The organism is Enterococcus sp. AZ120 (assembly GCF_050546165.1).
Classification (GTDB): Bacteria; Bacillota; Bacilli; order Lactobacillales; family Enterococcaceae; genus Enterococcus; species Enterococcus faecalis.
On the sequence record NZ_CP172950.1, the window covers coordinates 1,697,571 to 1,755,241 of the forward strand.

Annotated in this window: 47 protein-coding genes, 1 tRNA gene, 1 CRISPR repeat array and 2 other annotated features (2 of these 51 cut by a window edge); of the genes, 10 read left to right on the forward strand and 38 right to left on the reverse strand. The window is 37.1% G+C overall.

Features of this window, described 5'->3' with window-relative positions:
• Window positions 1-104, forward strand: partial view of a polyprenyl synthetase family protein gene (locus IGJ46_RS08275; protein ID WP_002360015.1) — the 3' portion only. The gene continues 877 nt to the left of window position 1, outside the view; 104 of the gene's 981 nt are visible here — the last part of the coding sequence; its start codon lies off the left edge, out of view; its stop codon occupies window positions 102-104.
• 79 nt (window positions 105-183) lie between these two features.
• Here IGJ46_RS08275 and cydC read toward each other — a convergent pair whose 3' ends face one another.
• The 8 genes from cydC to IGJ46_RS08315 all read right to left on the reverse strand — a co-directional run bounded on the left by cydC (window position 184) and on the right by IGJ46_RS08315 (window position 11,565).
• Entirely contained in the window at window positions 184-1,950 is a 1,767-nt protein-coding gene (cydC, locus tag IGJ46_RS08280; protein WP_002364246.1) for a thiol reductant ABC exporter subunit CydC, read from the reverse strand.
• Entirely contained in the window at window positions 1,947-3,680 is a 1,734-nt protein-coding gene (gene cydD / locus IGJ46_RS08285; RefSeq protein WP_002364369.1) for a thiol reductant ABC exporter subunit CydD, read from the reverse strand. The genes cydC and cydD overlap by 4 nt, the downstream gene beginning before the upstream one ends.
• A gap of 4 nt (window positions 3,681-3,684) precedes the next feature.
• A complete protein-coding gene (cydB, locus tag IGJ46_RS08290) occupies window positions 3,685-4,698 on the reverse strand; it encodes a cytochrome d ubiquinol oxidase subunit II (RefSeq protein ID WP_002356976.1) in 1,014 nt (337 codons plus the stop codon).
• Complete coding sequence (locus tag IGJ46_RS08295; RefSeq protein ID WP_002356974.1) at window positions 4,695-6,113, reverse strand: cytochrome ubiquinol oxidase subunit I; 1,419 nt, start codon at window positions 6,111-6,113, stop codon at window positions 4,695-4,697. The genes cydB and IGJ46_RS08295 overlap by 4 nt, the downstream gene beginning before the upstream one ends.
• Window positions 6,114-6,585: 472 nt before the next feature.
• Window positions 6,586-7,215: direct repeats of the CRISPR family, unit length 36 nt; unit sequence GTTTTGGTACCATTCTAAACAACATGACTCTAAAAC.
• 157 nt (window positions 7,216-7,372) lie between these two features.
• On the reverse strand, window positions 7,373-8,236 hold the full coding sequence (locus IGJ46_RS08300) for an AraC family transcriptional regulator (RefSeq protein WP_002398073.1): 864 nt from the start codon (window positions 8,234-8,236) through the stop codon (window positions 7,373-7,375).
• An 84-nt stretch (window positions 8,237-8,320) separates the two neighbouring features.
• Window positions 8,321-10,402, reverse strand: coding sequence for a DNA topoisomerase III (locus tag IGJ46_RS08305; protein WP_305733578.1), 2,082 nt, complete (start codon window positions 10,400-10,402; stop codon window positions 8,321-8,323).
• A gap of 130 nt (window positions 10,403-10,532) precedes the next feature.
• Window positions 10,533-10,898, reverse strand: a complete 366-nt coding sequence (locus IGJ46_RS08310) for a DUF1033 family protein (protein WP_002356966.1) — start codon at window positions 10,896-10,898, stop codon at window positions 10,533-10,535.
• Between the two features lie 97 nt (window positions 10,899-10,995).
• A complete protein-coding gene (locus tag IGJ46_RS08315) occupies window positions 10,996-11,565 on the reverse strand; it encodes a TetR/AcrR family transcriptional regulator (protein WP_002356965.1) in 570 nt (189 codons plus the stop codon).
• A gap of 132 nt (window positions 11,566-11,697) precedes the next feature.
• Between IGJ46_RS08315 and IGJ46_RS08320 the strand changes: the two genes are divergently transcribed.
• Window positions 11,698-12,213 carry a YbhB/YbcL family Raf kinase inhibitor-like protein gene (locus IGJ46_RS08320; protein WP_002362073.1) on the forward strand — a complete coding sequence of 172 codons (516 nt, stop codon included), beginning with the start codon at window positions 11,698-11,700 and terminating at the stop codon, window positions 12,211-12,213.
• 16 nt (window positions 12,214-12,229) lie between these two features.
• On the forward strand, window positions 12,230-13,462 hold the full coding sequence (locus IGJ46_RS08325) for a multidrug efflux MFS transporter (RefSeq protein WP_002369152.1): 1,233 nt from the start codon (window positions 12,230-12,232) through the stop codon (window positions 13,460-13,462).
• A 186-nt stretch (window positions 13,463-13,648) separates the two neighbouring features.
• Here the strand turns inward: IGJ46_RS08325 and mnmA are convergent, their stop codons facing one another.
• From mnmA to IGJ46_RS08345, 4 genes are all read right to left on the reverse strand, one after another.
• Window positions 13,649-14,773 carry a tRNA 2-thiouridine(34) synthase MnmA gene (gene mnmA, locus IGJ46_RS08330; RefSeq protein ID WP_002362075.1) on the reverse strand — a complete coding sequence of 375 codons (1,125 nt, stop codon included), beginning with the start codon at window positions 14,771-14,773 and terminating at the stop codon, window positions 13,649-13,651.
• Between the two features lie 225 nt (window positions 14,774-14,998).
• Window positions 14,999-15,343, reverse strand: a complete 345-nt coding sequence (locus IGJ46_RS08335) for a DUF1831 domain-containing protein (protein ID WP_002356959.1) — start codon at window positions 15,341-15,343, stop codon at window positions 14,999-15,001.
• A 67-nt stretch (window positions 15,344-15,410) separates the two neighbouring features.
• Window positions 15,411-16,556 (reverse strand): cysteine desulfurase family protein, encoded by a 1,146-nt coding sequence (locus IGJ46_RS08340; RefSeq protein WP_002360007.1) that lies wholly within the window; start codon window positions 16,554-16,556, stop codon window positions 15,411-15,413.
• Window positions 16,557-16,712: 156 nt separating this feature from the next.
• Window positions 16,713-17,687 carry a ribose-phosphate diphosphokinase gene (locus IGJ46_RS08345; RefSeq protein WP_002362076.1) on the reverse strand — a complete coding sequence of 325 codons (975 nt, stop codon included), beginning with the start codon at window positions 17,685-17,687 and terminating at the stop codon, window positions 16,713-16,715.
• A 212-nt stretch (window positions 17,688-17,899) separates the two neighbouring features.
• On the opposite strand from IGJ46_RS08345, the gene IGJ46_RS08350 reads away from it, so the two are divergent.
• Genes IGJ46_RS08350 through IGJ46_RS08360 form a run of 3 tightly spaced genes read left to right on the forward strand, consistent with a single transcriptional unit; the run spans window position 17,900 to window position 20,428 of the window.
• Window positions 17,900-18,649, forward strand: a complete 750-nt coding sequence (locus tag IGJ46_RS08350; protein ID WP_002360005.1) for a metal ABC transporter ATP-binding protein — start codon at window positions 17,900-17,902, stop codon at window positions 18,647-18,649.
• Entirely contained in the window at window positions 18,646-19,515 is an 870-nt protein-coding gene (locus tag IGJ46_RS08355) for a metal ABC transporter permease (RefSeq protein WP_002369145.1), read from the forward strand. Before IGJ46_RS08350 ends, IGJ46_RS08355 begins: the two co-directional genes overlap by 4 nt.
• The gene (locus tag IGJ46_RS08360) at window positions 19,502-20,428 is read left to right on the forward strand and encodes a metal ABC transporter substrate-binding protein (protein WP_002356954.1); all 927 of its coding nucleotides are present in this window, start codon (window positions 19,502-19,504) and stop codon (window positions 20,426-20,428) included. Before IGJ46_RS08355 ends, IGJ46_RS08360 begins: the two co-directional genes overlap by 14 nt.
• Window positions 20,429-20,482: 54 nt before the next feature.
• On the opposite strand, the gene IGJ46_RS08365 is transcribed toward IGJ46_RS08360, so the two are convergent.
• From IGJ46_RS08365 to IGJ46_RS08385, 5 genes are all read right to left on the reverse strand, one after another.
• Window positions 20,483-22,021: an ABC-F family ATP-binding cassette domain-containing protein gene (locus IGJ46_RS08365; protein ID WP_002362078.1), complete on the reverse strand. Its 1,539-nt coding sequence runs from the start codon at window positions 22,019-22,021 to the stop codon at window positions 20,483-20,485.
• A 368-nt stretch (window positions 22,022-22,389) separates the two neighbouring features.
• Window positions 22,390-23,583, reverse strand: coding sequence for a M20 family metallopeptidase (locus tag IGJ46_RS08370; protein ID WP_002407487.1), 1,194 nt, complete (start codon window positions 23,581-23,583; stop codon window positions 22,390-22,392).
• Window positions 23,584-23,597: 14 nt separating this feature from the next.
• Complete coding sequence (locus IGJ46_RS08375; RefSeq protein ID WP_002407486.1) at window positions 23,598-24,431, reverse strand: MetQ/NlpA family ABC transporter substrate-binding protein; 834 nt, start codon at window positions 24,429-24,431, stop codon at window positions 23,598-23,600.
• A gap of 19 nt (window positions 24,432-24,450) precedes the next feature.
• Entirely contained in the window at window positions 24,451-25,131 is a 681-nt protein-coding gene (locus tag IGJ46_RS08380; RefSeq protein ID WP_002359998.1) for a methionine ABC transporter permease, read from the reverse strand.
• A gap of 18 nt (window positions 25,132-25,149) precedes the next feature.
• A complete protein-coding gene (locus tag IGJ46_RS08385) occupies window positions 25,150-26,220 on the reverse strand; it encodes a methionine ABC transporter ATP-binding protein (RefSeq protein ID WP_002359997.1) in 1,071 nt (356 codons plus the stop codon).
• A gap of 85 nt (window positions 26,221-26,305) precedes the next feature.
• Window positions 26,306-26,556: a binding site (T-box leader), on the reverse strand.
• A gap of 378 nt (window positions 26,557-26,934) precedes the next feature.
• Window positions 26,935-27,180 (reverse strand) — a binding site (T-box leader).
• Between the two features lie 263 nt (window positions 27,181-27,443).
• Between IGJ46_RS08385 and IGJ46_RS08390 the strand changes: the two genes are divergently transcribed.
• The 3 genes from IGJ46_RS08390 (at window position 27,444) to IGJ46_RS08400 (ending at window position 29,557) form a co-directional block, all read left to right on the forward strand.
• Window positions 27,444-27,516 (forward strand) — tRNA-Thr (locus IGJ46_RS08390).
• A gap of 157 nt (window positions 27,517-27,673) precedes the next feature.
• Window positions 27,674-29,164: a glucosyltransferase domain-containing protein gene (locus tag IGJ46_RS08395; RefSeq protein ID WP_002385810.1), complete on the forward strand. Its 1,491-nt coding sequence runs from the start codon at window positions 27,674-27,676 to the stop codon at window positions 29,162-29,164.
• Between the two features lie 213 nt (window positions 29,165-29,377).
• The gene (locus IGJ46_RS08400) at window positions 29,378-29,557 is read left to right on the forward strand and encodes a hypothetical protein (RefSeq protein ID WP_002383739.1); all 180 of its coding nucleotides are present in this window, start codon (window positions 29,378-29,380) and stop codon (window positions 29,555-29,557) included.
• 87 nt (window positions 29,558-29,644) lie between these two features.
• Here IGJ46_RS08400 and IGJ46_RS08405 read toward each other — a convergent pair whose 3' ends face one another.
• The 11 genes from IGJ46_RS08405 to nifJ all read right to left on the reverse strand — a co-directional run bounded on the left by IGJ46_RS08405 (window position 29,645) and on the right by nifJ (window position 45,662).
• Complete coding sequence (locus IGJ46_RS08405) at window positions 29,645-30,610, reverse strand: hypothetical protein (protein ID WP_218391173.1); 966 nt, start codon at window positions 30,608-30,610, stop codon at window positions 29,645-29,647.
• A gap of 175 nt (window positions 30,611-30,785) precedes the next feature.
• Window positions 30,786-31,076: a hypothetical protein gene (locus IGJ46_RS08410; protein WP_002359936.1), complete on the reverse strand. Its 291-nt coding sequence runs from the start codon at window positions 31,074-31,076 to the stop codon at window positions 30,786-30,788.
• Window positions 31,077-31,123: 47 nt separating this feature from the next.
• Window positions 31,124-32,362, reverse strand: coding sequence for an aminoacyltransferase (locus IGJ46_RS08415; protein WP_002359935.1), 1,239 nt, complete (start codon window positions 32,360-32,362; stop codon window positions 31,124-31,126).
• Window positions 32,363-32,672: 310 nt separating this feature from the next.
• The gene (gene glmS / locus IGJ46_RS08420) at window positions 32,673-34,481 is read right to left on the reverse strand and encodes a glutamine--fructose-6-phosphate transaminase (isomerizing) (RefSeq protein WP_218391174.1); all 1,809 of its coding nucleotides are present in this window, start codon (window positions 34,479-34,481) and stop codon (window positions 32,673-32,675) included.
• A gap of 442 nt (window positions 34,482-34,923) precedes the next feature.
• Window positions 34,924-35,757, reverse strand: a complete 834-nt coding sequence (locus IGJ46_RS08425) for an energy-coupling factor transporter transmembrane component T family protein (protein ID WP_002359933.1) — start codon at window positions 35,755-35,757, stop codon at window positions 34,924-34,926.
• Complete coding sequence (locus tag IGJ46_RS08430) at window positions 35,754-37,460, reverse strand: ABC transporter ATP-binding protein (RefSeq protein WP_218391175.1); 1,707 nt, start codon at window positions 37,458-37,460, stop codon at window positions 35,754-35,756. Before IGJ46_RS08430 ends, IGJ46_RS08425 begins: the two co-directional genes overlap by 4 nt.
• 100 nt (window positions 37,461-37,560) lie before the next feature.
• Window positions 37,561-38,112: an ECF-type riboflavin transporter substrate-binding protein gene (locus IGJ46_RS08435; protein ID WP_002356937.1), complete on the reverse strand. Its 552-nt coding sequence runs from the start codon at window positions 38,110-38,112 to the stop codon at window positions 37,561-37,563.
• 229 nt (window positions 38,113-38,341) lie between these two features.
• Window positions 38,342-39,697: a phosphoglucosamine mutase gene (gene glmM, locus IGJ46_RS08440; RefSeq protein ID WP_002356936.1), complete on the reverse strand. Its 1,356-nt coding sequence runs from the start codon at window positions 39,695-39,697 to the stop codon at window positions 38,342-38,344.
• Complete coding sequence (locus IGJ46_RS08445) at window positions 39,690-40,853, reverse strand: CdaR family protein (RefSeq protein ID WP_002356934.1); 1,164 nt, start codon at window positions 40,851-40,853, stop codon at window positions 39,690-39,692. The genes glmM and IGJ46_RS08445 overlap by 8 nt, the downstream gene beginning before the upstream one ends.
• The gene (cdaA, locus tag IGJ46_RS08450) at window positions 40,850-41,734 is read right to left on the reverse strand and encodes a diadenylate cyclase CdaA (protein ID WP_002389035.1); all 885 of its coding nucleotides are present in this window, start codon (window positions 41,732-41,734) and stop codon (window positions 40,850-40,852) included. Before cdaA ends, IGJ46_RS08445 begins: the two co-directional genes overlap by 4 nt.
• Before the next feature lie 196 nt (window positions 41,735-41,930).
• Window positions 41,931-45,662, reverse strand: coding sequence for a pyruvate:ferredoxin (flavodoxin) oxidoreductase (gene nifJ / locus IGJ46_RS08455; RefSeq protein ID WP_218391176.1), 3,732 nt, complete (start codon window positions 45,660-45,662; stop codon window positions 41,931-41,933).
• 160 nt (window positions 45,663-45,822) lie between these two features.
• Between nifJ and IGJ46_RS08460 the strand changes: the two genes are divergently transcribed.
• Window positions 45,823-47,325 carry a DUF6056 family protein gene (locus tag IGJ46_RS08460; protein WP_218391177.1) on the forward strand — a complete coding sequence of 501 codons (1,503 nt, stop codon included), beginning with the start codon at window positions 45,823-45,825 and terminating at the stop codon, window positions 47,323-47,325.
• 24 nt (window positions 47,326-47,349) lie between these two features.
• Here the strand turns inward: IGJ46_RS08460 and glnA are convergent, their stop codons facing one another.
• The 10 genes from glnA to IGJ46_RS08510 all read right to left on the reverse strand — a co-directional run.
• Complete coding sequence (gene glnA / locus IGJ46_RS08465; protein WP_002356929.1) at window positions 47,350-48,690, reverse strand: type I glutamate--ammonia ligase; 1,341 nt, start codon at window positions 48,688-48,690, stop codon at window positions 47,350-47,352.
• A 42-nt stretch (window positions 48,691-48,732) separates the two neighbouring features.
• Window positions 48,733-49,116 (reverse strand): MerR family transcriptional regulator, encoded by a 384-nt coding sequence (locus IGJ46_RS08470; RefSeq protein ID WP_002388239.1) that lies wholly within the window; start codon window positions 49,114-49,116, stop codon window positions 48,733-48,735.
• Between the two features lie 202 nt (window positions 49,117-49,318).
• Window positions 49,319-50,560 (reverse strand): GTPase HflX, encoded by a 1,242-nt coding sequence (gene hflX, locus IGJ46_RS08475; protein ID WP_010820946.1) that lies wholly within the window; start codon window positions 50,558-50,560, stop codon window positions 49,319-49,321.
• Window positions 50,561-50,563: 3 nt separating this feature from the next.
• Window positions 50,564-51,493, reverse strand: a complete 930-nt coding sequence (gene miaA, locus IGJ46_RS08480; protein WP_002388241.1) for a tRNA (adenosine(37)-N6)-dimethylallyltransferase MiaA — start codon at window positions 51,491-51,493, stop codon at window positions 50,564-50,566.
• Window positions 51,494-52,240: a glycerophosphodiester phosphodiesterase gene (locus IGJ46_RS08485; RefSeq protein ID WP_010820948.1), complete on the reverse strand. Its 747-nt coding sequence runs from the start codon at window positions 52,238-52,240 to the stop codon at window positions 51,494-51,496. It abuts the gene before it with no gap.
• Between the two features lie 119 nt (window positions 52,241-52,359).
• Entirely contained in the window at window positions 52,360-53,340 is a 981-nt protein-coding gene (locus IGJ46_RS08490; RefSeq protein WP_002356923.1) for a glycosyltransferase family 2 protein, read from the reverse strand.
• Between the two features lie 132 nt (window positions 53,341-53,472).
• Window positions 53,473-54,432, reverse strand: a complete 960-nt coding sequence (locus tag IGJ46_RS08495) for a GDP-mannose 4,6-dehydratase (RefSeq protein ID WP_082153324.1) — start codon at window positions 54,430-54,432, stop codon at window positions 53,473-53,475.
• Window positions 54,433-54,524: 92 nt separating this feature from the next.
• The gene (locus IGJ46_RS08500) at window positions 54,525-55,946 is read right to left on the reverse strand and encodes a lipopolysaccharide biosynthesis protein (protein WP_002369114.1); all 1,422 of its coding nucleotides are present in this window, start codon (window positions 55,944-55,946) and stop codon (window positions 54,525-54,527) included.
• 10 nt (window positions 55,947-55,956) lie between these two features.
• Window positions 55,957-56,928 carry a glycosyltransferase family 2 protein gene (locus IGJ46_RS08505; RefSeq protein ID WP_218391178.1) on the reverse strand — a complete coding sequence of 324 codons (972 nt, stop codon included), beginning with the start codon at window positions 56,926-56,928 and terminating at the stop codon, window positions 55,957-55,959.
• A gap of 39 nt (window positions 56,929-56,967) precedes the next feature.
• Window positions 56,968-57,671 carry the 3' portion of a LicD family protein gene (locus IGJ46_RS08510; RefSeq protein ID WP_218391179.1) on the reverse strand. Its footprint extends 121 nt past the window's final position, so the window shows 704 of its 825 coding nt (coding positions 122-825); the start codon falls outside the window, past its right edge — the gene reads right to left on this strand; its stop codon occupies window positions 56,968-56,970.

The following is a 57,671-nucleotide window of genomic DNA, read 5'->3' on the forward strand; positions in this document are numbered from 1 at the left end:
AAGTAACCAACAAAGCAATCACTGATATTCAACAATTGCCTGATGGCACAGCAAAAGAAACCTTACTTTCCTTAACTGAGCTCTTATTACATCGTTCATTTTAAACGTTTTATAGAAGAATTGCCATTAATTGAAATAGAAAAACGACTGATTGTTTGCTTTAATCAACAACCAGTCGTTTTTTTATTCCTCGAAAGAACTAATGCCACGATCAATTCGGTAAAGTTTCTGATAATGCGCATTGGTTGCAAGTAATTCTTCTGGCGTACCACTCATCTCTAATTGGCCATCTTCAATAAAGATCACTTGATCCATCAAAGTTACGCCTTGCAAATGGTGGGTAATCCAGATGACGGTTTTATCTTTTAATGCCTCAAAAAAGGTTTCCAGCAATTGCTGTTCTGTAATTGGATCTAAACCAGTAGTTGGTTCGTCTAATAACACAATCGGTGTATCTTGCAAAAGAATCCGCGCTAGCGCCAAGCGATGTCGTTCGCCACCAGAAAAACGCAAACCTGCTTCATCCACCATTGTTTGTAAACCTTCTGGTAATTGGGCAACCATTTCTTTTAAGCCAACTTTTTCTAAAACCGCCCAAACTTCTGCTTCGCTTGCTTCTTCTCTACCAATCCGAATATTATTTAAAATGGTTGTTCGAAATAGGTACGGTGCTTGATGCATAACCCCAATATATTCAGTCATCGTCTCACCAAATGCCTCAGTTGGGATATTTCCTAAAAGGATTTCTCCCGAAGTAGGCCGTAAATCACCACGAATGAGCGAAGCCAACGTACTCTTTCCGGAACCACTGCGTCCTAAAATCGCTAATTTTTGTTTTTCAGGAATTGTTAACGATAAGTCATTTAATACCTTTTTCTCTTGATTTTCATATGCAAAAGACAAATGTTCTATCGATAAACTGGTGCCATTTGGCTGAACAGGCGCTTCTGTTGAGTCATCTTCCCCTTCAGGAAGCTCATTAAAACGACGAATGGAATCCTTATAAATCGTTGTTTCCTGTGCTGCAGCAGGTAGCGGAGCAAAGGCATCAATTAACGGAAAAACGGTTAAAACAAAGGCACCAATCCAATTGGCTGCGCCCCCATGATTACCTGGAAACCGCACACTTGTCCAAGCTAAGACAGCAATCGCAATCACACCAAACAGAAGTTGTAAAACAAAGTCTCGGCCACGGTTAAATTGCTTCATTTTTTCATCTAATGCACGAACGTTTGCTTCATCTGTTTCATAACGAGCAACGAATTCAGAGCCTCGTTGACTAAATACCCAATCAGACACACCTAGAATATTGTCGGTTAGTGTTTGATATAACTCATTTTTGGCATATTTATGTTTTTCTTGACGCGCACCATTCACTAGAACTGAAACAAGTGGTAATAGAAAAACAACCACTCCTAACATCAGTAACATGCATAAAGCAAACCACCAAGAAAAGAAACCTAACGCAATCACTAAAAAGATATACAAAATCCAAGCAATAACGGTTGGGAAAATCGTTCGTAAATACAAGTTTTGGATATGATTAATATCCTCCGAAAGCAAACCTAAGATATCCCCAGTGCGATATTTTGTCTTAAAGAAAATCGCATCTTTTTCTAGTACATTATAAAGTTTCAAGCGCAGATCAGAGGTCATTTTTAACACCCAGTTATGACTCGTTAGACGCTCCACATAACGAAAAACAGGACGGCCAATCCCAAATGCTCTTGTTAAAACAATGGGAATATAAATTAATAAAATATTCTCTGGTAAGGAAGCCGCACGACTGATTAAGTAACCAGACGTAAACATTAATGCCCCTGCGCTAAAGAACGTCAAGAAGCCTAAAAGTAAGGCAAAATACAAGGTTTTTTTATAGCGTTTTAAGAAAGGACGAACCCATTGATCGTTTTTCCAAACGTCTTTCGTTGTCGGCTGTTTTTCCATCATTGGCGTCCTCCTCTCATTTGCTTCATTAATTGAACATAGTAGCCATCTTTTTCAATCAACTCTGCTAGCGTTCCTTGTTCCACTAATTGACCTTTTTCCATCACTAAAATGTAATCCATTTCTTCCATCCAATGCAGACGATGTGTCGCAAAGAAGACAAGATGATTGTTCATTAATGGCAACATGCGCTCTTTCATTTCAACTTCTGTTTCAATATCCAAATGCGCTGTCGGCTCATCAAACAGCAAGACGTGGCGTTTTTGATCGACAAAGGCGCGGGCCAACGCTACTCGTTGCGCTTGTCCCCCACTTAACATTCGACCACTTTCCCCAATCAAGGTATGAATTCCTTCGGGAAGATCTTTAACCAGCTCGTCTAAGCCAACTAACTGAATCGCTTGCTGAATCGCCTCATCTGTTGCTTCAGGTGTATAAAAGCGAATATTGTTTGCCAAAGTATCCTGGAAAATATATGGCGCTTGCGGAATATAAAGGATTTGCTTTTGCCAGTCTTTTTGTAAAAAATGTGGAATCGTCTGACCGTTTATCGCCAATTGACTCGTTTCTTCTGTTGGCAATAAAAAGCCACTTAATAAATTAATTAACGTTGACTTACCAGAACCACTCGCCCCAATAATTCCAATCTTTTTGCGACCATCAACAGAGAATTGCAACGATTGAATCGCTTCTTGCGTTGCATCTTCATAGGAAAAATTTAACGCTGTGACTGACAACTGACTTTCTTGATGCCAATCATCTAACGTGAGCACATCGGTCTGTTCTGCTTCTGGCAATGCTAATACCGCTTGGATCGCTTGAAAAGAGTTTTTTCCATCTAAGGTTGCGTGATAATCACTTGAAAAATCACGAATCGGTAAAAAGAACTCGGGTGCTAAAATTAAAGTAACCAAGGCAGGAAATAATAAAATCGTGCCGTTTAATAAACTTAATCCAAGAAAAACTGCCACAACAGCTACCGATAATGTCGTAAAAAAGTCTAACGCAAAGGTTGATAAAATAGCAATTTTCAATGTACTCATGGTCGCTTTTCTGAATCGTTCACTTGTATGGTAAATACTCCCAGCATATTTTTTACTCAACCCAAACAGTTTCAGCGTGTCAATTCCTCGTAAGGAATCAATAAAATGATTGGAAAGCATTTGAAACGCCGCATATTGCTTGTCCGCTTTACTTTGTGCTGCATAACCTAACACAATCATAAAAATAATAATAATCGGAAAAACAATCAGCAATGTTACGCCTGAACGAATATCTTGTGTAAAAACAAAGGCCAAAATAATCCAAGGAATAATCATCATATTCATCATTTTTGTCAAAATCAATTGTAAATAATTTTCGGTTTGACTAATGCCTTCTAAAGCCATGGTAACCATATTTCCAGTCCCATTTTTTTGAACAACATTTGGCCCCAAACGGAAAATTTTAGTTAATAATTGTTCGCGTAATTCTTTCGAGCGTTCATAACTAAATGTATCGAGCATTCTCTCACGAAAATACGTAATAACATGTCGACCAAGATAAAAAATAAAAAAGAGTAAAATACTCTGTAGTTGTTGGTTAAGATGCCCGCCACTCCAAAGGCCGACAATGGCTTTTGAAAGAAAAAAAGCTTGCCCAATTATAAAGACTGCTTGCAGGAAAGAAAAACCTGCAAGCAAGACAAGAATTTTTTTGATTTTAGGCATCTGTAAGATGTCTTTATCAATCATAGATTTAATACCCCTCTGGTACGGCTGTCTGTGAAATACGTTTTCTGAAAATATAATAGGACCAAGCAGTATAAGCTAACACGAATGGTAAAATGCTTAAAGAAATCCACGTCATAATTTTTAGTGTATATGGTGTGCTTGTTGCATCTTTAATCAACAAATCAAAACCTTCACTACCAATCATAACACGTGGGAACAAGCCACTGAACAAGAGAGCAACTAGTACAACTAATGTTAAACCACTCGCTAGAAAAGCTAACATCTCTTTGCGTTTAAACACCCCAACATTGGCAATGACCGTTAAGACCACAATTGCTAACGTTAAAATTAAAGTGACCGCAAAGTTCTTTTCATAAAAGTCCGTTTTGAAGTACATCAACACTGCAAAAACAACTAAACCGACATATAAAACGCCGTATAAGATTTCTGCATAATTTCGAGCACGTTCGCGAATTGGGCCTTCTGTTTTTAAAGCAATATAGTTCATGCCGTGTAAGTAGCAAAGTAATGTTAAGGCTACTCCACCAACAATTGAAAACAGATTAAAATAATCCGTAAATTGCGCATGCATATTGCCGTTTGCATCTAAAGGCATTCCTTGGACTAAGCTGATAAACAAAATACCAAAGAAGAACGGTACAAGGAAACTACCAATTGATAGCGTCCAGTTCCACATCCGACGACGTTTACCTTCCGGCATGTTGTGGCGGAATTCAAAGGAAACTCCGCGAATAATTAAGCCAAATAAAATCGTAAATAGAATTAAATAGTAGCCACTAAATAATGAAGCATACCAATATGGGAAAGAGGCAAACATTGCGCCGCCCGCTGTTAATAGCCAAACTTCGTTTCCGTCCCAGACAGGTCCAATTGTTGCAACGACTTGATCTTTTTCGTCGTCATTGTGTGCCAACGTTTGAACGGCCATTCCAACACCAAAGTCAAATCCTTCTAAGAAGAAGAAACCTGAGAACAAGACGCCGATAAGGACAAACCATAATAATTGTAGTGTACTCATTCGCCAAATACCCCCTTATCAAATGGATCCAACGCTGGTTCATTTTCTTTCGCTAATTTTTTCGCTTCATAGTCCGGTCCTTTACGTAATTCTAAAATGACCAAGTAAACCATGACACTACCTAAACCAGCAAATAATAAGAAATAAATGACATTTGACGTAATTAATGAAGCAACCGATACATTTGGTGAAACACTTTGTTCAATCGTAAATAATCCATAGACAGTCCACGGATAACGACCTAATTCAGTGACTAACCAACCTGTTGTATTGGCAAGGAATGGTGCGAACGTACATAAAGCAACAATCCACAGCATCCATTTCTTCTCGTACAGAGATGGTTTTTTCTTCCTTGTAAAGAATAGTCCTAAGGCAGCAACCAATAACATTAAGGCACCAAAACCAGCCATGATACGGAAGCTCCAGAATAAAGTGTTAACTGGTGGATAATAATTTTTATCATCCCCATATTTTTCTACCAAGCGTTTGTTGACTGTATCCATCCCATCAACCGAACCTGATAATTTGTTATACGATAAAATACTTAACATATACGGAATATCGATACCAAAAACTTGTTTATGTTCCCGTTCATCTGCCCAAGCAATCAATGTCCAAGCAGCAGGATCATCAGAGTCTTCATAGGCCCCCTCCATCGCCGCAAATTTCATTGGTTGTCCTTCAATTAGAGCTTTCATTTGCAAGTCGCCAGCTAATAAAACGCCGATTGAACCGAACAAAGTAACCCATAAGCCAATGCGCATAGATGCTTTGTGGAATGAAATATCCCGTTTTTTCAACAATTGGAAAGCAGCCATACCAGCTACTGCCATGCCGCCCAATGTAAAGGCGCCCATGATAACGTGTGAAAATTCATACCAAACTTTTGGATTGCTGATGACAGCTACAAAGTCCACCATTTCAGCACGGCCATTATTGATGACATAACCTACTGGATGTTGCATAAAACTATTGGCAACTAAAATCCAGAAAGCAGACATCATTGAACCGAATACGACTAACCAGATAAAGGTTACGTGAACTTTCGGATTCATTTTATCCCAAGTAAAGATCCATAAACCTAAGAATGTTGACTCTAAGAAGAAAGCTAAGAGCGCTTCTACCGCCAACGGTGCCCCAAAAATATCTCCGACGAATCGAGAATAATCAGACCAGTTCATCCCAAACTGAAATTCTTGAATAATCCCGGTTACAACCCCAACAGCGAAGCTTAATAGGAATATATTTCCCCAAAACTTGGCCATTTTACGATAACGTTCCTCTTTTTTCACAACGTACATTGTTTCCATAATTGCTACAACAAGTGCTAATCCTATTGAAAACGGTACGAAGAAAAAGTGGAAAACTGTTGTCATCGCAAATTGGATTCTCGCCAATGTTACAATATCAAACATATTATTTCCTCCCTGATTTGCCTCCACACAAAGAAACAAGCTTACCTGAATTGTTCATTTCCATTAGCGATGACTCCTTTTATCTACGAAACTAAAAGAAAATTCAAGTGAACTTTTCCAAAAAGTGTGAAAATGCATGTAATATAGAATAATTCCAATCTAAGTATACAACTTTCTGAGGCAGAAACCAAACAATACAGAAGCATTTCTCACAATTTTTTTAGGTGCTCCCAAGATTTCTTCCCTTTCTTCTATCAATAAAAAAAGCCCTTCCTAAAAAAAGGAAGAACTAATCTCAATCTATCAACATTTTGACTTATCACTTGATTAGTTCCCAAAAATTGAAGCAGCTCGTCTTTGATGATAAAAATTCTAATCTTGTGATGAAAATTACGGATTGCTTGAGGTGATAGTTTGTTTTTTAACAACATGACTATAAAACAGGGGAGAAAAAGCCAAATCAAAAAAGTTTGTTTTGGTACCATTCCAAACAACATGACTCTAAAACGAATTGATAATTGAAGCCTTAACAAGTAATGTTTTGGCACCATTCTAAACAATATGACTCTAAAACTGATCCAACCTGTCAGAAAATCCACGATCAGTTTTGGTACCATTCCAAACAACATGACTCTAAAACAAGGTATTGCTACTGTGATTGGATATAAATGTTTTGGTACCATTCTAAACAACATAACTCTAAAACAAACGGCAATCATGTTCTCTTTTGCTTCTTGTTTTGGTACCACTCTAAACAACATGACTCTAAAACTTTCTATACGATTGTTTTCTGTAAAATTATGTTTTGGTACCATTCTAAACAACATGACTCTAAAACAATAATATTTGCATCCAATTTCCCAAGCGTGTTTTGGTACCATTCTAAACAACATGACTCTAAAACAATAATATTTGCATCCAATTTCCCAAGCGTGTTTTGGTACCATTCTAAACAACATGACTCTAAAACCTAATATTTGAGCTGTTCGTTCTAACTTATGTTTTGGTACCATTCTAAACAACATGACTCTAAAACGATTTGGTATACCATGTAGACATTGCAACAGTTTTGGTACCATTCTAAACAACATGACTCTAAAACCTCGGAGAATTATTTTTTCTCCATGATTCCGTATTCGCATCACTTATCCATAGCTAGATTTCAGTTTAGAAGGTCTGAATTTTTTCTTCACGTTTATTATACCAAACTTTCTTCTTCTTGGCGGAAAAACCCACCATTTTTCAATGGTGGGTTTTCTTTATTTAGTAGCTGTAACAGCGAGCCAGATTTCACTATACTTAGCTTCTGCTGGTCCTTGATATTGCGTAAACGAAATTTCTGGTGCTGCAACGACTTGGTAACCAGATGAAGGCAACCATTCAGAGAATATCCTTGCCCAGGTTTCTTGTAAAGTTTGAGGGAAAGGACCTTCATTTGGAAAAACCGCCCATGTATGAGCAGGTACGCTTAGTTGCTCCAAATCTTCATAGGTATTTTCTTGCGAAGTGGCAAAGCCAATCATGTGTGTCATTTCTCCACCTTCTGTTGTTCGTCCCTCTTGAAAGTCAAAAGAAGCATTTACTACTTGATAAGGATATACATCATCAAATGTATGCATTTCCGCTCGTTGTTGTGGTGTAATGCGCTGTGCTAATTCCATGATTGCTTGATTTTCCCCTTGATACTGCAAGGGAACCTTCTGACTAACTCCGACTATTTGAAACGCTGGTTTTTCAATCAATTTAACATCCATTGATTGTCCTCCTTTAATATCAATATAGAAAGAGAATTTAGGGAACGTTTTTTGGATTTGTGTTTTCATTACTTCAGAAGGGGCTTGTCCTGACCAATCGCGAAAGGCTCTTGAGAATCCTTCAATACTTTGATAACCATATTTAAAAGCTACATCTGTCACTTTTTCACCAGCAAGTAATGCTAAATTTGCTTCCGCCAAACGTCTCTTTTTAATATACTCAGCCAGACTCATCCCCGCAATAAACGAAAAAGTTCGTTTAAAATGGTAAACAGAAATCCCTGTCTTTTTCGCCAATTCATCGAAGGATACTTCTTCCGTTAAATGTTCTTCAATATAATCCATTGCTTGATTCAAATTTGCGAGCATCCGTGTCCCTCTCTTTCTATTTGAAAGTTTACTAAAGACCAACAAGGATGACTTGATTATTTAGAGCCAACATTCGTCAAGTCGCTACTCTTGATTCATAGCGGCTTTTAAGGCCTGTGCTAAAGCACTTTCTTCTGGTTCGTCTGGTTGTGAATATTTTTTCATCAAACGACGTTCTTCATGTTTAGTCATTTTTTGTTTTCGTTCTTTTTTATCGGGAATTTTTTCAATAATCGAACAGAATTTACATTTGAAAGAACGACCATTTTTTCCTTCTATGATGACCATTTTTTTATGGCATTGTGGGCAACGGTGATTGGATACTTTAGGATCTTTTCGCCGACGATAAGAACATTCTTGGTTTGTACAAACGTAAATCTTCCCATCTTTCGTATTTTTTTCCCGTAAGTTTGAGCCACAATCTGGACATTTTTTGTGCGTAATGGAAAAATCTTGATATTTTTTCTCGCTTTGTTTAATTTCACGGACTAATTTTTTCGTATCCTCTTCAATATCCTTTAAGAAAAGTTGACTCTTTTGTTGACCCGAAGCGATTGCTTCGAGCGATTTTTCCCATTTTTCCGTTAGTTCAGGTGTCACAAGTGATGGATTCACCAAGTCTAATAGTTGCTTTCCTTTGGCAGAGACACTTAAACCGCTATTGGTTCGTTCCATCAATTCTGATTTAATCAGTTTTTCAATGATTTCAGCTCGCGTTGCCGGTGTGCCTAAACTGTGTTTCTCCATTTTTCCTAACAACGTTCCTTCGGTTAATGGTTTTGGCGGCGACGTTAATTCTTTGTTAATGGTAAAGTTTGGCGCAACGGTCATGCCTTTTTGCCATTGGACAGTGGATAGCGGCTGTTCGGCTGTTGTTTTCCAGCCAGCAACAACTACTTTATTTTGATGAAAGACAAATGTTTCTTTTCCAAAAGCGACTGTAACTTTTGTTTGTTTGGTTTGATTTGGCTCAGCAAACAAACCTAAGAATCGTTGAACAATCATTTGATAGATTTTTTGTTCATCATTACTTAGCTTTTCATAACGAGGACGTTGTTCAGTTGGAATCAACCCATGGTGATCTGTGACTTTTGCATTTTGGAAAACTTTTTGTTGTTTAACAACGGCCCCATTTTTAAGGTAGCCTTTCACTTCTGGTGAAAAATCAGCAATGGCTTGAAGGCGTTCTTTCATCGTTCCTTTCATATCCGTCGTTAGATATTTGCTGTCAGTTCGAGGATAGGAAACAATTTTATGGGTTTCGTATAAACTTTGTACAAGAGACAACGTTTTCTTTGCAGAAAATTGGAATCGCTGATTGGCTTCACGCTGGATTTCGGTTAAATCATATGGTAACGGCGCATTTTCTGTTTTAACTTTTTCTTGGATATCGGTAACTAAGCCCTTTTGTTTTGAGAGTTCTTTGACTAATTGCTCTGCTTCCTGCCGTTCTTTTAAAGCGTATGGATTTTTTTGGGTCATCTTTGCTTTTTCTGATTCAACAGTTAACGAGATAGTAAAATAAGTTTGAGGCTTAAATTGTTCAATCCTTTTTTCTTGTTGGCGTACCATTGCTAAAGTTGGTGTTTGAACACGACCTGCGGATAAGTTATCTTGATATTTCACTGTCAAGGCCCTTGTGACGTTTAGACCCACTAACCAGTCAGCTTTTGCGCGCGCCAAGGCAGAGTAATACAAATTATCGTAGTCTTTTGCTGGGCGAATTTTCTTAAACCCGTCTTTAATGGCTTTGTCTGTTTGAGATGAAATCCATAAGCGTTTGACTGGTTTGTTAAAACGGACATATTCTAAAATCCAGCGGGCCACTAATTCACCTTCACGACCAGCATCGGTGGCAATCACGGCTTCAGAAACATCTTTACGATTAGCTAATTGTTTAATCGCTTTTAATTGATGTCCCGTTTTCGGTAACGGTTTAATCCCTAAATTCTTAGGAATCATCGGTAAAGTTTCCATTTGCCACGTTTGCCATTCTTTGTTTAAATCTTCTGGCATTTTTAGTCCTAAGAGATGGCCTAAAGCCCATGTGACAATCACGTTGGGTCCTTCATAATAATTCTTATTTTTTTGATTTGCTCCTAAAACGCGGCTTAAATCTTTTGCTACGCTAGGTTTTTCAGCAATAATTAATTGTTTTGCAACCACTAGTTTCGCTCCTTTTTGAGTGCTATCTTTTCGTATTATACCAAATATTAGCTCGATTTTCTCTAAATTCCGAGAATAGAAAAAGAGTTTAAAGAAAATTCCCTGAGGTTTTTCTTTAAACTCATGCGTTTCAAATAACTTTCCGTTTGCAGAATTTTGTTTTGCCAAAATGATTGGATATTGTGGTAAACTCAGCTTTATTTTCAAAAGTAACCGCATGATGATTTTCTAGTAATGCTAAACCGAAGTATTGTTGTAAATCTTCATCGCATTCTTCACACCAGCGTTCTTCCCCATCATTCCAGAAAGCCGTTAAATAGTTAGGCTTTGTGTTGACGTATGTATAATTCTGAGAAAGTTTTTGCCAAACTTCCACATAATATGTCTCTGCATCGGTCAAGTTATCGAAGGTTTTTTCTTGAACAATGTCCTCTTGCCAATCATCAAAAAACCACCAAGGTTCATTGTCGCCATACATTGTAATTACTTGATACATTGAACCGCTCCTTTTTTTGCTACTGTAGGTATCATAGTCACTTTCTGAAAAAGTTGCAAGGATTTGGTTTCGGACTGAGAAATTTTTGAAATTTATTTTATCCTGCCACTTCTAAAGAAGCAATAAAATCTTCAATCATGCGACGATAACTTTCTTCCGGCGTGGCTTCTTCGCGTTGAAAATAACCTAAAAAACGTAAGGTAATATAACCATGGATTAAGCTACGTAGTTCTCGACTTTTGTGCAGTCGTTCTTCATTATTAAATGGATAAAAAGCTAAAAGTTGTAAGATAATTTGATTGGTTTCATGGATGCCTTCAATTAATTGTTGGTTTTGCGTTTTCGGCACACTGATAAGTAATTCATAGACTGCAGAATTTTCAAAAGCAAATTGTTGGTACGTTTCAGCATATATCCGAATTGCTTCTGCGCCACTCTTACCCACTAAGGCTCTTCGCAATGCATCATTTAATTCTTGAATTAACAAGTCCACTAGAGCATTTTTTACTTCAGCAATATTTTTAAAGTGATTATAGAGTGAAGGATACTTGATGCCTAAATCAACGGCTAAATTTTGAAAGGTTAATTGTTGAACGCCCAATTCTTCCGCTAGATTGCGGGCACTTTCAAGGATTTTGGCTTTCGTTAAATTCCGTTTTTTTGCCATCTTTCTGACGCCTCCAATTCTTAAATTTTGGACAAGTATTAGTTTATCATATCTATTGACTCTTTTTAAACTATAAATTATAGTTTATAATAATAATTTGTAAACATTATTTTTGAAAGAAGGCTGTTTGGCATGCATATTACCAACCGTTCTCATTTGGCCGATCGTTATGGCAAACGAACCAGTGCAGAATTTTTATTACACGAACGTCCTATTTTATCTTTTCCTATTTCTTTAGCGGCCATTCCTAAAGAAGCCCGCTATTTATCCTGGGAATTAATTGATTATGACACGATTCCTCTAATCGGTTTCCCTTTTATTCATTGGTTAGCTGCCAATGTTCCTGTAACCAATGAGATTCCTGAAGACTTTAGTCGAACAGCACTCAAGCCTACCATTCAAGGAAAAAATAGTCTTGCTTCTCCTTTGGGGAAACAGATGATTCCTGCGCTTGCCACTGAAACGTTACCTGAGTTAACCGAACGTTATCTGGGGTTAAGCCCTCGCTCTGGTGTGCACACCTATACGTTATATGTGTACGCTACAAAAAATCCACTAAATTTAAAAGAAGGCTTTTTTGCGAATGAATTGCATCAAGCATTGAATGATCAACGACTCGCCAAAGCCAAATTTGAATTTCTTTACTAGAAAGTGAGGAAATAGAATGTATGAATTAATTAAAAGTAAAATTTTCCGTCCAAGACAACCTTGGGAAAAAAATCTGCTCGTTTTATGGTTTGGCACATTTATGGCTGGTATTGGCTTTAGCTTAGTGATGCCATTTATGCCTCTTTATATCAACACATTAGGTACTTTTACCCACCAACAATTGAATTTTTGGAGCGGAATCACGTTCTCTTCCACTTTTTTAGTCACAACCATTGTTTCACCTTGGTGGGGCCGTTTAGCCGACCGAAAAGGACGCAAGTTAATGTTATTACGCGCTTCATTAGGGATGGCTATCGTCATTAGTTTAATGGGCGCAGTCACAAGTGTTTATCAATTGATTGGCTTACGCTTATTACAAGGTGTTTTTTCTGGTTATATCAGTAATGCGACTGCGTTAGTTGCTACAGGCACACCTAAGGAAAAAAGCGGTCAAGTGCTTGGTACTTTAGCCACTGGTTCTGTTACCGGCACGTTGCTTGGTCCTCTTTTGGGCGGTGTCACTGCGTCTATTTTCGGTTATCGGCCAACCTTTTTCATTACTGGTACGATTTTATTACTCGTTTTTGTTTTGAGTCTCGTCTTTGTCCATGAAGAGTTTGTGCCAATTGAAAAAAATCAAGCCGCATCTGGGAAACAAATTTTAAAAAAACTAGAACATCCCCACGTGATTCTTGGAATGTTTATTACGACATTAATCATTCAAGCTTCCAATAATTCAATTAGTCCCATCATCAGTTTATATATTCAACAATTGTTGGGTGGTCACGGAAATGTCACCTTAATTAGCGGAGTCATTGCTTCTATTCCAGGGATTGCAACGTTAATAGCCGCCCCTCGTTTCGGCCGGTTAGGCGATCGTATTGGCAGTGAACGCATCTTGACAATTGGCTTAATTTTAGCCATTTTCGTTTACCTACCAATGGCCTTTGTTCAAAATGTCTGGCAGCTTGCCATGCTTCGTTTCTTAGTTGGGATTTCCGATGCCTGTTTACTACCAGCTGTTCAAACGTTGATCACTCGTTATTCCCCAAGTGACGCTGCAGGTCGTATTTTCAGTTACAATCAATCTTTCCAAGCGACAGGAAATGTGATTGGTCCTATGATTGGTTCAAGCGTATCTGCCGCTTTCGGTTATCGTGGAGTCTTTATTTCCACTTCTTGTCTGGTTCTCCTTAACCTTCTATGGGTTCGTCGAAGCACCGCCGAATTAAAAAAAAGAGAAAAATGATGACTAAGTTATACACAGAAAAGTTATCCACAATTTGAATTTTTAATTTTTCTCTTTTTCTTATTTTAAAAAAAATAGGCATATAAAACAAAAAAGAAAAGCGGATATTTACTGGTTTTATGACCAGCATATCCGCTTTTCTTTTGGTTAACTATACGCTTTTTGTTTCACAACTCGTGAAACTTTTTAGACGTATTGTAGTTCTTTTTCATCTTGGTAGGCGCGATCAATTAAGCCACCCCCTAAGCATTCCATCCCATCATAAAAAACAACAGCTTGACCTGGAGTGACTGCGCGCGCTGGTTCCTTAAACGTAACGGTTGCTTTTGTGCCATCTTCAGATAAGGAAACATGCACTGGGATATCTGCTTGACGATAACGGAATTTAGCCGTACAGTCAAACTCTTTTGGCATTGGTGTATCAACAGTAAAATGAACCTCACTAGCTTCTAAATGTGTTGCATATAGTTTTTCATGGTGAAATCCTTGTCCCACATATAATGTATTGGTGGTTAAATCTTTCCCAATCACAAACCATGGTTCTTGTGTTTTACCGCCGCCACCAATTCCTAAGCCTTGGCGTTGACCGATAGTATAATACATCAGACCATCATGTTGTCCTTTGATTTCGCCATCTTCTGTCACCATGTTGCCTTTTTTAGCTGGTAAATAATTACTCAAAAATTCTTTGAAATTCTTTTCACCAATAAAACAAACGCCCGTTGAGTCTTTTTTCTTGGCTGTGGCTAATCCAGCACGTTCAGCAATTGCACGAACTTCTGATTTTTCCATGCCACCCAATGGAAACATTGTTTTTGCCAATTGGGCTTGTGATAATTGGCTTAAAAAATAGGTTTGGTCTTTATTATTGTCAATTCCACGTAACATATGCACTACGCCATTTTCATCCGTTTCTACTTGCGCATAGTGGCCAGTTGCAACATAGTCAGCGCCTAGTTGCATAGCATAATCTAGGAATGCTTTAAATTTAATTTCTTTATTACACATGACATCTGGATTTGGTGTCCGTCCTAACCGATATTCTGCTAAAAAATATTCAAACACACGGTCCCAATATTCTTTTTCAAAATTGACCGAATAATACGGAATCCCAATTTGATCCGCTACTTTTGCGACATCTTTATAATCCTCAGTTGCGGTACAGACACCATTTTCGTCTGTATCGTCCCAATTTTTCATAAAGATCCCAATTACATCATAGCCTTGCTCTTTTAAAAGCAACGCTGTGACAGATGAATCGACACCGCCACTCATGCCTACCACGACACGCGTTTTGCTGTTATCTGCCATTTTATCACCATCATTTCAATTAGATTCTGAAATCATCCACGATTTGAAGGTCGTAACTTTTCAGTGCTTTTCATTATACTATTTTTTTGAAATAAGTAAAGCAAGCCGGGCGTATAATGAGAAAATACTTGGAACAAAGACACAGCCAACAAGCTGTTGCTTTCAAATAAACAGAAAACCTGAAGGAACAAGCTACTTTCACTTGTTTCTTCAGGTTTCTCTAAATTATTCTACTTTCTCTAATACACCACGGCTAATTAAGCCATCCATTAAGAAAAAGTATTTTTCTTTACTCATTTCATGTTGTTCATTCTTGAAAATATTCATTGGTTTTAAACCATTTGCCGTTGTAATGGACATTTTCAACTCTTTTAGATCAGCAGTGATCGTAATTTTCAATTTGAAGCCTTCATTTCTCTGAGGCGTTGGATCTAAGGAACGAATCAATTGAAAGTTCCCTGATTTTGTTTCAGTAAAGCCGTTATCTTTTAATGTATAGCGTTTTGCACTAGGATGTACTTTGTAAAAAACTGTTGAGCCTTCAACAGCAGCCGTTGTTGTAAATGCCATGGGTTCCACCTCGTTATTTTCATTGTTATCTTCATTATAGCGAAAACCTGTAGCTGCCGCAATCAGATTATTTTTTCAATTGTTGAATCACTGCAACTAGTACTTCAGAAAAAGTCGCAATTTCTTCTGGTGTGTTCCCGTAGCCAAAACTAATCCGGATTGATTCTTTAATAGCTGAGGAATTTTCTCCATACATCGCTGTCAACACGTGCGAAGGATCCACAGTTCCCGCTGTACAAGCCGAGCCTGTTGAAATCGCAATACCTCTTAAGTCCAAATGCATTAAGAGCAAATCACTGGGAATTCCTTTTAAATGAAGATTTAAGACATGCGCTAAACGATTCGTTGGTTCACCATTAATTGAAAAATCAATATTGGCTTCTTCTAACGCTTTTAAAATAATCGTTTGAAAACTTTGATAGGCTGTTTTTCTTGCTTGCTTTTCTGCAGAAGTTAGTAATGAAACGGCAGTACCCATGCCAATAATTCCAGCTAAGTTTTCCGTGCCCGCACGTCGTTTTTCTTCTTGTTCCCCACCATGTAAAAGAGGTGGTAATTGGATTGCATCGCTTTTAAATAAAAAACCTACGCCTTTTGGACCATTGATTTTATGAGCGGAAATACTTAATAAGTCGATCCCTAATTCATGAGGTAAAATGACTTCACTTCCATAAGCTTGGACGGCATCTGTATGAAAAATCGCCGAATGATTTTTAAGAATTGCACCAACTTCAGCAATTGGTAATCGATTTCCAATTTCATTATTGCCATACATCATTGAAACCAAGATCGTTTCTTCGCGTAAAGACTTTTTGAATTGATCCATTGAAATCTGACCATTTTCATTCACAGGTAAGTAAGTCACTTCAAAGCCTAACGTTTCTAAGTATTCCATCGTTCGTAACACAGCGGGATGTTCAATTGCCGTAGTAATAATATGTTTTCCTTCCTTTTGACGAGAAAAAGCAACTGCCAAGATGGCTGTGTTATCCCCTTCTGTGCCACCACTATTAAAAATAATTTCGTGGGGTTTGGCTTGTAAGCTCTCGGCAATCGTTTGACGCACTTCTTCCAGAAGACCGTGTGCCTTTCGTCCAAACTGATGAATACTTGATGGATTGCCAAAAGTCGTTTGCATATTTTCAGTCATCGCTTGAATGACCGTTGGATGAAGCGGTGTTGTTGCAGCATGATCTAAATAAATGGGTTCCAAATGACTCGTCCCTTTCCTTATGTTCTGGCGTTATTCTAGCATAAAAAGCTTAAAACACAAAATCAGAATACTTTCTCTTCTATTTATAAAAGAGATAAGAAAAATAGGCCCAACACTATTAAAGTTGTTAGACCTATTTCTAGTTTAAGGAATCACTTATTCTCCTTTTGGTTCTAAACGGAATAATGGACTCATTGGTTTATTTTCATGGATACGAAGTAACGCTTCCCCCATTAACTCAGCGCAAGAAATAATATTCAAGGTTGCTGGTTGGCGGTCTGCTGTCGTATAAACAGAGTCAGTAATACTAATTTCCTTAATTGGCGCATTTTCTAAGGTTGCTTTTGCGCCTTCTGATAACAAACCATGCGAGGCGCAAGCATATACTTCTTGCGCACCATTTTTCATTAAAACTTCCGCCGCTGTGGCTAACGTTTGACCAGTATTCAAAATGTCATCAACAAGAATACATTTTTTCCCAGCGACATTCCCAATAACGTAACCTTCTTGGCGCACCCCATCAATCTCTTCATGGTCTACAATTGCTAAGGTCGCATCTAAGTACTCCGATAAACTACGTGCGCGTTGAACGCCACTGTTTTTAGGCGAAACAATCACAATTTCTTCCCCTACTAATGCTTGTTGACGATAATAATGAGCGAACAAAGGCATTGTAAATAAATTATCTACTGGGATATCAAAAAATCCTTGGACTTGAACAGTATGCAAGTCTAATGTTAACAAACGTGTTGCGCCTGCCTCTACTAACATATTAGCAACTAATTTCGCAGTAATGGGTTCTCTTGGTTTCGCTGTGCGGTCTTGGCGAGCATAACCATAGTAAGGCAAAATAACATTAATTGTTTTTGCGCTAGCACGTTTTAATGCATCAATTAAAATAAGCAATTCCATCAAATGATCATTTACAGGGGCATTCGTTGCTTGGATGATGTAGACATGATCGCCACGAATACTTTCTTCAATATTAATTTGAATTTCGCCATCACTAAATTGGCGCACGGTGCTTTTTCCTAATTCTGTTCCTACTGATGCTGCGATTTTTTCAGCAAGTGGTCGATTTGCATTTAAACTGAAGATGCGTAAGGTGTCATCTTGATAGTTTTCGGTCATGATATCCTCCGTCAATATAAAATAATAGTCGTTTTCATTCATATTCTACCATTTTTTGTCATAAAAATCATGGGATCCTCCTTAATTTATTGAAAGAAACGGTTTTCTTTGTGAAAAAAGCGCTTGTATTTAGGCACGCCTAAAAATTATTTGCATTTTCTTAAACTATCCCTTATACTGATTTTAAGGCAAACCTAAAAAGGAGGAATTTCATGAGAAAAAGCTTTAACTTAGCTGTTCAAGCGTTAACCGTTCAATATCAAGGACGGACCGCTTTAAATAATATCCACGTTACTATTCCCTCCGGTAAAATTACTGGAATTATCGGACCAAATGGTGCTGGAAAGTCAACATTTATTAAAGGGTTATTAGGCTTGATTAAAACAAAGGAACGTGATGTTTTGTTAAATAATCAAGCGATTGACCAACAAAAAACAACCATTGCCTATGTAGAACAACGTAGCGCCTTGGATCTTAGTTTCCCAATTAGCGTTTTTGAAACGGTCTTGCTAGGAACCTATCCAAACTTGGGACTATTAAAACGCCCAGGAAAGAAAGAAAAGCAAGCAGCCATGGCTGCATTAAAAATGGTGCAATTAGAAGACTATGCGCAACGCCAGATTGGTGAACTTTCTGGTGGCCAATTACAACGTGTGTTTATCGCCCGTGTTTTGGCCCAAGGTGCTGAGGTGATTTTTTTAGATGAACCTTTCGTCGGCATTGATATGTCTAGTGAAAAAGTGATTATGGATATTCTTAAATCATTAAAAAATCAAGGTAAAATGATTATCATTGTTCACCATGATTTGCACAAAGTGTCCCACTATTTTGATGAATTAATCGTTTTGAAAAACCGGCTAATTGCTGCGGGTCCTGTTGAACAAACGTTTACTGCAGAAACGCTCCAAGAAGCATACGGTGATTTGTTAGGTGATTTATTAATACAGGGGGTTGCAAAATGATTGCTGCATTTATTGATGGTTTATTCCGTTATCAATTTTTACAAAATGCCCTTTTGACGTCTGTAATTGTCGGACTCATTTCAGGGGTAATTGGTTCATTCATTATTTTACGTGGGATGTCTTTGATGGGTGATGCGATTTCACATGCTGTTTTACCAGGGGTCGCTGTTTCTTATATGTTTGGTTTCAATTATATTTTTGGCGCTTCTATTTTTGGCTTATTAGCTGCATTATCGATCGGCTTTATTACCCAAAAAAGTCCACTAAAAAATGATACTGCCATTGGTGTTGTCTTTAGTTCTTTTTTTGCTTTAGGGATTATTTTTATCTCTTTTGCAAAAAGTTCCACCGATTTATATCATATTCTGTTTGGAAATGTATTAGCGGTCGCAGATACCGATATTTTAATTACTTGTGTCGTCGGCGTGATTGTTTTGATTTTTGTGGCATTGTTTTATAAAGAGTTGCAACTCACTTCTTTTGATCCCACAATGGCTCAGGCCTATGGTTTAAATATTCAATTTTTCCACTATGCATTGATGTTTTTACTAACATTAGTCGCTGTTTCTTCTTTGCAAACCGTCGGAACTATTTTAGTCATTGCCATGCTGATTACGCCAGCGGCAACAGCTTATCTATTAACAAATCACTTACCGACAATGATTGGCTTAGCCTCTACTTTTGGGATTTTAAGTTCAGTGATTGGCCTATTCTTTAGTTATTCTTATAACTTAGCTTCTGGTGCGACGATTGTTTTAACCGCCGCCTTATTCTTTTTATTGGCTTTCTTTTTCTCACCAAAGAAAGGCCTAGTATTTGTAAACCGTGAGAAAGAAATGGAGGAATCAACGAATGAAAAAATTTAGTTTATTTTTTTTAACACTTTTAGCAGGGTTAACGTTAGCTGCTTGCGGGAATCAAGCCGCTGAAAAGAAAGAAAAATTAGCAATTGTGACAACGAACTCGATCCTATCTGATTTAGTGAAAAATGTTGGGCAAGACAAAATTGAGCTGCATAGTATTGTGCCAATTGGGACAGACCCTCACGAATATGAACCGTTACCAGAAGACATTGCGAAAGCTTCTGAAGCGGACATTTTATTCTTTAACGGCTTGAACTTAGAAACAGGCGGAAATGGCTGGTTTAACAAATTAATGAAAACGGCCAAAAAAGTTGAGAATAAAGATTACTTTTCTACAAGCAAAAATGTTACGCCACAATATTTAACAAGTGCCGGTCAAGAACAAACAGAAGATCCGCATGCTTGGTTAGACATTGAAAATGGCATTAAATATGTAGAAAACATTCGTGACGTGTTAGTAGAAAAAGATCCAAAAAATAAAGATTTCTATACAGAAAACGCGAAAAATTATACCGAAAAACTTAGCAAACTACATGAGGAAGCCAAAGCTAAATTTGCTGATATTCCTGATGATAAAAAATTATTAGTTACAAGTGAAGGTGCCTTTAAATATTTCTCCAAAGCTTATGATTTAAATGCCGCTTATATTTGGGAAATTAACACAGAAAGCCAAGGAACACCTGAACAAATGACCACGATTATTGATACCATTAAGAAATCAAAAGCACCTGTGTTATTTGTTGAAACCAGTGTCGATAAACGTAGTATGGAACGGGTCTCAAAAGAAGTGAAACGACCAATTTACGATACACTTTTCACAGACTCCCTTGCCAAAGAAGGAACAGAAGGCGATACGTACTACAGCATGATGAACTGGAATTTAACAAAAATCCATGATGGCTTAATGAGTAAATAAATAATAAAGAAGAAAGAACCAAGTTGACTCCCCCTCAACTTGGTTCTTTCTTCTTTATTTAACTAATTCCTCAATATCAATTACTCGATCCACAATTTCCTCATAAAAATCTGCTTCATGGGAAACCAGAAAAACCGTTCCTGGGTAAACGTGAATTGCTTCTTGTAAACTTTTTTTGGCCGCTTCATCAATATGATTGGTTGGCTCATCTAAAAATAACAAATTACTAGTTTGCATCATTAGTTCCGCTAGTTTTACTTTTGTTTGCTCACCACCACTTAACAGGGCTAACGACTGCATTGCTAACTTATCTGGTAAACCTGCCCTAGCCAAATGACTTCTTCGCTCTTTAATCGTTGTATCTGGAAAACGATCTGATAAATAGTCTAGCGGCGTTAACTGCTCATTAGGCCACGCTAAGTCTTGGGTAAAATAAGCAATTTTTGTATTCAGCGGATAATGAAATTCTCCATCTAATGAAGGAATCACTTTCGTCAACGTTTTAATTAATGTTGATTTGCCAATCCCATTAAAGCCTTTCAATGCGACTTTTTCACCGACATGAACCATTAAATCTAACGGTTCTAACAAAGGTTCCCGATAGCCGACAACTAACTTCTGGGTCGTTAGTGCTTGCGTTGCAACTAACCCTTGATAAGGAAATTCAATCGCTGGCTTAGTCAAGGAACCAGGCGGAGTCAATCGTTCCAACCGGTCCAATTGTTTTTGTCGACTTTTAGCCATCGTTGCTCGATTTCCAGCTTTGTATTTACGAATATAGGCTTCCATTTTTTCAATTTTTTCTTGTTGGGCCTGATACTGTTTCAAATAGGTTTGTTTATTCTGCTCTTTTTGTGCAAAAGATTTTTCTACATTTCCAGTATATTTGGTTAACTTGCCAAACTCAATGTCTGCGATGCAATTCGTCACTTCATTTAAAAATTGATAATCATGGGAGACTAATAGAAAGCTTCCTTCAAAATTATTCAGATAGCGAACAAGCCATTGAATATGTGTATCATCTAAATAGTTGGTGGGTTCATCTAAAAGTAACACATCAGGGGCCTCTAACAATAATTTTGCTAAAATCACTTTTGAACGTTGACCACCGCTTAGCTCCCCTAACTTTTTATCCAAACCAATTGCTTGTAGTCCTAACCCATTGGCTAAATCCTGAATAATCGTGTCGATTTGGTAAAAATTACTTTCATCTAAATCTGTTTGTAACTTGCCTGCTTGTTCTAAAAGTTTTTCCGAAGCCGTTTGACTGTATTCTTCATAAAGTTTTGTCAGTTTCGCTTCTTTATCAAAAAGTTCTTGAAAGGCTTGTTTCAAAAAATCAACCATCGTTAGTGATTGTTCTACAGAAACATGCTGATCCAAGTACCCAATCTTGCAATTTTTTTGCCACTGAATCGTTCCTTCGTCTGGCAATACTTCCCCCGTTAAAATTTTAATTAAGGTGGATTTGCCGACACCATTTTGGCCAGTTAAGCCTAAATGATCTCCTTTATTCACTTGCAATGAAGCCTCTTCATACAAGACCTTTTCGCCAAATCGATGCGTTAAATGTTCAATAGTTAAAATACTCATTTTCGTCACTTCTTTCTTGTTAACTGATTATTTTGGGACAACAAAAAAAGAACCACGTCTGCACGTCGTCCATCCTGACAGAAATCCCGACAACGCTTGTACGTACACTCAAATAAGACTAGCTTTTCTAGTCAAAAAATGTGCTATCAAGCGATGAAGAAATTAATTGCTCGGCTCCACAACAGTGCTTCATCTGTTCTTAAACTATCGGGAGCTACTTTTCTTGTTAATTTATCAGTTAAAACAAAAAACATGTGAATCACCTTTCTTATGCTTGTATTCTACCATAGTATGACAAGAAAGCAAGCCACGTTGGTTTATAACGAAAGGAGCCCACAAACCATCATTTTGTCGGCTCCTTATCCCTATTATTCTGACAAATAGTTTAATGCATAGCGTACGTGGTACTCTGCTGCTAAAAGTAAGGCACGTTCATCAATATCAAATTGTTCATGATGGTGTCCAAAATGAGTAGCAGGATTTTCAGGGTTTCGTGAACCGACCCGTCCATAGATACCAGGAATTACTGCTAAGTAATCAGCAAAATCATCCGCCCCTAAACTTTTAGGATGATCGGTCACAACATTTTCAAAACCAACAATTTCACTGGCTACCTGCTGTGCACGGTTGGTTGCTTGTTCTTCATTAATTAATGGATTCGCTGCTGCATAAACAGAAAAATCAGCAATTTCTGTGCGATGAGACTGGGCAATTTCATGGGCAATTTCTTCGACTCGTTGTAAAACAAATTGGCGCGTTTCCTGACTAAATGTTCGAACAGTACCTTCAATGGTTGCCTGGTTTGCTACAATATTATAGCGTGTTCCTGCTTGTAAAACGCCAATTCCTACTACGACAGAATCTAAAGGATCAATCTCGCGAGCTACAATTTTTTGTAATTCCACAACGATACTGGCCGCTGCTAAAACAGCATCTCGGCCATTCTGTGGTTGGGCGACGTGACTACTTTGACCACTGACTTCAATTTTAAAAATATCACAAGAGGCGTTGGTGGCGCCTTTGGTAGCGACTAATTTTCCGACCGGCACACTAGAATCTAAATGAATCCCAAACACTTGGTCGATTGCTTCTAAATAATTTCCTTCCACAAATTGTCGAGCGCCTGCACCAATTTCTTCAGCTGGCTGGAAGGCCAGTTTAATCGTTCCTGAAAAGGTATCCTGATGTTTTTTGAGCACTTTAGCTGCACCTAGCAATGCTGCCGCATGACCATCGTGTCCACAAGCATGATTGAGTCCTGGATTTTTAGAAGCATAGGCAGTACCTGTTGCATCTGGTAATTCCAACGCATCAATATCTGCACGTAATAAAATCGTTTTGCCAGCGCCAAGACCTCCTTCAATGGTTGCTAAAACACCCGTTTCCCCTACTTCTACAAAAGGAATAGCTAAGGCTAGTAGTTCTTCTTTAATTCGCTTAATCGTTTCATATTCTTTTAAACTTGCTTCAGGATATTGATGAAAATGACGTCTTAAATGGATTATCCATTCCTTTTCTGTAGAAATAGTTTCTTGGATTGTTTGAATCGTTGTTGTACTCATTATAAATGCCTCCTTTATTTTTTACCAAATGTTTCCCAGGCTGGAACATTGGCGCCTTTTGATGTTTCTGCAATGATCTTTTTCGTTTCTTCTTGTTGATATTCTTCTACAACTTTTTGATAAAGTTTATTCTCTTGATCTTCTTTTCGGGCCACGACAATGTTCACATAAGGTTTCGCTTTTTCGTTTACAGGTTCTAAGAAAATAGCATCTTTATCTGGTGTATACCCAGCATCGACAGCCATGCCGCTATTAATCACTGAAGCATCGACATCTTGTAAAGCGCGCGCTGTTTGCGTAGCATCTAATTCAGTTATTTTCAATTGGCGTTTATTTTCAGTAATATCACTGACAGTCGGTAGTTGCTGTTTCGCAGGATCTACTTTTATCAGTCCTGCAGTTTGTAATAAAATTAACGCCCGCCCACCATTCGTTGGGTCATTAGGAATAGCAATTTCTCCGCCGTCTTTAATTTTCGTGATATCTTTCAATTTATTAGCGTAAATTCCCAATGGTGCATTGACTGTATTGCCAATTGATACTAATTTCGTTCCATGCTCTTTATTGTAATTGTCTAAAAAGATTTGATGCTGAAAGGCATTTAAATCAATTTCTTTTTCTGCTAATGCTGCGTTTGGTTGCGTATAGTCTGTAAATTCTACCAATTGTAAATCAATATTTTTCTTTTTCAAACGGTCTTTGACCGATTCCCATTCATCATTTTTTGTTCCTACAACCCCTAGTTTAACGGTTTCTGTCTTAGTATCCTTCGCAGACCCCGATGCACAACCTGCAATCGTAAAAGCTAATACCCCAATAAGTCCAATTAATTTACTAAATTTTTTCATTTGTCATTTCTCCTTTTTTCTAATGTGATGTTTTTTTGATTAATTGATTACTAATGGCTTGACTGATAAATACCATAATTAAAATAATTAACGTGGCCATAAATGTCACATCGGTTTGAAACCGATTGTATCCTCGAGTAATCGCTAAGTTGCCCAGACCACCGGCTCCAATCGCTCCTGCCATGGCTGTTAATCCAATCAAATTAATAATTGTCACCGCTGAAACACGAATAATACTTGGTAACCCTTCAATTAGATAAACCCGAAAAATAATCCCTAAGGGACTCGTCCCCATGGCTTCTGCCGCTTCAATAACGCCAGGATCCACTTCTAATAACGCATTTTCAATTTGGCGCGCGAAGAACGGAATTACGCCAATAACTAATGGGACTAACGCTGCGGTTGTACCAATTGTCGTTCCTGCCAAAATTCGTGTTAATGGTTGAATCAGTGCGAGCATAATGATGAAAGGAATAGAACGACAAACATTAATAATTTTTTCTAAGACGCTATACAGGGGTGGATTTTTCAAAACACCACTGGGGCCAGTACTGACAAGCACAACACCCAACAAGACTCCTAACACACCAGCAATTAAGGCTGTCCAAAAAACCATGTATAATGTTTCCCATGTACTTTGAAGAAACTCTTGTTTTAATTGGACAACATTCGGAAAATATTTCTCAAATAATTGATACATTCTCAGTTCACTCCTTTTTTAAATCACCTGTAAATTCTGCTTTTGCTTCGTTTGCTGATAGGTTTTCAAAACATTGGTTCGCACGCCTTGTTTCGCTAAATAAGTAAGGGCTTGTTGACGCTGGGCCTCATCACCAGAAAGCACCACAATTAAATGGCCAATAGGAACGTTTTGAACAATTTCGACATTGCCGTAAAGGATATTCGTATACACCTGATATTGGCTATACAATTGTGCAATTAATGGCTCATTCGTTTGATCCCCCACATAAGAAAATTCAATTAATTCTTGATTTTTATCTAAATCAGCTAATTTAGGATGTTCAAGAATTGTTGTTAATGCTTGGTCAATATGAGTTGCTGTCCGAATAAAATCTTTTGTTAAAGGTTGTTGGGGTTGACTAAAAATCGAAACAATATCGTTTGATTCGACAACGCAGCCATTTTCCATCACCGCGACTTTATTACAAATTTCTTTAACCACTTGCATTTCATGGGTGATTAAGACAATCGTCAAGTTCAGTTCTTGATTTAACTTTTTTAACAAAGCTAAAATCTGTCCCGTTGTTTTTGGATCTAACGCACTCGTCGCTTCATCACAAAGTAAAATTTCAGGATCATTTGCTAAAGCGCGGGCAATCGCAACCCGCTGTTTTTGCCCTCCTGATAGTTGACTGGGGTAAGCGTCCCGTTTTTCACTTAGTCCAACTAGCTCTAATAAATGGCTGATTTTTTGACGCCGTTCACTTTTACTTAGCCCAGAATATTTTAATGAAAAATCGATATTACTAAATATGGTCCGCTCTTTCATCAAATTAAAATGTTGAAAAATCATTCCAATCTTTTTTCGTTGTTGTCGTAATTCCTTTTTAGAAAAAGTTAAAATATTTTCTTTGTTAATAATAACGGTGCCCGCTGTTGGTCGTTGCAATAAATTAATTACCCGTACTAGCGTACTTTTTCCAGCACCGGAATAACCAACAATTCCGTAGATATCCCCTTTATCAATTGTCAAAGAAACATCTTGGACAGCCCGAATTTCTTGTTTTTTTTGTTGAAATGTCACACTGATATTTTTTAGTTCAATCATTCTTTATCCCCCTTCATTCTTACCAACCTGCATTTTTTCATAAAAAAGAAAAAAGCATCCTCAACGACACAACTCGAGTTGTATCGTTGAGGACGCTTTTTTGCGTGTTACCACCTCATGTTCAGAATTTGCTCACACAAATTCCCTTTTCAAGTACGGAACAACATGTTCGATACCCTAGCTCGATAACGGGAGCCCCCGTCGCCGCCTTGTGTTTAACACTCGGAGCGCTTGCTCAATAGCCATTTTCCAAAACGTCTTTGTCACCTATTCTCAGCTACCTAGGCTCTCTGTTAGACAAATCAAGTCTTGTACTTACTATATCACTGCTTTTTTATTTCTATTCATTCTAAACTGATTTTCATCTGTTTTCAAAATTAAACAGACTAGAGTTAATGTTCTCTTCGAACAGCTTGTACTGTTCATCACTTACAAAGGCCATCCTGCGTCGAGTAATCGCAGACAGCATCTACTCTGTCGCTTCGCGCCAGTCGTAATGCTCAACAGGATTTAACTGTGACGAGAATCACAGCCTTGGCGAGAATCGTAGGAACACTTTCGTGCAAATGACACAACTTGCCCTTCGGTCACCTTGTACTGTTCATCACTTACAAAGGCCATCCTGCGTCGAGTAACCGCAGACAGCATCTACTTTGTCGCTTCGCGCCAGTCGTAGTGATTCACAGCAAAAAGCCCTTCACTAGCGTTTTGCTAGTAAAGGGCGAATGATTCGCGGTACCACCTTTTTTCGAAATATAACTGATTCTTTATATCTCATCTCTTATCCAAGTCTTTATTAACTTGGTGCACATGGTAACGGGTGCTTAGCCGAAATTGCTTACTTATCAGCAATTTATTCTCAGAGGCCATCTTCAACTTTTCTGAACCTTGTCCCTTTTCACCAATCAGGACTCTCTTTTGAAGGTCATCAAAATTTACTCTTCTCTTCAACGAATGAATAGTTATCTGTGATGTTGATTTACACTTTACTAGAGAAAAAAGAGATTGTCAACAGTTTTTCTTAGAAAAAAATCATTTTTTTTTTTTTACGAAAGAGCAATTGACAAACTTTCGTCTATACGTTATTCTATTTCTTGTGCACGAGATTTGTACGATTTTTCAAAAGGAACTTTGACGATTACTCGTCGCAGTGTAGCCTTTGAAAATGAACTCTATGGGTTTCACTTCGTTGCAATCCTCGAGTTAGTTTAGCCTTTGAAAGTGCCGCCTTAGCTCAGTTGGTAGAGCACCACCATGGTAAGGTGGGGGTCGCCGGTTCAAGCCCGGCAGGTGGCTTTTTGGTAAAATCCCAACTCTTTAATAAAGAGTTGGGATTTTTTTGTTTTGCCTACCCTTAGTGTTCTGTCAAGATGAGAAAATAACAAAAGCAATTTCTTCATTCCACTCGTTATGGTATATTTTAATTGTTAAATAATTATTGGAGTGGAGTACAATGATGAAACAATTACCTACAGAATCAAAAAAATTTGATTTAAAGAATTGGTGTATTGAAAATAAAGCCTATCTTCTATTGATCATTTTAATTTATCAAGTGGCAGTTTTATCCATCGGCATTATCAATTTCCCTTACTTAGATGATAATGCTCGCCAAGTCGCTGGAATGACAGATTTTGGTACGACTTACGCACGTTGGGGCAGTGAATTTCTCTCATGGTTTGTTCAAGGAAGTCGTCATTTGACAGATCTGGGCTTGACCACACCGATTCTAACAGGTCTTATCTTATCTCTCACAAGCATACTGGCAATTTATATCATCAATGACCAAAAAATTAGCTGGGGTTCCTCTTTAGTAGCTACTTTAATTGGCCTCAATCCTTGGTTCCTCCAATGTCTTAGTTTCAGGTTTGATAGTCCCTATATGGCATTGAGTATTTTTTGTTCGTTTCTTCCTTTTTATTGGTGGCAGCGTAATTCTTTTACGTTTTTCTTGGTTTCTGTTTTTTCACTGTTTGTTATGTTTAATACTTACCAAGCCTCGTCAGGAATTTATATAGTTATCGTCTTATTCCTTACTTTCAAGCAGTTACTTGCTGGAGAAAATTTCATTGCTCTTTGCAAAAAAGTCGCACTTGCTGCTATCGCTTATCTACTTTCTATAGTCAGCTACCTTATCGAGTTAAAATTTGTACCTTCCGCAACAAACAACATTGGGGGCAGTCAGGCCTTACCAAGTTTGCACGATATTCCCAGTGTGGCTTATCAAAATAGTTACCATTATTTTTCAGAGCTATTGAACCAGAGTAATCGTTTATGGCTTTTATTACTGCTCCTACTGCTTGTTTTATTTTTTATTAGTCATCTATCAAATAGCAAAATCAACTTAGGCTTAAGTTTCCTTTATTGTATCTTGTATTTAGGACTTGCTTCTCTCTTAAGTTTTGGCATTTTTATTGTCTATTCAAGAAATATCGCTGGTGATGCGCCTCGCTATATTTACGGATTTGCTGTTTTTGTTACAATCAGCATGTTAAGTTTATTTAACAATCGACAAGTGAAAGCAATTTATCTAACTTCGTTACTTGTGGCCAGCTTGTTATCTTATTATATTTTATCGTTTGTTTTGGTGTATTCTTCCACATTAAACTATCAAAAAGAAGCATTCAATCGCCAAGCAGCTGTTTTAACAGATGATTTAAAAAATGTTGTAACAAACGAACGAAAAAAAGTTTATTTAAATACGTTTTTCAAAAATTCAACTGTTTATGCTAATACAAGTCGAAACTACCCAATTCTTTCAAAAATTGTGCCACCAAATGACGGTCTATACTTCCCTAATTACGTTTGGTTCAATACTTCATCGAATTTAGGAGTAGAGATGGCACCACTGACCGATACGGATATGTCTAAAAATCAAAAAGTAGTAAGTAATCACTTTTATGACATTTATACAAACAACAAAGAAATATTTGTGTTTATGAAATAATTTGTTCCATCCAAAAACACTTCTTTTGCAATAAACGTGACTGTATGGTTTGATTAAGATGGATTAAGTATTCTTTTCGGGTACATTTATTACTTCCTGAAACTTGTTTATTTCCCATTTTTCTTATGAAGTAACAAAATTTTTGAGAAAAAACAGCTCGTTTTCTATGTTATGATAGAGAAGTGAAAATCACCAGAAAGGTTGTTGCGGACTATGAGAACTCGTCAGAAAAAATTATTTTTATTTTCAATGATTTTATGGTTAGTTGAATTTTTAATTACACGGATTTCTGATTCTTTTCCAGGAGCAACGCCATTGTTCGTTGTGATTTGCTTGATTCAAGGAATTCTTTTTACTTATTTCTGTCTTGCTTTTTTCTATTATCCGCAATAATCAGTCAAGAAAAGCAATTAGAGCAGATTCAGCAAATTTCTGAAACCGAAAAAATGGCACGTCCTCGTTTTTAGGACGTGCCATTTTTTAAAGCATTATTTGTGTAAATGCCGTTCGTATCGCCTGTTGAACATTTTGAACAGCAGCGATTTGATGGCCTTTTGCTTCAGTCAATTCTTTTTCAATATATTCAGGATAATAGGTTGCCAAATAACCCAAGACCCAGATAGTTGGATCTGAAATAACCGTCTCTGCTAATGGATACAAATAGGCAAGATGCAACCGAATTTCTTCTTCCAAATGCTGCAGCATAATTGGATCATCATTTTCTAAACGATTCCTAAGTTCAGTATAAATTTCGGAATAGATTGGCGTATTTAACGGTCCAGTTTTTCCTTCTAGTAAGACTGTCTGAGGCTGATTGTCATACCAAAGAAAAGTCAGTGGTTCTGAAAATTGCAACAGTGCTAATTCTTCAATGAACCATTCCCGAGCAAAATAACTAAGTGCTTGGTTCATAACTAAATCTTTTGCGACTTCCACAAATACTGGTTTAGGCAAATATAAACTGGTTTTAATGTTCGCTAATTGTTGATAAACGGGCAATTGATCGCTTACTAACAAGTTCCTTTTAATTGCTTGAATTTGCTGCGTTTCTAATTGTTGATACGCCTCTTCCACTTGCATTAATTGCTGTTCTAACGTTTTTTGTTGTGCTAGCGTTATTTTTTTAGTTTGAAGTAATTGCTTCAATAAAATATACCCTTCAATAAAGCGACGACTTTGACTATAAATTTGCATATAAATTGCCGCTGTTTCGAGGTTCTCAAAATAAGTCTCTTGGAACGCTTCTGCCAATGCTAGTGCTTCGTCAGCTTCACCCATTTCCAACAATAATTGGACAATTTTTTGGTTTACTGGCGGCGTTTGTTGTAGCTGATAGGCTTGTTGAAAATTTTCTAAAGCGGCGATCTGATTATGTTCTACAAGTGCTTCTTCTCCTTGTGCAATAAAACGTTCATAGTTTTTTGGAAATTCATGAATGGTACTCATATCTAACCTCCTTTATTTCTTATTTAAAGCAGATGAGCCTGGGACAAAAATCACTTTGGATTTTTGCTCCAGGCTCAAAACCTGATAACCGGCGGGAACAGAACCAACACTACGCGTTGCTCGGAGCTAAACGGTTCTGTCCCGACCTCGATTTTAACTATTCAAACGGACTTTTTTAGTAAAGATTACGAATAATAATTGCCGTTTCTAGGTCGCCCTCAGCGTTCATCTTCTCCGCCTTTTCTTCTAAACTATATCCAGCAAAACTTTCGTTTGTTAAAACATCTGCTACTGTAAATTTAGCAACTTTTTCAATACTGACCGCATCTGGGGCTACTTCTTGCACGCTATCCCAGCCTGTATCAATAAAGACCTTTGTATCTTCTGTAATCGCTTCGTTTGCTTCTAACGCCTGCATAATTTCTTTTAACTGTGCATACGTCATAACCTCGACTTGATTTTCCATTTAAACGCCTCACTTCGTCCATTCCTTTTAAGGATTAGGTTTTAATTTTAGACTTTTTCTTTAATCGTTTTTAATGCGTGGTATAAGGCATATTTCATCGGTTTGGCTTTCCATTGGAAATTGCCCATTAATTCTTCGACATGACCGCCAAAGGATTGTTTGAATTTAAGAACCCCATCACTTCCATCAAAGACACCGTCAACGCCATAAAAATTATATTTGGGAATGTTATTTTCTACTGTGTAAGTTAACATTTTATGTTGAATTAAATACGGTGCATAGTATTGTTTATATTTTTCATACGTACCACTAAACAAGTAAACCACTTCTTGTGGATGAACAATGAATAAGGCGCCTGCTAAAATTTCAGGTTCATCTGATGTTTTCATTTCTTTAGCTTCGTCAATCCGTTTGCGCACGGTACGAACTTCATCTTCAAATTCACGTTTCTGGTTATTTTTTTTACGGCTTTTAGGATTGGCAATTAACGCTTCATTGACTTCGTTGAGCGTCTCTTGTAATTTGCGTAATTTCTCATGAAGATTTTCTAAATAAGTAGCAAAGTTTAGTTCCGCCACCATAAATTTCGCTCGTTCGCCAAACTCTTCATAAACAGCTTGGTAATAAGCTAAATCCTTATCTTCAAAATTACGCCGTGCACTTGTTTCTTCCGTTAATTTCTTAAAGAGAGGTAGCTCTTCGTAACGAAGTTCTCGGGTTGTTACTCCGTATTCCCATGTTTTCTTGATATCATATTTAGCATCTTTTCCATAAGATTTCCAAAGATCTTCTTCTGTTAATCCAGCCATATCTTTGACAAACAGCCAACGTGGCGCGCCATCAAAATTGTGCACATCAAACCCTTGGTGTTCAAAACCAATTGATGTGAAATAGTCAAATGTTTCTTGATTGACCTTTTCAACTTCACCGCCATTAAAATCACGTAAACAAATTTGTTTATTTGGAGTAAAGGTTAAATAAAGGCCATCATTTTTTTTCACATATTTTTTTAAGCCTGTGAAAAAGGCTTCTACACATTTTTTATCTGTATAATCCATCAAAATTCCGCCGTCAATGTCGAAAGCATAACCAATTTTGACTTTTTTCTTGCTTAGGATACACGCAGCAATTAGTTGGCCTTCTCGTTTGACGCCAACGTATTCACAATGCCAGCCACGTCGTTCCAATAAATGTTTCATTTCGGGTGTTTCTAAAAAGTTACCTGCAGGATGTGTCATTGCAAAGGTAGTAAATTCTTGTTCAGTTAATGTACTAAACTGATCCATATCAAACAACTCACAATCTTTTTTTGTTAAATAAATTAGCACTTTTCAGCTTAACCTACTTTTTGCTTTCTTTCAAACAAAGTTACCTCACTGGCTAATTCTTATTTTTCGGTTCTTATTAATTATATCTAATTTTGCTAAAATGCAAACAGTTTTCAACGGAAAAAAAGAATTTCTTTGGAATCTTTCATTTTTGACTGAATATCTTTCTTTTATAAAAAATATCTGAGACAAAAATCTAAAATGATTTTTGTCTCAGATATTAAAACTCATGAAAACCCGTTGAACATCTTTCTCTCAGGTTCTTGATTTATTCAACAGTTACACTTTTGGCTAAGTTCCTTGGTTTATCAACATCGTAGCCTCTTTGTAAGGTTGCATAGTACGCTAATAATTGACCTGGAACAATGCTAACTAAGGCAGAAAGTAACGGATGAACATCTGGAATAATCAGTTGGTCCTGTGGTTTTGCCAAGGATTCCAAGGCAATCACAATATTTCTTGCTCCACGACTTTCGACTTCCTTTAAATTGCCTCTTGTATGGGCTGCGACTTTGGCATCTGTCACAATCCCAATCACAGGTGTTCCTTCTTCAATTAAGGCAATCGTTCCATGCTTCAATTCACCTGCCGCAAAGCCTTCTGCTTGAATGTAGGAAATTTCTTTCAACTTCAAGGCCGCTTCCATCGACACATAATAGTCGACTCCTCGCCCGATATAGAAGGCATTTCGAGTATACGTCAGATAATCTTCCACTAAGGCTTTCATTTGTTGTTTTTCATCAATCAAGGTTTCCATGACAGCTGCTACCACGCTCAATTCGTGAGCCACATCAAATGAGACGGCTGCTAATGTTTGGCGTTCTTCGCCAATTGCTTTTGCTAAAATAGCTAAGACAGCGATTTGAGCAGTATAAGCTTTGGTGGAAGCGACAGCAATTTCTGGTCCTGCGTGTAATAACAAGGTATCGTCCGCTTCACGTGATAATGTTGAGCCAGCAACATTTGTTAATGTAAGTGATGGATGCCCTAATTCATTAACCTGTACCAGTACTTGGCGACTATCTGCCGTTTCACCACTTTGACTTAAGAAAATGAAGAACGGTTTTTCAGATAAAATAGGCATGTTGTAGCCAAATTCGCTTGATAAATGAACTTCCACAGGAATACTGGCAATCGTTTCAATTAAAGATTTTCCGACCCAACCTGCATTATAACTTGTTCCACAAGCAATAATGTAAATTCGGTCACATTGATTAATTTTTTCCAGTAACGCCTCATCTAAAGTCACTTTTTCACCTTGAGTATACGCTTGAACAATTTTGCGCATCACTGCAGGTTGTTCATCAATTTCTTTGAGCATATAAAACGGATATGTTCCTTTTTCAATGTCATTTAAATCTAATTGCGCTTCAAAAGGTTCTCGGTTGATTACTTGTCCTTCTGGCGTTTCGATTACTACTTTGTCCGCTGTAACAGTTACAATTTCACCATCAACAATCTCAACAAATTGATTGGTTTCTTTAATCATCGCCATCGCATCACTACAAATAACATTAAAGCCTTCACCTAGACCGATAAGTAACGGGCTTTTATTTTTCGCTACGTAGATAGTATTGGGGTCCATTTTATTCATTAATGCAAAAGCGTATGAACCTTTAATTTCGGCTAAAGCCGCTTTAAAAGCATCTTTTGTTGAAAAACCATTTTCAGCAAAATGAGCAATTAATTGAACGACGATTTCAGTATCTGTATCACCAATTAAGTGAGCACCACTTAAAAATTGTTCTTTTAATTCTTCAAAGTTTTCAATGACACCATTATGCACTAATGCAAAGCGTTGATCGCTTGAAACATGGGGATGTGCATTGGCGACAGTTGGTTCGCCATGAGTGGCCCAACGAGTATGACCAATACCAACTGTTCCATCGATTTCTGGCGTTAATTTTGCTGCTAAATCGGCAATGCCCCCAACTGCCTTAACTACATGGGGCTGTTGGCTTTGATCATTCACACAAATCCCAGCAGAATCATAACCTCTATATTCCAATTTTGTTAATCCTTGAATCAAACTTTCCGTGACATTTTCTTTTCCAATCATTCCGACAATTCCACACATAATGCTAATTCCTACTTTCCAATTGAAATTCTGTATTTACTAGGTCCTGTTTAACTAGCAAATCCCATTATATGTTTCTACCTGCGTGATAACCGCTTTGTTCTAACTTCACAATTAGTTTTTCTTTGTTATCTGTAGAGTGCAGTCCCTAGAGCCACCCGCCGAATCTTCGATAAGCTCTCTCCTCGTCACCTGAACGTTCAGGTCTGGCGCTATCCGATATTGGTCTATATACCTCCTTTGTAAATACATTCCGTAGAAACATAAACAATCATACAATTAAAAGTAGGTACTTGTCAACAAAAATCTAAAAACCGAAAATTGGTCTAGTTCTTTAAAGTTGCAAAAAAAGAATCTAGTACACTCATAGTAAGCGAAAGTACTAGATTCTTAATAATAAAAAAATATCCGTTCTATTTATAGAACCTTATCAATTTGTTATTTATTGGAATGGATTATAAAACCGGCCACCATTCACATGGAACAACCAGAAACTGATTCCTAATAAGCATAAGGCAAGTAACATTACCGAAAAATCACGCAGATGAAAAGGTTGTTGCGCATACCACGTTCGATTTTTCTTTTGACCAAAACGCCTTAATTCCATAGCGGTACTCACAGTTTCAATTCGATCTAAACTAGATAGGATTAAGGGTAAAACGATTTGTGCTACGCCTTTGATTCGTTGGCCTAACCGTCCCTTTTTAGACATCTCATACCCTCGCGCTTGTTGTGCTAAAGAAATATTAAAAAAATCTTCTTGGATATCGGGAATATAACGAATAGCCAGCGCTACTGCATAACTAATCCGATAACTCACACCAATTCGATTCAAGCTGGAGGCAAATTCACTAGGATTTGTTGTTAATAAAAAGATTAATGCCAACGGAATCGTACAGAAATATTTTAAAACTAAATTAAATTCATAAAATAATTCTTCTTGTGTCAAAGTAAACCGTCCGATTCCTTCCCAAATCACGGTACGTGATTGATATAAATCAACCCCATATTCAGGTGCAAAAAGGTAAACCGTTAAGATATTTAACAAAGAAAAAATAGCAATAAATTTAATAACAAAAGATATTTGATGCCATTTAATATTTGATAATTTTAACAAAACAAGCGAAACCACAGACATTCCTAACAGATAACGAGTATCATACGTGGTCATACAAGCCACAGAGACAACGATTAAAAAGACTAATTTGCTTGTGCCGTTTAAGCGATGAATCCAGGTTGAATCAGGATGATAGCCTAACATTTGTCGTTCACTCATCCAAAACGCACCTCACGATCGTAAGCAACAAATTTTTCCGTAAATAGCAAGGGATTTTCCAAGCCTAACGCTTTAGCAAAGGTAAACAAGCTCGTTTCTTTTAAAGAAGCTGCTTGAATTAATTTTTCATCTGTTAAAACAGCAACTGGAGTCGCATCTGCTAGTAAACGTCCATCACAAACTACTAACGCACGTGTTGTATATTCCAACATTAAGTGCATATCGTGAGTGATCATTAAAATAGTCACACCTAAGCGGTTCAATTCTTCTAAAAATGTCATCATTTCTGTATAATGTTTAAAATCTTGTCCAGCTGTTGGTTCATCTAAAATTAATAATTCAGGTTCTAAAACTAAGATTGATGCAATAGTTACCCGTTTTTTCTGCCCAAAACTCAACGCAGAAATCGGCCAGTTCCGGAAGGGATACAGCCCACAAATATGTAAAATATTCGTCACACGTTCCTCAATTTCTGCTTGTGGCACATCTCGTAAAACTAATCCTAAAGCTACTTCTTCAAAAATCATTTTTTTAGAAATCATTTGATTGGGATTTTGCATCACATAACCAATTTTATCTGCACGTTCTTTGATTGAATAATTGGAAAAATCCTGTCCTTCCCATAAAATCTTGCCCGATTGAGGCGTGATGAACCCGCAAATTATTTTAGAAAGTGTAGACTTCCCGGCACCATTTTTTCCTACAATGCTGATCATTTCTCCATGATGAATAGTTACTGAGAAGTCATCTAACACTTTTTCACCGTGACGATCATATTGATAGGACACTTGTTCCAAACGTAATAGTTCAGCTCCTTTGACTGCACTAACTGAACTAGGTTGGACAGACCACTGTGTCATTTTAGGCAAAACCGTTTCGCCTGATACTTCGGCTAATTTGTCTAAATGACTAACTTGTGTTAAATCAATCCCAGCATATTTCATGGCTGTAACGTACAGAGGTTCACGAATCCCTTGTTGGGTCAACGTATCTTGACGTAACAATTCATCTGGCGTTGTATCAGAAATAATTGCGCCCTCATTCATGACAATAATTCGATCAACTGATTCGCAAAGAACGTCCTCTAAGCGATGTTCTATTATTAAAACAGTCGCTTTTGTTTCTTGTTGAATGGTGTCAATCAAAGTCATTGTTTCTTGTCCCGCTCGTGGGTCAAGATTAGCCAAAGGTTCATCGAAAAGTAAAATTTTTGATTGGTTAATTAGAACGCCCGCCATAGATACACGTTGTTTTTGACCACCTGACAAATCTTGTGGACGGTGTTGCAATAACTGATTCAGCTCAACAATCTCGGACCATTTCTGAACCGCTTTTTTCATTTCTGCTTGTTCAACTGTATCGTTTTCTAAAGCAAAAGCAATATCCTCAGCAACCGTTAAACCGATAAACTGCCCATCGGTATCTTGCAAAACAGTTCCTACATCAAAAGACAAATCAAATAGACTTGTTTCTTGGATATTTTTACCAGCAACCGTAGCTGTTCCTTGAATCTCACCTTCATAAATATTGGGAATTAACCCGTTGATACATTGCGCCAATGTTGATTTACCACTACCACTAGGCCCAACGATTAAAACCTTTTCTCCTTCATAGATGGTTAATTGAATCCCCTTTAATGTTGGTTCAGATTGGCTATGATATTGAAAGGAAAAATTATTAAAAGTAATGATTGGTTTTTTCATTCGGCCTCACCTCAGTTTCTCCATAAAAGAAAGGGTCTGAGCATTAGCAAAGTAATTACTAGGGCAGACCCTTAACCATTTAAATTATTTCGACAGTTTCTTAATCTTTTGATAAACTGCCTTTCTTTGTTCTTGTTGATGCATAAGCTTTCATCAACAATGTTCCAATAATCCCCACAGCGACAATATTTGAAACAGTCGCGAATACGCCTTGTGTAAACACTTTACTTGCGGGTTCACTATAAATCAAAATATCCAAACTAGGCGCGATTAAGCCCCAAACGACAATATTACCAAAGGCTTGGAAAATATTGAAACGCACCATGTCATTTGTTGTAAATTCACCATGTTGAAGATCCATTTTACGACCAGCGAAGCCAAAAATAATACCAATAATTCCTGAACAAATAATCCAGCTCCACCAAGCGCTACCATACGTGGTAAAATCTTTTAACGTGTGACCGATCAAACCAATTAGCCCTCCAGCTACTGGTCCAAAAACAACTGACATTAAAGCAAGAAATGGATACGACGTTTCTAAGTTCGTATTAGGAATCCCAGTTGGAATCACAACGAATCGACCTAAAATAACAAAAACTGCAGAGCCAATTCCAATTGCTACAATTGTCTTGACGGACATTTTTTCTTTCATTTCGCTCCTCCATTCTATAACTCCATTGATTTACAGCCGCTCCCTTCTTGATTTTATCAAATAAAAAAAGAAGATACGCGGTGCATCTTACTTCTAAAATAGTACCCTTTTAACCGCTCTATGTCAATGATAGACGGAGCTTATTAGCTATTTTCTTTTTTTGATTTCCAACAAAGAAACCAGACACTTAACGCAAGCTAGCATTAAGTGTCTGGTTTCTAATTTGTTCTTATTCAACGCCGATTTCTGCACGTACTACTTCAGCAATTTTATCAACGTAATAATCAACTTTTTCTTGTGTTGGCGCTTCGGCCATCACACGTAACAATGGTTCTGTTCCAGAAGGACGAACTAAAATACGACCTTCGCCATTCATTTCTGCTTCTGCTTGTTCGACAACTGCTTTGATTGCCGGAACTTCCATTGCACCATTTTTATCTGTGACACGAATATTGACTAATTTTTGTGGATAAATCGTCACTTCATCCGCTAATTCAGATAATTTTTTGCCCGTTTGCTTCATAACATTCAACAATTGAATCCCTGAAAGCATACCATCACCTGTTGTGTTGTAATCTAAAAAGATCATGTGACCAGATTGTTCGCCACCAAAATTGTAATCATTTTTACGCATTTCTTCTACAACATAGCGATCACCCACTTGCGTTACCACATCTTTTAAGCCAATTTCTTCTACAGCTTTATGGAAACCTAGATTACTCATCACTGTTGTAACAATTGTATCTTTTTTCAAACGTTTTTTCTCAGCTAAATATTTAGCACAAATATACATGATTTTATCACCATCGATAATTCGTCCTAATTCATCGACTGCAATAATTCTATCGCCGTCGCCATCGAAAGCCAAACCAGCATCTGCACCTTTTTCAACAACCATTTCTGCCAAAGCTTCAGGATGAGTGGAACCCACACCATCATTGATATTCAAGCCATTAGGACTTGTTCCCATTGTATAGAAATCTGTCTCTAAATCCGCGAAGACACGATTGACTGCTGTTGCGGTTGCTCCGTTGGCAGCATCTAAACAAACAGTCATATCCGCTAAATCGCCAGGAATACTTTGAACTAAAAATTGCGAATATTTTAGTAAGCCTTCTGGAAATTCATCTAACGAGCCTAAGCCTTCTGCAGAAGGTCTTGGTAAGGTGTCTTCTTCTGCATCTAACAATGCTTCAATTTCTGCTTCTTGATCGTCTACTAATTTGAAGCCATCTGCCCCAAAAAACTTAATCCCATTGTCTTCCGCAGGATTATGTGAAGCTGAAATCATTACGCCAGCGGATGCTTTTTGTAAACGAGTTAGATATGCTACACCAGGTGTTGAAATCACCCCTAATTGGAAAACTTCAATTCCGACTGATAATAATCCAGCAATCAATGCTTGTTCCAACATCTCACCTGAAATACGTGTATCGCGGCCTACGAGAACACGAGGTTTTCTTGAACTATCTTCATGTTGACTCAACACATAACCACCGTAACGCCCTAATTTAAAAGCTAATTCAGGTGTTAACTCCTTATTTGCAATTCCTCTTACACCATCTGTTCCAAAATATTTACCCATTTTGATTCTCCTTAGTCACTTGATTCTCTGTATTTTCAGTTGAACCAGCAGTTGTACTTTCTACTGTTGATCCCTCACTTGTTGTTTCAGAAGTATTTGATTCTACTTGACTGGATGTACTTGGTTGTACTGCTTGGCTACCTGAGCCAACCGTTGTTGAACTTGCAGGTTCCTCTGAAGTTTCATTTGTATTTGATGACTGTTGTTGATTGTACACGGGGCTCAAAGAAACGTCAACCTCATCTGGTGTAACTACGTATTCTCCATTAACGGGAATAGTCACTGATTGTTTTGTTTCTTTGCGAATATCAGAAATATCTACCGGTACCTCAATTGATTCTAGCGTATCTAAAATTGATTGCGGGCCACTGACCCTAACTTGGTACGTTGATAAACTATAATTGTAATGAGCGATCCCAGCTGGTGGCGTACCTGTCATACTAACATTCAGTGGTACATCTTTTGTTGGCGCAGTTAAGCCTACTGTTACTTTGACTTGTGGTGCTGGATTTTCGATACTTAGGACTTGACCTTTGGCATCTAGCGCTTGAACATTTACCGTTTGTTTAATCGTATCAATTGTTTGTTTGGCACTTGAGACTGGCGCAATCACTTTGTCAATTGCTTTCGCTGTTTCTTCTCCAGTTGTTACTTCTACAGTTTTTGGATCTACAGAAATATTTTTTACTTTGTAGCCTTCTTTTTCAATGTTATCAGAAAGTTGTGCTTCTACATCGAATTTTTTTGTTACTCTCTTTTCAATCGTTACAGTCACTGTTTTCGGTTCAATTTCAGCTGTAACAGCTGAACTTAGTCCCCGAACTGTCAAAGGCACTTCCGAAGTCCCTAATGGCAATTTGGTTAAGTCTGCGACCACTTGGAAATTTCGTGTGTCAGCATTTGATTCCATGTTTAATTGAATGCGGTTCGCACTACGTAAATGAACATTTACACTCTCTTCAAATCCAGAGACATAATATTTGTCTTTATCGTATTGGACTTGGACAGGAATATTATTCAGTGTCTCACTATACGTTTGGCTTGAACCTGAATTGGAGGGATTATTGCCTGTTGCATTGGCATTAAAAAATAACAACAATGCAAACAGCAATGAAAGCAAACCATTAAACCAGCTTTTTTGGGAGGCTTTTCTCATTTGCGTTTAACCCCCTTTGTTACATCATCGATAAAATGCTGCAAAGCACTTTTTTTATCTTCCGATGATTCCGAAATTAACTCCTTACGCAAAATTGTTAAATACTCTTCTTGCGTTAGTCCAGGAATTAATTCATTGTTCAACGTCAAACTAACGTCACCAGTTTCTTCAGAAACAACAATCGTAATGGCGTCACTGACTTCACTGATACCGACCGCGGCTCTATGGCGCGTTCCAAATTCTTTTGGAATTAAATTGCTTTCTGATAGCGGTAAATACGCACTAGCAACAGCAATTTTTTCATTTTTGATAATCACTGCACCATCATGTAGTGGTGTATTTGGAATGAAAATATTAATCAGTAATTCACCAGTAATATCGGCATCCAAATCAATACCTGTCTCAATGTATTCATCTAAACCAGTATTGCGTTCAATGGTTATCAAAGCACCAATTTTCCGTTTTGACATGTACTGAATGGCTTTGTCAAAGGCCTGAATAATACGCTCATCTTCTTGTTGCGCACCTTTATTCGGGCGGAAAAACGAACTTCTCCCTAGATGTTCCAGCCCTCTTCGCACTTCTGGTTGAAAAATAACAACCGCGGCGATTACACCATACATGATGACTTGATTCATTAACCAAGATAATGTATGTAGACCAATTATCTCACTTAGAATGCGGATAATGATAAAAACAGCGACACCTTTTAATAGTTGGACTGCTTTTGTTCCACGAACAAGCATGATTAATTTGTAAACGAGGTACCATACGACTAGGATATCTATGATATTGATAACAAAATCCTTAGATAAGAAATCCGTTGAGATGACTTGCTGCCAATAATTCAAATCTAATAATTGATTCAATTGAAACGACATCATACCCCTCACTTCTCTCTCAAGATTTCCTAACAAGTATACCACATTATTTTCTTTCATCACAGAACGCAAGCGGAAACATCAAAAAAATTTAGGAACTTTTTCAAATAACTTGAAATTTTTCATCAAAAAATCGCATTTCTAACTAAAAAACGTGTCTAAGCAAAAAGCTCAGACACGTTTTTTTGATTTCTATTTAATCTTGCCCACGTTGTTTTCTCTTGGCTGCTCGTTCAGCGCGACGGGCAGCCCTTCTTGCTTCCGCTTCCGGATCAACTACGCGTTCTTTTTTCACTCGTGGCTTCTCGTTCTCTGGCGCAGTTATTTCTGGTTCACTTTGTTTTTCTAGTTTTGCTCGAATTTTTTCTTCTTGACCAGCTAAACGAGCATAATTATAGAACCGTCTCTTAGCATCGTTAATTGTTTTATTAAATAACAACTCCGCTGTATCTGGTTGACTGGATTCTAAGGACGCAAAGCGAACTTGTTGGCGCATAAACTCTTTCATTAATGAAAAATCTGGTTTTTTGAAATCCAATGTCATTGGTTCTTTGCCTTTTTCTCGCAATAATGGATTATAGCGATATAAAGACCAGTAACCTGAATGAACCGCGTCTTTCGCTTCTTTCAACGTTTGACTCATCCCACCTGCTAAACCATGTGTAATACATGGTGTATAAGCAATAATAATCGATGGTCCAGGGAATTTTTCTGCTTCTTCAAAAGCTTTAATCGTCTGCATTTGGTTTGCACCTGAGGCAATTTGAGCGACATAGACATTTTCATAAGTCATTGCCATCATCCCTAAATCTTTTTTAGAGGCATACTTCCCACTGGCAGCAAATTTCGCAATCGCTGATGCAGGAGTTGCTTTGGAAGTTTGGCCACCTGTATTGGAATAGACTTCATTATCTAGAACTAACATATTCACATCAGCGCCACTGGCTAACACGTGGTCAATACCGCCGTAGCCAATATCGTAAGCCCAGCCGTCCCCACCAATCATCCACTGACTTGGTTTGACAAAAAGATCTTGATCGTCATAAATTGCTTCCAATAAAGGTTGATTCGTTTTTTCTTCAAGCAAAGCTGCACGTAATTTAGCTGCACGTTGTTGCGTACCTTCACTTTCTGACAGATGTGCTATCCAATCTTCCATCAATAGACGCAACGAGTCACTGGCTACAGAAAAAGCTTTGGTCATTTTACTAGCTAAACGTTCGCGACGCACTTGCGTTGCTAACAACATGCCGTAACCAAACTCGGCATTATCCTCTAAAAGAGAATTTGACCAAGCTGGACCTTGTCCTTGTTCATTCGTAGTGTAAGGTGTCACACCCGCTGCAGCACCCCAAATCGATGAGCAACCTGTTGCATTAGCAATTAGCATTCGGTCACCAAACATTTGCGTCAATAATTTAACATAAGGCGTTTCGCCGCAACCAGAACAAGCACCAGAAAACTCTAATAAAGGTTTATTAAATTGCGAACCTAAAACAGTATTCGGTTTTGCTGGGTTTTCCTTTTGACGTAACGTCATAGCAAACGCCCAGTTCATAGCCTGCTCTTTTTCTTCTTCATAAGGTTTCATTACTAAAGCTTTGCCTTTAGCTGGACAGGCTTCAACACAAAGACCACAGCCAGTACAATCTTTGACTGAGACTTGGATACGATATTTCAAGCCGTCGGCACCACGTAGATCACGCACAATGAATCCTTCTGGCGCTTCAGTCATTTCTTCTTCATCGGCTAAGAATGGTCGTATCGCCGCATGAGGACATACAAAGGCACACTCATTACACATAGTACATCGATCGCTAATCCACTCAGGTACTTCTAATGCAACTCCACGTTTTTCAACTGCCGCAGTTCCCAAAGGCATCCGCCCATCTGTCATCCCATTTTTCGCTAGTGTCGCAACAGATAACGCATTGCCTTCTTGACGATTAATCGGTTCAACAATTTCATGAACAAAATCACTAACATTTTCTGAACGTTTTCGAGATTGAACTTCAAGCGTTCTCCACTCTGCTGGAACAGGTACCTGATGCAACAATTCAACGGTCTTATCGATTGCTTGAATATTTTTTTCGACAACTTTCATGGACTTATGACCATAACTTTTCAGTGCTTCTTCTTTTAAAATTGGCAACACTTGCTCAAAAGGCATAATTTGCGCTAATTTGAAGAAAGCTGTTTCCATCGCGGTATTAATTCGCCCGCCTAGTCCGACTTCACTAGCTAATTTCACTGCATTGATTGTATAAAACTGAATCTCATTTTCAGCTAGATACCGTTTTAATTGATTGGGTAAAAATCGTGCTAGTTGTTCATCATTCCAAATGGTATTTAAGAGGAAAGTACCACCTTTTTTTAACCCTTTTACTAAATCATAGGTATGCAAATAAGCGGCTGTATGACAAGCCACAAAATCAGAATGTTCAATGAGGTACGTTGAACGAATAGGCGTCTCGCCAAAACGTAAATGAGAAACGGTCAACCCGCCTGATTTTTTTGAATCATAATAGAAAAAGCCTTGAGCATACTTGTCTGTATGATCACCGATAATCTTAATTGCTGACTTGTTCGCCCCTACTGTCCCATCAGAACCAAAGCCCCAAAATTTAGCTTGATAGGTTTTCGGATTCGTCAAATCAAGTGGTTTGCCAACTTCTAATGAAGTATAAGTTAAATCATCATCAATCCCAATTGTAAAACGCTTCTTCATGGCAGAACGTTCTTTCATTAATTCATCAAAAACCGCAACAATTTGATTTGGCAATACATCTTTAGAACCTAAACCATAGCGCCCACCAATAATCGTTGGGCGAATATCCGTTTCATACATCGCACTTTGGACATCCAATAATAACGGTTCACCACCAGCACCGGGCTCTTTCGTCCGATCCAAGACAGCAATTGCTTTAACTGATTGTGGTATTTTTTCAAGAAATGTTTCAACTGGAAATGGTCGATAAAGATGGACATTAAGGAAGCCAACTTTTCTTCCTTGTTCTTGTAAATAATCAACCGTCTGTTCAATTGTTTGTGCAACTGAACCCATCGTGACGATCACTTCTTCTGCATCTTCTGCGCCATAATACGTCACCAAATCATAATTGGTTCCCCGTAACCGGTTAATTTCTGTCATATATTTTTGAACAATACCAGGTAATTTTTCATAATAAGGATTTATTGTTTCTCGTTGTTGAAAGTGAATATCTGGATTTTGGTTCATTCCACTAACGGAAGGGTGATTCGGATTCATGCTCCGACGACGAAATTCGGCTAATTTCTCTTGGTTTACTAAGGGTGCTAATTCTTCATAGTCAAGAACTGCCACTTTTTGAATTTCATGACTTGTTCTAAAGCCATCAAAAAAGTTCATAAATGGAACACTCGCTTCAATCGAAGCTAAGTGAGCCACTGGTGCCAAATCCATCACTTCTTGTACACTGCTTTCTGACAACATAGCAAAGCCTGTTTGGCGTGCGGCCATTACGTCTCCTTGATCACCAAAAATATTTAAAGCATTCGTAGTTAAAGCTCGGCTCGCCACATGAAAAACAGATGGTAATAGTTCTCCAGCTATTTTGTACATATTAGGAATCATCAAAAGTAACCCTTGTGAAGCCGTATAGGTCGTGGTAAGCGCGCCTGTTTTTAAAGAGCCATGGACCACGCCGGCAGCACCAGCTTCCGATTGCATTTCGACTACTTTCACAGGTTGACCAAAGATATTTTTCTTACCTTCGGCCGACCACTGATCAACAAGCTCAGCCATTGTTGAACTTGGTGTTATTGGATAAATGGCTGCTAATTCTGTAAAGGCGTAGGAAATATAAGCAGCTGCTGCATTCCCATCCATTGTTTTCATTTTCCGCATGTTTTTCTCATCCTTTATATCTAAAAAATAGAATAGTTGCACGCATATTCTTGTTTATTATAGCGTAAAAACCAAACATTTGAAACATTTTTCACAAACATTCTTTAGAGTTTCCTTTCCCAGTTACAAATTGTCTCTATGTTTTTATATATAATTAGTTTATAATAACAACTGAAAATAACGATCTACAGAAAGGGAGAATATGTTGAAAACTCTTCAAAAAAATAAATTTATTATCCTTGCTTTTTTACTACTAACCATCATTTTTTATTTTATCCCTTACGCTCACGATGAATGGATGTGGGGAAGTCAAGAAGGGCTTGATTTATTAAAAAATGGCTTTCAAGGATACAATGGACGCTACTTTGGAAATATCTTCGCTTTAATTATTACTCGTAGCGTTTTAATTAAAAGCTTGTTTATGAGCGGCACGATTCTATTATTACTTACAGTACTAACAAAATTCACTAACCTAAGTTTAGATAGAAAAACAACTACAAATAAAAAATTTCTTTTGATTTTTAGCCTAGCTCTGCTTATATTAATTCCCACAAAACTTTTTCAACAAACTTATGGATGGCCGGCAGCCTTTGTGAACTTCGTTCCTCCTGTCATTAGTTTAGTGGTTTTTTTCATAATAGTGAATTACTTATTTACTAATGAAACAGCTAATTTAAAACACCCTGTTCTAACAGGTATTGTTTTAAGTTTAGGGACTCAATTTTTTTCTGAAAACATCAGCGTTTATATCACATTCCTTGCAATTGCTTTATGTATTTATTCTTGGAAAACCAGAAAGATGATTGATTCGTTCTTACTTGCTTTTCTAGTTACAAGTTTCCTTAGTTTGATTATTATGATTATTAATCCAGCCTACTTAAACGCTGCCAATAATACTGACGGCTATAAAAAAATCAATTTATCGCTTTCATATTTTTACTATAAAACAATTGGACCGATGGCAGAAAATATTTTTCATCAAAATCGTTTCATTAATCTTTGTATAGCAACGTTAACTTTATTAATCTCTAAAAAACAAGATAAAGATATTTTACAATCAAAGGCAACGCAGCTGATAAATAAAGGAGCTCTATTTTTTATAAGTACTTATACGGTTTTCTCTGTCTTTATTTATCCTTATTTCACAATATCCTATAATCGCAGTCAAGATTTCACTGCACTATTAGCTTTACTATACTACCTTTCAATATTTATATTTATACTCATTCAATTTAAAGGTAATTTAAAAGCAAAACTACTTTTCTTGTTCTTATCTATCGTATGTACAGCCGGGCCTCTTTTCATTGCTGAGCCCATCGGTCCCCGGTCATTTTATATTACGTACGTTTTTTGGATTATACTTATTCTGCAATTTATCGCTTATTATTTTAATTTACAAAGTGAAGAAGAAAACAACCTTGAAATACTGTTTATAACGAAAATTCTTAAACAAGGAATTCTTATCTTATTAACCTTTTATACCTTGATGTTTGCATACACCTACAGAGTAGAACAACAAAGAAAAGAAATTATAGATGAGGCAATCGCTAATAAAGAAACTTCCGTAAAATTACCTTTATTACCAAATGGAGAATACTTTTGGGAAAAAGGAACAACCGCAGAAAATTGGATGCGACGTTACAAAACATTTTATAACATTCCGCAAGAAATAACGATTACATTCGTACCGATGGAAACAAAATAAAAAAAGAGCCCTAGGGCTCTTTTTTTAGTACAACTCCAAATATTGTTCTCTTTCCCATTCAGAAACGGTTTGACGGAAGGCTGCCCATTCCATTCGTTTCGCTTCTACAAAATTGGCAAAAATGTGACGACCTAATGCATCAATCATTACTTGATCTTTACGTAATTCTTTGATGGCATTGTGTAAGGTTGATGGCAAATCTTCAATTTGTGCATGTTGACGTTCTTCCTCATTCATCACATAAATGTTACGATCAACCGCTGGCGGTGGCGTAAGTTCATTACGAATACCATCCAAACCTGCTTGTAATAAGACTGCCATTGTTAAATACGGATTCGCTGAAGGATCGACAGAACGTAATTCTAAACGAGTCGATAAACCACGAGATTCAGGAACTCGAATGAGTGGTGAACGATTTCTGCCGCTCCAAGCTACATAAACAGGTGCTTCATAACCTGGTACCAAGCGTTTATAAGAGTTCACTGTTGGGTTACATACCGCAGTATAGGCACGGGCATGTTTTAATAAACCACCTAAGAAATGATACGCAGTTTGGCTTAAGCCCATCTCTCCTGACTCGTCATAAAAAACATTACCTTCTTCATTAAATAATGACATATTGCAGTGCATACCAGAACCATTAATTCCAAACAAAGGTTTTGGCATAAATGTTGCATGCAAGCCATGTTTGCGCGCAATAGTTTTCACAACTAATTTGAATGTTTGAATATTGTCACAAGCATCAACTACATCAGCATATTTAAAGTCAATTTCATGTTGACCAGGTGCTACTTCATGATGCGAAGCTTCCACTTCAAAGCCTAAACTTTCTAACTCTAAAACAATATCACGGCGACAATTTTCACCTAAATCGGTTGGCGCAAAATCAAAATAGCCACCTTTATCATTCAAGTCAGTGGTAATTTCACCATTCTCATCTAATTTAAATAGGAAAAATTCTGGTTCTGGTCCTAAGTTAAAAGAAGTAAAGCCTAATTCTTTCATATCTGCTAAGGCGCGTTTTAAATTACCGCGGGGATCTCCGGCAAAAGGGGTACCATCAGGATTGTAAATATCACAAATTAAGCGCGCAACTTTTCCATGGTCGCTTTCCCACGGAAAAATCATCCATGTAGATAGATCAGGGTATAAATACATGTCACTTTCTTCGATACGAACGAATCCTTCGATGGATGACCCATCAAACATCATTTTATTATCTAATACTTTATCTAGCTGACTCACAGGAACTTCAACATTTTTAATTGTTCCCATAATGTCGGTAAACATTAGTCGTAAAAAACGTACGTTTTCTTCTTCTGCAATATGTTTAATCTCTTCTGCCGTTTTGGCTTTTCTTGTCATCGGTCTGATCCCCATCCTTCATTTTTATTGGCTGCTGAAACGTTAGAGCCTTGGTACATTCGATTGGAACGGATTTTGCTGAGTAAGTCCTCCTTGCGAAAGGATTTCGTCGTATAAAATCTGACGAACATCTGCATCGGTTAACGGACGAGTTGCCTCGGCGGTGTTTTTTTGTTCCTCTAATTTCATTTCATACACACGCTTAATCCCTGCCATGTTCAATCCATCAGATAAATAATCTTTAATTTCTAACAAAACATCAATATCATTTAAAGAATACATGCGTCGGTTGCCCTCACTACGTTCTGGATGAATCAATCCCTGTTCTTCATAGTAGCGAATTTGTCGAGCGGTCAAATCCGTTAGTTTCATAACTGTACCAATTGGAAAAACTGACATGGAACGGCGTAACTCTTTTTCTCTCATCTCCATCCTCCTCTCTTAGTTATTTCTTAGAATAACAATAGAATGACAAATTGTCAAGAACTTATGTTAGATTTTCTAACATAAAACAAAAAACCTGATAAATATGGACTTTCCCATCTTTTCATGGCTCATTTTCTCCTGCTAACCAAAAAAATAGAAATGATTTGTTTTTACAAATCATTTCTAATCAACTTACCATTTTTTATTCTTTTTCGGATTCAGCCAACCATTTAGACTCTTTTTTCGCAAAGCCTTTCACGATATACCGATTTTCATTTTCAGCATATTCTTCTGAAATCATTAGTGTCATCCGGCGAAGTTCACTTAATAGTTGTCCGTCAATTGGGCTAATTTCTAATTGATAAGGCTCGAGTAATTCCATCATTTGGGCACGGATAGCTTGAACCAGTCGTTCTTTATCTTCAGAAATTTTAGTTGAGATCAATACATTGGGAAATAAGGTTGGGACAAATTCTTTGCTGTCCACTTGATCTCTTTTATTATAAACCGTCAAGCACGGAATATTTTCCAACGCTAATTCTTTCATCAATGTTTGAACTGTGCGTTCATGTTGTAAACGATCTGGCGCACTTGCATCCACCACATGGAGCAGTAAATCCATCGTCCGACTTTCTTCCAATGTCGACTGAAAGGCTTCAATCAGCTGTGTTGGTAAATCTTGAATGAAGCCAACCGTATCGGTCAGCGTAACTTCCATGCCTTGAGGCAATTGCCATTTTTTGGTTAAAGGATCTAACGTTGCAAACAATTGATCCTCTGAATAAGTTCCTGCTGTTGTCAACATGTTGAGAATGGTTGATTTGCCAGCATTGGTATAACCAATCAAGCCAATTTGAAATAGTTCTGAATTTTGTCTTTTCTGGCGGCTTCGTTCACGATGAGCAGTGACTTCTTTTAACTCACGACGGATGCCTAAGATTTTATTCCGAATGTGTCGGCGGTCCGACTCTAATTTCGTTTCACCAGGCCCGCGTGTCCCAATACCTCCTCCAAGTCGGGACAACTGTTTTCCTTGACCAGCCAAGCGAGGCAATAAATAATCCAATTGCGCTAATTCAACTTGTAACTTTCCTTCTTTGGAGCGCGCACGCAAAGCAAAGATATCCAAAATTAATTGTACACGATCAATTACTCGCACAGCTAACGCTTCAGATAACAGTTGATTTTGGCGCGGTGTGAGCTCATGATTAAAAATAACAAGATCCGCTTCATAGGCATCTGTTAATTGAATTAATTCTTCCAATTTCCCCTTACCGATTACGGTTTGTCGATCGACTTGTGGTCGTTTTTGTGTTAAAACAAACACCACTTCTCCATTAGCGGTTTCCGTTAAATTCGCCAGTTCTTCCATTGATGCAGAAAATGTCTGATAATTTTTTTCCGTCTCAACTCCTACTAGAATCACTTTTTCATGAGTGGTCATCGCCTACTCACTCTCCTTCTGTTGTAGCCATTCCGCTACTTCTTTTTCCAACTTGGGCAAATCTGTTGGCTGCTGAACCAAATTCCACCAATGCGCAGCCATTCGATTTCTAAACCAAGTCAATTGACGTTTGGCATATCGCCGCGATTGCTGTTTGACTGTTTCAACCGCCATCTCTAATGATTGTTCACCGGAAAAATACGGGAAAAATTCTTTATAGCCAATACCTTGAGCTGCTTGTGCATGTGGTTGCTGAAACATCTGTTTTGCTTCTTCCAACAGCCCTTCTGTCATCATTTGATCCACCCGCTGATTAATACGCTCATACAATAAAGCGCGATCTGTTTCCAAACCTAACAAATAATAATCATAGAGACGAGCTGGTTTTTCCTTCGGGGTCAAAATACTATAACCTGTTTTATCAAAGACCTCTAACGCACGAATGACTTTTTTGCGATTATTAAAATGAATGCTGTTAGCCGCTAGAGGATCCTTTTGTTGTAATAACTGCCATAAAGCTTGATTCCCTTTTTCTTCCGCAAATAAATTGTACGTTTCTCTAATTTCAGGCGAGTCATCTATCTCACGACTTCCTAGTTGAAAATCATAAAGAAGTGATTGAATATACAAACCTGTTCCTCCAACGATAATTGGTAGTTTCCCTTTTTCAGTAATTTCTTTGATTTTTTGACGACCCTCTTTCTGAAAATCAGCAGCAGAATATGTTTCGCTGACTTCACGGCAATCAATTAAATAGTGAGGAATCCCTTCTTTTTCTGTTTCTGTGACTTTAGCGGTGCCAATGTCTAACGAGCGATAAACTTGCATGGAGTCACCGCTAATAATTTCACCATTAAATTTTTTTGCTAAAGCAATACTTAATGCTGTTTTCCCCACCGCAGTGGGTCCTACAATAACTAATACTTTCTCCAATTATGTTTCTCCTTCTTCTTGCCAATTTTGACGAGCAAATTTTGCTTCCTCAGGAAAATCAGTATGAACACCCGCCAATTTTAGCTGAAAACAATTTTCCATTTCTTCCATCCGATTAACAGTCCACGGCCGCAGCGGTTTGCCAATTGTGATAAGTTCTTTTTCATGAGCCAACACCCAAGACATTTTTGGATGTAAACTATCGACAAGCGCGAATGCCGGTCCCGCTTGACTTAAATCCTCTGCAGATTCATAAATAAAGGCAATTTCTGTCTTAGGATCAGCTTTTTTTAATTTAACTAAACTTGGAAAATAAAAACTGGAATATAAATAACGAAACGGCCAGTTTTTTTGCTTCATTTGTTGGACGACTTTTTTCTCAATTCCTTCATAATGGATAATGTCCGTTTTAAGTTCAATATTCAAAAAACCATTGAATTGTTCTTCTTCAAGACATTTTAAAACATCTTCCAATGTTGGAACACATTGAACAGAAGGATTTTTCTGAAACCAGCTTCCAGCATCTAGTTGTTTTAATTCGTTTAATGTTAACTGTTGGATTTCACCATGACCATCTGTCGTACGATCAACCGTTTCATCGTGCATAACGATTAAATAACCATCTTTAGAAAGGTGAACGTCTAATTCAATTCCTTCAGCACCAACACGAACAGCCTCTCTGAAAGCAATACACGTATTTTCAGGATGGGTGCCTTTACTTCCTCGATGTGCAATAATATCTGTCATGCTCTCACTCCAATCTTGTTTATTGTACCATTGGAGTGAGGTGGGTTCAAATATAGGAAAAACGAGATACAGTCATTCGACTACTACCTCGTTTTTTATAAGTAAAATGAATATATTCATTAATCAATCTCTTTTAACTCTGATTCTTTAGTCTCATTTTTCTTTGGCAAACTGTATATATTTTCTACAAAATACAAGGGACGTTTCTTAGTCTCTAAAAATACACGGCCAACATACTCCCCTAAAATCCCTACAGAAATCAATTGGCAGCCACCTAAAAATAATATCATAATCATTAGCGAAGGGAAGCCTGATGTGTCCGCTCCAAATATCAATGTTTTAATTAATACATATATCATGTAAATAAACGCAACAAAAGAAACTAAAAAGCCAAAATACATTGAAATCTTTAAAGGAGCCGTTGTATAAGAAGTAATTCCTTCAATTGCCAATTTCAATAATGCGCCAAAACTCCATTTTGTTTCACCGTGTAGTCTCTCATCCGCATCAAATTCAATCGCAACCTTTTTGAAGCCTACCCAATTATATAACCCCTTCGTATAACGTTGAGATTCTCTCATTTGCTTCAGCGCCTCTACTACCTTGCGATCAAGTAACCGGTAATCTCCTGCATCTGGTAAAACAGGCGTATTGGCTAGTTTTCCTAATACTTTATAAAACCATTTAGAGGATGTTTTTTTGAACCATGACTCCCCTTTGCGTTGATTTCTTTTAGCATAGACATCTTCATAACCTTGCTGCCAAAGATCAATCATATCAATAATTGTAGCTGGCGGATGTTGTAAATCAGCGTCCATTGTAATAACAGCATCATGTGTAGAATAATCAAAGCCCGCACTCATTGCTATCTCTTTTCCATAATTTCTGGACAAATCAATTAAAGAAACATTATCCGTTTGTTCAATTAATGATAAAACTTCACTCACAGTGTTATCTTTGCTTCCATCATTAATAAATAATATTTCAAAATCAACTTCGTTTCTTTTTTTTTCTAAAGTTTCATTTAATTTTTTATATAGAGGACGTATATTATTTGCTTCATTATACGCGGGTATTGAAATTAAAATTTTCTTTTTCACAGGTTAAATCCCCCAAATTTAATACTTGCATACAAATTTTAGCATACCATATTAAACTTTTTTTATCTATGACTACTTCGTACAAATTACTTGAAAACTTATTGAGAACTATCAGCTCTCAATAAGTTTTATTTATTCTTTTAATTCATAATTAACGTATTTATCCAAACCAGATTGAATACTATATTTCGGTTCATAACCAATGGCACGTAATTTAGATATATCCGCTAAGGAATCTTTGATGTCCCCAGCTCGTGCTTCTTTGTATTCAACTGGCAAAGTGACTTTCATAATATCATTTAAAGAAGATATTAACTCATTTAAATCGGTTGCTTTCCCTGTTCCGACATTATATACTTCCCCAAGTGATTGGTCAGAATGAGCGACAAGATTCAACGCTTGAACCACGTCCTCAACAAAGACAAAATCACGAGATTGTTTTCCATCACCAAAGATATTGAATGTCACTTCTTGATTGGCTAATAAGCGTTTGTAAGAGTCCATCACAATCGAAATAACGCCAGAATAAGGCGAATTAGGATTTTGGTTTGGCCCATAAACGTTAAAGAAGCGAACAGCACTTGTTGGAACATCATATAAATGACAATAGTTTAAAACATATTTTTCAGAAGCAAATTTATCCACTGCATAAGGCGTTAATGGACGAATTACTGATTCTTCCTGTTTTGGTAAAGTTGGCTCATCGCCGTAAACCGCTGCAGAAGAAGCAAACACCAAACGTTTTAAATCTTTCTGGTATTTCCGAATTAATTCCAGTAATTGTAACACACTCTCAAAATTGACTTGGTGTGTTTCCACTGGACGTGCTACTGAATCTGCTACACTAGCAATCGCTGCTAAGTGAAAAATGTAATCGAACTGATACTCTTGCAGTACTTTTTCCATTAATTGTTGATCAATCACGCTACCTTCAATGAACGTGATATTTTCAGATGTGTTTAAATTTTCAGTTTGGCCCATTGATAAATCATCAATGACCACAACTTGATTGTCTTTACTATAATAATTTGCTAAGGTTGAGCCGATAAAGCCGGCGCCGCCTGTGATTAAAAAGTTCCTCAAGTTTCCCACTCCAATTAAAATAATACATTAATTTTACCATTTTTAGGTGTCAAAGACTACCGTTTGTTTTTTTCAATAAAAAAGGAGAGAAAATAACTTTCTCAACCTTTTACTAAATATTTTAAATTCTTTGCGTTATTAACAAAACTCTTATGAATGAATAAGAAATAGATAATGTACACAATTCCATAAGAAATGAAACTATAAATACTACCGCCAAACCAAAGATTACTAAAGATAAACAATAATGTAACCAACGTTTCCAATGCAGTGCTATTTCCTATTTTAATATTCATATCTTTGCATAGAAAAATTTCCGCTAAATTACAACGAAATGCTAAACTTACTAATATCAATCCAACAGTTAAATTCAAGTTCCCAACAACGAAAATCACAAACAACGATAAGATTAACGACAAGGCAAGTGTCAATACGTTAACAAATAAAATTGTTTTTTCTTTTCTCAACGTTTTTAAATACGTGTTAATTAGTAAAGACATCCGGCCTTCATAAATAACTATAGGAAATAGAATTCCCATAAATTTCAAACTCTCGCTATATTCGGGTAACCACATACCTAAAACAAATTTGACGGGTACATATAACAGCAGAATTGCATACGTCAACGGAACAAAAACACCTCTTAATGTGACAAATAAAGACGGCAATCGCTCTTTATTTGTCCGTCTTAACAACGGAAACATTACAATTCCAACAGCATTAATAAAAGTTAAAAACATATTTGATAAACTTAAAGTAAAGGACAATTTACCAAAGGTTTCGATGGTCCAACGCTGTTGAACAAAAAAGCGAATGGTTCCCATTATTAGCATACTTGCTATACTACTGAGCATTAGTTTACTACCTATGTTAATATTATCAACTATTTCAGGAGTAACTTCCTTCAAACTCATCATGTTCACACGCAACATGTCTTTAACTCTAAACATTCCCCAAACCGTAATAATCAGTTTAGAAAGTATGTCCATAATGATTAGCCAATAAAAATCTCGTCCTCCTAATGCAAAGTAAATTGCAATGAACAAGACATATAAATAGCGATCATTTCTGGATAATTGAGCATATTCCTTAATACGATTTGTTGACTGAAAAACATACAGAATAAACGTTTTTGCAATTGTAATTACTGAAACAATGGCCGTCAATATCAAAATAATCCCTTGATATTCTTTCGGCATGAAAAAGTAAGCCCAAAGAATGACAAAAGCAGAAATACAACATTCAAAAATCGCTAAATACCAGAATTGAGAACCGAGATTTCTTTTATCTAAATTTTCGTATTCTTCTCCCCCAATTTTTAAATAGATACCATCAATCCAGCCTAAGTGGAGAAATCCAACATATGAAGAATAAAAAACATAAAGTTGCCAATAACTGTATTCTGTAACGCCTAACAACTTAGGGACAAATAAATTTAAGAGAACCGAAATACCCAACGTTGCAAAATTTGCAGCCACAGTATAATAAAGGTTTTTAGCCACCATTTTTGCTTTTGAATTCATAGCATTATGCTCACTTTCTAATTTTATATTTCATGATATGGTAGATATCTGTGCTAAAATAAAACTTGTGATGATACTTAAAAAAGGCACATAGAATCGGAATAATTTTTTTTCGTTCTAATAAAGATACTCGCATATTCAACTCTTTAATCAAGTTTGAAAGAACTTTGTCTTTATATTCAAATTCTTCAACATGTGGTTGGTTATTTAAATAATTCTTTGCAGCCTTTGTACGCTGTAATCTCCGGCGTAAAGTATTCAATCTTTCCTCAAAGTGATTTTGTCTCTTAGCTAAATCAATTTCTTTTTTAAAGGAACTTTGTCCATGTTTACGCCATCTAATTAATTCTTCCCTAACAATATAGAGCCCATCACTTAATAAAGAACTTCCCCACATCGCCATATCATGTACAGGATTTTCCATTTCAGATGCGTATAGATTAACATTGGCAATGAAGCTCTTTCTAATTGCATATACACATCCCGGGCGACGTAAAAATAAATTGTTCTCATTAAATATAATCTGTTCTGCTTTTTGATTAGACAATTTAACTGAATCAATCTTTTTTAATTCCTCTGCTAATCCACCAGGTTCTACTAATTCAGTATAATCACTTACTAAAACTTTAACATCAGTGTTTGCAAAAGCTTCACACATCACTTCAATTTTAGATGCATCCCAAATATCGTCTTGATCACACGTAAAAACAATTTCTTTAGTAGCAGCATTCAATAGATTAAAGAAATTTTTGCGCCAACCTAAATTTTCCGTGTTGATTTTCAAATGCCACGTTTCACCTAATTTATTTTCAGAAATAAAGTTCTCAATTATTTTAACTGTAGAATCTGTAGAGCAGTCATCCCAAATTAATACTTCATCAATTTTTTTCGACTGATTTTTTAAGGAATCCAACTGTTCTAAGATATTTTTTTCTCCATTATAGGTAGCCATAACAACAGTTGCTGTATATTGCTGCTTCATTTAAGTACGCCTTCTTTCTAAAAAACCTATAAATAATCTTTATTTTTGGTAAAAATCATAGGGATGATGAGTGATTCTTTCTTCTACTGGAGGCATTTCCATATAATCTCCATAACGTAAAGTTAAAAATTGTTTTCGCTTTTTAATGGCCATAAATCTATGTCCTTCAAACTCTACATCCTCATATTCCAAAAACCATTCATTAGGAAATACACCCCAATCTATATGAATCCATTCTAGATAACCACAATGTTTTGTTGCTCCAAATGGGGTTTTTTTTGCCTCTGTTTGATATAAATCACGCCAATATTGATTGTTTCCTACTTTTTTCACTTTAAAATGATTAGGATAACGAGTTATTAATTTTATTAATGCCTTACTAAGATGAAAACTTCGTGCATAACTTAAACCTAAAGTATCCATTAAGTTTAACCGATACTGTTCCGTTCTCTTTCTTAGTTCATTTCTCTCCTTTTGAGTATCAGGGATACCATCAATTGGAAAAATATCTACAAAAACTCCTAAGTCCTTATCTTCTCCACCAAAATATTGTTTGGAATGAGCTACAGTATTAGGATCAACTAACTTTGCAAAAGGATAACGAAAATGTTTCCGTGTTTCAAAAGAAAGTAATTGATAGTTAGAGTCGTTTTTAAGGATTTTAATTAACAATTCATAATCTGGCCTTGGCATAACTATATCAATATCATCATCCCAAGGAATAAAACCTTTATGACGTTCTA

What these genes read in the sequence shown, in the direction of transcription:
- cydC (WP_002364246.1), bottom strand. Translation starts at nt 1,950, where the DNA reads ATGATGGAAAAACAGCCGACAACGAAAGACGTTTGGAAAAACGATCAA.
- cydD (WP_002364369.1), bottom strand. Translation starts at nt 3,680, where the DNA reads ATGATTGATAAAGACATCTTACAGATGCCTAAAATCAAAAAAATTCTT.
- cydB (WP_002356976.1), bottom strand. Translation starts at nt 4,698, where the DNA reads ATGAGTACACTACAATTATTATGGTTTGTCCTTATCGGCGTCTTGTTC.
- IGJ46_RS08295 (WP_002356974.1), bottom strand. Translation starts at nt 6,113, where the DNA reads ATGTTTGATATTGTAACATTGGCGAGAATCCAATTTGCGATGACAACA.
- IGJ46_RS08300 (WP_002398073.1), bottom strand. Translation starts at nt 8,236, where the DNA reads ATGCTCGCAAATTTGAATCAAGCAATGGATTATATTGAAGAACATTTA.
- IGJ46_RS08310 (WP_002356966.1), bottom strand. Translation starts at nt 10,898, where the DNA reads ATGTATCAAGTAATTACAATGTATGGCGACAATGAACCTTGGTGGTTT.
- IGJ46_RS08315 (WP_002356965.1), bottom strand. Translation starts at nt 11,565, where the DNA reads ATGGCAAAAAAACGGAATTTAACGAAAGCCAAAATCCTTGAAAGTGCC.
- IGJ46_RS08320 (WP_002362073.1), top strand. Translation starts at nt 11,698, where the DNA reads ATGCATATTACCAACCGTTCTCATTTGGCCGATCGTTATGGCAAACGA.
- IGJ46_RS08325 (WP_002369152.1), top strand. Translation starts at nt 12,230, where the DNA reads ATGTATGAATTAATTAAAAGTAAAATTTTCCGTCCAAGACAACCTTGG.
- mnmA (WP_002362075.1), bottom strand. Translation starts at nt 14,773, where the DNA reads ATGGCAGATAACAGCAAAACGCGTGTCGTGGTAGGCATGAGTGGCGGT.
- IGJ46_RS08335 (WP_002356959.1), bottom strand. Translation starts at nt 15,343, where the DNA reads ATGGCATTTACAACAACGGCTGCTGTTGAAGGCTCAACAGTTTTTTAC.
- IGJ46_RS08345 (WP_002362076.1), bottom strand. Translation starts at nt 17,687, where the DNA reads ATGACCGAAAACTATCAAGATGACACCTTACGCATCTTCAGTTTAAAT.
- IGJ46_RS08350 (WP_002360005.1), top strand. Translation starts at nt 17,900, where the DNA reads ATGAGAAAAAGCTTTAACTTAGCTGTTCAAGCGTTAACCGTTCAATAT.
- IGJ46_RS08355 (WP_002369145.1), top strand. Translation starts at nt 18,646, where the DNA reads ATGATTGCTGCATTTATTGATGGTTTATTCCGTTATCAATTTTTACAA.
- IGJ46_RS08360 (WP_002356954.1), top strand. Translation starts at nt 19,502, where the DNA reads ATGAAAAAATTTAGTTTATTTTTTTTAACACTTTTAGCAGGGTTAACG.
- IGJ46_RS08365 (WP_002362078.1), bottom strand. Translation starts at nt 22,021, where the DNA reads ATGAGTATTTTAACTATTGAACATTTAACGCATCGATTTGGCGAAAAG.
- IGJ46_RS08370 (WP_002407487.1), bottom strand. Translation starts at nt 23,583, where the DNA reads ATGAGTACAACAACGATTCAAACAATCCAAGAAACTATTTCTACAGAA.
- IGJ46_RS08375 (WP_002407486.1), bottom strand. Translation starts at nt 24,431, where the DNA reads ATGAAAAAATTTAGTAAATTAATTGGACTTATTGGGGTATTAGCTTTT.
- IGJ46_RS08380 (WP_002359998.1), bottom strand. Translation starts at nt 25,131, where the DNA reads ATGTATCAATTATTTGAGAAATATTTTCCGAATGTTGTCCAATTAAAA.
- IGJ46_RS08385 (WP_002359997.1), bottom strand. Translation starts at nt 26,220, where the DNA reads ATGATTGAACTAAAAAATATCAGTGTGACATTTCAACAAAAAAAACAA.
- IGJ46_RS08395 (WP_002385810.1), top strand. Translation starts at nt 27,674, where the DNA reads ATGATGAAACAATTACCTACAGAATCAAAAAAATTTGATTTAAAGAAT.
- IGJ46_RS08400 (WP_002383739.1), top strand. Translation starts at nt 29,378, where the DNA reads ATGAGAACTCGTCAGAAAAAATTATTTTTATTTTCAATGATTTTATGG.
- IGJ46_RS08405 (WP_218391173.1), bottom strand. Translation starts at nt 30,610, where the DNA reads ATGAGTACCATTCATGAATTTCCAAAAAACTATGAACGTTTTATTGCA.
- IGJ46_RS08410 (WP_002359936.1), bottom strand. Translation starts at nt 31,076, where the DNA reads ATGGAAAATCAAGTCGAGGTTATGACGTATGCACAGTTAAAAGAAATT.
- IGJ46_RS08415 (WP_002359935.1), bottom strand. Translation starts at nt 32,362, where the DNA reads ATGGATCAGTTTAGTACATTAACTGAACAAGAATTTACTACCTTTGCA.
- glmS (WP_218391174.1), bottom strand. Translation starts at nt 34,481, where the DNA reads ATGTGTGGAATTGTCGGAATGATTGGAAAAGAAAATGTCACGGAAAGT.
- IGJ46_RS08425 (WP_002359933.1), bottom strand. Translation starts at nt 35,757, where the DNA reads ATGAGTGAACGACAAATGTTAGGCTATCATCCTGATTCAACCTGGATT.
- IGJ46_RS08430 (WP_218391175.1), bottom strand. Translation starts at nt 37,460, where the DNA reads ATGAAAAAACCAATCATTACTTTTAATAATTTTTCCTTTCAATATCAT.
- IGJ46_RS08435 (WP_002356937.1), bottom strand. Translation starts at nt 38,112, where the DNA reads ATGAAAGAAAAAATGTCCGTCAAGACAATTGTAGCAATTGGAATTGGC.
- glmM (WP_002356936.1), bottom strand. Translation starts at nt 39,697, where the DNA reads ATGGGTAAATATTTTGGAACAGATGGTGTAAGAGGAATTGCAAATAAG.
- IGJ46_RS08445 (WP_002356934.1), bottom strand. Translation starts at nt 40,853, where the DNA reads ATGAGAAAAGCCTCCCAAAAAAGCTGGTTTAATGGTTTGCTTTCATTG.
- cdaA (WP_002389035.1), bottom strand. Translation starts at nt 41,734, where the DNA reads ATGTCGTTTCAATTGAATCAATTATTAGATTTGAATTATTGGCAGCAA.
- IGJ46_RS08460 (WP_218391177.1), top strand. Translation starts at nt 45,823, where the DNA reads ATGTTGAAAACTCTTCAAAAAAATAAATTTATTATCCTTGCTTTTTTA.
- glnA (WP_002356929.1), bottom strand. Translation starts at nt 48,690, where the DNA reads ATGACAAGAAAAGCCAAAACGGCAGAAGAGATTAAACATATTGCAGAA.
- IGJ46_RS08470 (WP_002388239.1), bottom strand. Translation starts at nt 49,116, where the DNA reads ATGAGAGAAAAAGAGTTACGCCGTTCCATGTCAGTTTTTCCAATTGGT.
- hflX (WP_010820946.1), bottom strand. Translation starts at nt 50,560, where the DNA reads ATGACCACTCATGAAAAAGTGATTCTAGTAGGAGTTGAGACGGAAAAA.
- IGJ46_RS08485 (WP_010820948.1), bottom strand. Translation starts at nt 52,240, where the DNA reads ATGACAGATATTATTGCACATCGAGGAAGTAAAGGCACCCATCCTGAA.
- IGJ46_RS08500 (WP_002369114.1), bottom strand. Translation starts at nt 55,946, where the DNA reads ATGAATTCAAAAGCAAAAATGGTGGCTAAAAACCTTTATTATACTGTG.
- IGJ46_RS08505 (WP_218391178.1), bottom strand. Translation starts at nt 56,928, where the DNA reads ATGAAGCAGCAATATACAGCAACTGTTGTTATGGCTACCTATAATGGA.